This is a genomic window from Marinobacter sp. NFXS9 (assembly GCF_040148665.1).
Classification (GTDB): domain Bacteria; phylum Pseudomonadota; class Gammaproteobacteria; order Pseudomonadales; family Oleiphilaceae; genus Marinobacter_A; species Marinobacter_A mangrovi.
This window is the reverse complement of sequence record NZ_JAGDDW010000001.1, coordinates 747535-804284: the sequence shown is the minus strand read 5'-3', so window position 1 is coordinate 804284 and position 56750 is coordinate 747535. Positions and strand designations below refer to the sequence as shown.

Sequence of the window (56750 nt, the reverse complement as noted above, 5' to 3'; positions counted from 1 at the left end):
GGTCTACGACAACCTGTCGACGGGCCATCGCTGGGCCGTAACCTGCGGTGAACTGGTCGTTGGCGACCTGGCGGACGAAGAGGCACTGGAAGCGCTGTTCAGTACGCGCAAGTTTGAGGCGGTTCTGCACTTTGCGGCGAACATTGTGGTGCCGGAATCGGTCAGCAATCCGCTCAAGTATTACAGCAACAACACCCGCAATACCCTGAACCTGCTCAAGGCGATCGAGCGCCACAGCATTCCCTACATGGTGTTCTCGTCCACCGCGGCGGTCTATGGCATGCCTGATGCACAGGTGTTGACCGAGGATATGCCGCTGGCGCCGATCAATCCCTACGGCGCGTCCAAGATGATGAGTGAGCGCATGATCATGGACCTGGCAGCGGCCAGTTCCCTCAATTACGTGATTCTGCGCTACTTCAACGTGGCCGGCGCCAATGCCGAAGGGTTGCTGGGCCAGGCGACGCCGGAAGCCACCCACCTGATCAAGGTGGCCTGTGAGTGCGTCAATGGCGTGCGCGATGGCATGCAGATTTTCGGGACGGACTACGACACCCGGGATGGCACCTGCATCCGTGACTACATCCACGTCGAAGACTTGGCGAAAGCCCACGTTATGGCGCTGGACTATATGAATCGGGGCGGTACGTCGGACGTGTTGAACTGCGGTTACGGTCGTGGCTTTACGGTGCGTGAAGTGATTGAGGTGGTGAAGCGCCTGTCGGGCAACGACTTTCCGGTCACCGAAACCGAGCGCCGGGCGGGTGATCCAGCGGCTCTGATGGCGGACAATTCAAAAATTACCCGAACCCTGGGCTGGCAGCCGGACTACGACGATCTCGATACCATCGTCGGCACGGCACTGGCCTGGGAGGAAATCTGGCAGGCGCGGCAGAAGTAAGCTGTCTCTCTGCGCTGGCCAAAAGGGATTAAAATCTGAACGTTTGAAAGGATGAAGGCATGAAAATTACGATCTTTGGAACCGGCTATGTGGGTCTGGTTACGGGTGCGTGTCTGGCGGACGTCGGCCACGAAGTCCTGTGTATGGATGTGGACCCGGAGAAAATCGACAAGCTGCGCAACGGCATCATCCCGATTTATGAGCCGGGCCTGGAATCGATCGTCAATCACAATGTGTCAGCCGGTCGCCTGCTGTTCTCCACGGACACCCAGGAAGCCGTAGCCCATGGTGAGGTCCAGTTTATCGCGGTCGGTACGCCGCCGGATGAAGATGGCTCGGCCGACCTGCAATACGTTCTGGCTGTGGCCCGTTCCATCGGCCAGTACATGACTGGCTATAAAGTTGTGGTCGACAAGTCCACGGTGCCGGTTGGCACGGCCGACAAAGTGGCCGGCGCCCTGCGGGCCGAGCTGGACAAGCGTGGCGAAGAGCTGGATTTCGACGTGGTGTCGAACCCGGAATTCCTGAAAGAGGGTGCCGCGGTCGCCGACTTCATGAAGCCGGACCGCATCATTGTCGGTACGGACAGCGACAAGGCCGAAGGCATCCTGCGCGAGGTCTACTACCCGTTCAACCGCAATCACGACCGCATGATATTCATGGACGTGCGTTCTGCGGAGCTGACCAAGTATGCCGCCAACGCCATGCTGGCCACCAAGATCAGCTTCATGAACGAAGTGTCCAACCTGGCCGAGCGCCTGGGTGCGGACATTGAGTCCGTGCGCCGCGGTATCGGTTCCGATCCGCGTATCGGCTATCACTTTATCTACCCGGGCTGCGGCTACGGCGGTTCCTGCTTCCCGAAAGACGTGACTGCACTGTCACGTACCGCCCGTGACTGCGACTACGAAGCACGCCTGCTGAACGCGGTCGAAGCCGTCAACATGGCTCAGAAGCACGTGCTGTTCGACAAGGTCAGCCACTACTTCGGTGGGGATCTGGAGGGCAAGACCATTGCGCTGTGGGGCCTCGCATTCAAGCCCAACACCGATGACATGCGTGAGGCGTCTTCCCGCGTACTGATGGAGTCATTGTGGAAAGCGGGGGCCAAGGTCCAGGCCTACGATCCGGAAGCCATGAAGGAAACCCAGCGGATCTACGGCGAAGAGTCCGGTCTGCAGCTCTGCGGCACCAAGGAGCAGGCGCTGAAAGGGGCCGACGCGCTGGTCATCTGCACCGAGTGGAAAGAGTTCCGGTTGCCGGACTTTGAGGTCATCTCTGAGGCACTGAGTCATCCGGTGGTGTTCGACGGACGTAACCTTTATGAGCCTGAAATGCTCGAGCGCCATGGTCTGATTTACTATGCTATAGGCAGAGGTAGAAACCAGTTTTCCGCAACCGGGAGTTGAATATGAGTGGGACAGCGCCGTTTGTCCTGCATGAAAAACTCGCTGAAGACACGCTTCCGCTGGCCAGCAGTGAGCTGAGTGAATTGCGGCTGATGAACGACAGCCACTATCCCTGGCTCCTGCTGATTCCCAAACGGGTGGGTGTCCGGGAAATCTACGAACTGGCGCCGCCGGACCAGCAGCGCCTGCTTCGTGAGTCGAGCGCGGTGGGCGAAGCCCTGATGACCGTGTTCGACGGACACAAGCTCAACGTGGCCGCACTGGGGAACATGGTTCCCCAGCTGCACCTGCATCACGTGGTCCGGTTTGAAGGCGATCCGGCCTGGCCCGGGCCTGTTTGGGGTGTGGTTCCGGCGGCACCCTATACGGAAGCGGACCTGCGAGACATGCAGAAGAAACTGGTTCCGGTGATTTCAGCCTACCGCTCGGTATCCTGACCGGACGGCGCCGGTTTCTTCAGGTCCGGAACCCTCTCTCACCCTGGCGCGCCAGCGCCTGGGCACCCACCAGGATCATTCTCAGTTCCGCCTTCAGCTTATCCTGCAGTTCGCTTTTTTCCCGCGGCGTCGCATCGAGGACTTCGGCCCCCTGGTTGAAAACCAGCGTGACCATGGCCTCCGCGACCAGCTTGGCGTCTGAAAGTGGCTTGTGCTGCTCCTCGGCAAAACGGCGCAGGTCGTCCGCCAGCTCGGTCACGAAATGATCGATTTCCGCCTGAATGGCCGTCCGGAATGTCTTGGAAACACCGGTGCGCTCGCGCAGCATCAGCCGGAACAGGTTGGCGTTGTTGTGCAGGTACTCCATGAACGTATCCACGGAGGTGTTGATCGCGCTGCCATTACGGGCAATGCGTTTGCGTGCCTGGCGCATCAGCTGACGCAGGGCCACGCCGCCTTCATCGACCAGGGCCAGGCCGAGTTCGTCCAGTTCGGCAAAGTGCCGGTAGAAAGAGGTCGGCGCGATACCGGCCTCCCGGGCAACCTCACGCAGGCTCAGGCTGCCGAATCCGCGCTCGGCGCTCAGTTGTCGCAGGGCAGCATCCATCAGGGCTCGACGGGTTTTCAGTTTTTGTTCGGCTCGGGCGGACACGCTGTTCTCCAGGTCCAGAAATGCGGTGCGGGCGCTGGAAGTCCGGTGGGGACTCCAAGGGTTCTCGGCCCGGGAAAAGCAACACATGTTACCTTTCGCGGGAGGAAGCGTCATCTGCGTTCCCGGCCGTGTGTCGCCTGACCGGCTTCAATGCAACTGTACAACGCCACAATTCCGTATGATCGCGGCCTGATTTTGCTGGCGGTTATGTTTATAATATGCGGCCTTCAAACCGATGGGTCGGGCGCGTGTTGCGGACCAGGGAGCCGGGAATACCCGTCACCCGGTTTTCACGGGGCAGACTCGGCGGTTTTCCGATAATGTGACCAGCGCTCCGGCGCAGCGGGCTGGCGGTTCCAAGGCCGGTCCCGGCGAAGTGAGATGGCTGGTGTTGGTTATATTGTGGGGATTCAGTCAATGCCGATTTACGAATACGTCTGTGATGCGTGTGGTTTCGAGAAAGACGTCATCCAGAAAATGAGCGACGCACCGTTGAGTGTGTGCCCCTCATGCGAGGCGGAGAAATTCCGCAAGCGGATTTCCGCGGCCGGTTTCCGTCTGTCCGGAAGCGGTTGGTACGAAACCGATTTCAAGACCGGTAGCAAAAAGAATCTGGCGGAGAAGGGCGGCGAGTCCGGATCCGGGAGCAAGACTGAGTCAACGGCTGGCTGAGTCTCTGAACACACTGAACACTGATTAACAGGAAAGGGTATGCGCAGTCACTATTGCGGTGGAATCAACGAATCACATATCGATCAGGACGTGACCCTCTGCGGCTGGGTTCATCGTCGCCGCGACCATGGCGGGGTTATCTTTCTGGATCTGCGTGATCGTGACGGCATGTCCCAGGTCGTGGTGGATCCGGACACGCCGGAAAGCTTTGGTCTGGCGGAGAAGGTCCGCAGCGAGTTCGTGATCCAGATCACCGGTCGCGTGCGTCGCCGTCCGGCGGGTACCGAAAACGCCAACATGCCGACCGGCCAGGTGGAAGTCCTGTGTAAGGAACTGACCATCCTGAACGCTGCGGCAACACCGCCTTTCCCGCTGGACGAGCACGTGGATGTGGGCGAGGACGTGCGTCTGCGCTACCGCTTCGTGGACCTGCGCCGTCCGGAAATGCTGAACCGCCTGCGTTTCCGTTCGCGGGTCACCAGCTACATCCGCAACTACCTCGACAGCCACGAGTTCATGGATGTGGAAACGCCCATCCTGACCCGTGCCACGCCGGAAGGGGCGCGCGACTACCTGGTGCCGAGCCGGACCCACGAAGGGTCGTTCTTCGCCCTGCCGCAGTCTCCGCAGCTGTTCAAGCAGTTGCTGATGGTGTCCGGCGTGGATCGTTACTACCAGATCGCCAAATGTTTCCGTGACGAAGACCTGCGGGCGGATCGTCAGCCGGAATTTACCCAGGTGGATATCGAGGCGTCCTTTATTGATGAGCAGGGTCTGATGTCCATCACCGAAGGCATGGTGCGCGAGCTGTTCCGCGACGTGCTCAAGGTGGACCTGCCGGAATTTCCGCGCATGCCGTATTCCGAGGCCATGCAGCGTTTCGGCAGTGACAAGCCGGATATGCGTATCCCGCTGGAGCTGGTGGACGTGGCGGATCTGGTCGAGAGCGTGGATTTCAAGGTCTTCGCCGGTCCCGCCAAGGATCCGAAAGGTCGCGTCGCGGCCCTGCGTCTGCCCAAGGGCGGCGAGCTGACCCGCAAGCAGATCGACGAGTACACCAAGTACGTGGGCATCTACGGCGCCAAGGGTCTGGCCTATATCAAGGTCAACGATCTGAGTCAGGGTGTGGCTGGTCTGCAGTCGCCGATCATCAAGTTCCTGGGCGATGACGTCGCCATGGCGCTGATCGAACGCGTGGGTGCGGAAGACGGCGATATCGTCTTCTTCGGCGCGGACAAGACGACCGTGGTCAACGAGGCGCTGGGCGCTCTGCGTGTGAAACTGGGCCACGACCTGAACCTGCTGACCGCCGAGTGGGCGCCGCTGTGGGTCGTCGACTTCCCGATGTTCGAGGAAGACGGCAATGGCGAGCTGACAGCCATCCACCATCCGTTCACCGCGCCGTCCTGTAGCGCCGAAGAGCTGGCGGCAGATCCGGCCAACGCGCTGTCCCGTGCCTACGACATGGTGCTCAATGGCACCGAGCTGGGCGGCGGTTCCATCCGTATCCACAACGAAGACATGCAGGAGGCGGTATTCCGCATCCTGGGCATCGACGAGACGGAGGCCCGCGCCAAGTTTGGCTTCCTGCTGGATGCGCTGAAATTCGGTTGCCCGCCGCACGGTGGTCTGGCCTTTGGTCTGGACCGCCTGGTCATGCTGATGACCGGCGCCAGTTCGATCCGCGACGTGATTGCCTTCCCGAAAACCCAGAGCGCCACCTGCCTGATGACCCAGGCGCCGGGCGAAGTGGACGAGCGTCAGCTGAAAGAGCTGCACATCCGTCTGCGCAAGCCGGCTGTCGCCAAGGGTGCCGAAGGCGAGGCCAAGAAAGAAGACTGATCCTCACCGACGTCAGACGTCTCTCCCGGCCGTGGCCAATACCCGGTCGGGAGTGATCGTTGAGTAGCTTTTGCATTTACCACTTGATGGAGTGATTCATGGCAGGTCACAGCAAATGGTCCAATATCAAGCATCGCAAGGCGGCTCAGGATGCCAGGAAAGGCAAGGTTTTCACCAAGCTCATCCGTGAGCTGACCGTTGCTGCCCGTCAGGGTGGGGCGGATCCCAACGACAATCCCCGTTTGCGTGCCGTGGTCGATAAGGCACTTACCGCCAACATGAAGAAAGACACCATGGAGCGGGCGATCGAGCGGGGTGTCGGCAATTCCGACGACACCAATTACGAAGAACTCACCTACGAGGGTTACGGTCCCAACGGCGTCGCCATTTATGTGGAGGCGATGACCGATAACCGCAACCGCACGGTGGCTGAAGTGCGCCACGCCTTCAACAAATTTGGCGGCAACCTGGGGACGGACGGCTCCGTGGCCTACCTGTTCACCAAGCAGGGCGTGATTTCCTACGGTCCCGAAACCGATGAAGAGTCGCTGATGGAAGCGGCGCTGGATGCGGGTGCCGAAGACCTGGCCAAACAGGAAGACGGGTCCTTCGAGATCGTCACCCTGCCGGAGCAGTTCCTCGACGTGAAGGAGGCGCTGGTGGCATCCGGTCATGCACCGGACAATGCCGAAGTGACCATGGTGCCGGCCACCTACATCGAACTGGATCGGGATGCCGCCGAAACCATCCTCAAACTGATCGACATGCTGGAAGATCTCGACGACGTCCAGAACGTCTATTCCAACGCCGACATTCCGGCCGAAGTGATGGACGCGATGAATGCCTGATTCTGGAGCAGCCGGAGACCGGGTGTGTCGATAATTCTGGGTGTGGATCCCGGCTCGCGGGTCACCGGCTACGGGCTGATCCGCAGCAACGGTCGCCTGACCGAATACCTGGACAGCGGCTGTATCCGCATGGGCGAGAAGCCCATGGCCGAGCGTCTGCAGGTGATTTATCAAGGTCTCGCTACCCTGATCGATCAGTTCCGCCCCGACGAGTTTGCCATCGAGCAAGTGTTCATGGCGCGCAACCCGGATTCCGCCCTCAAGTTGGGGCAGGCCCGGGGCGTGGCGATCGTCACGGCGGCCAATTCGGGGTTGCCCGTCAACGAATACTCGGCCCGACAGGTCAAGCAGGCGGTGGTCGGCAAGGGCGGGGCCGACAAGACACAGGTGCAACACATGGTTCAGAGTATCCTGAAGCTGAACAAGCGGCCCCAGGCGGATGCCGCCGATGCCCTGGCCATTGCCCTGTGCCACGCCCACATGAGTCAGAGCATCGGTCGCATTGCGGCCGGCAGCCGCGTTCGGGGCGGTCGGCTCCGTTAGGCAGACAATAAAGACGACAATGACAGGCGACGCGCTCCCGTGTCGCTCTGGCAGCGAGGAGACAGTGCGTGATAGCCCAGATCCGCGGACGACTGATCGAGAAAATGCCCGGCCATGTTCTGGTGGACTGCAACGGCCTCGGTTATGAACTCGATATTCCCTACACCACCTTTTTCCATCTTCCGGAATCCGGCCAGGAGGTGACACTCTTCACGCACTTCTCGGTGCGCGAGGATGCCCAGAACCTGTATGGTTTTGCCGCTCGGCTGGATCGCGACCTGTTTCGCCTGCTGATCAAGGTAAACGGCGTCGGCCCGAAGATGGCGCTGGCGATCCTGTCAGGCCTGGATTCCCAGCAGTTTGTGCGCTGCGTCGATAACCGGGATGTGGCCTCGTTGGTCAAGATCCCGGGCGTTGGCAAGAAAACCGCCGAACGGCTGCTGATCGAAATGGGCGATCGCCTCGGCAAGCTTGAAGGCATGCCGCAGATCAATGCGGACGCGCCGACTCTTAACACCAGCACCCAGCCTGAAGCCCACAAGCCGGAAGACGAGGCCGAAGCGGCCTTGATCTCCCTGGGCTACAAACCCCAGGAGGCCGCCAAGGCCGTCAGTCGCGTGGCCGAAGCCGGCATGAGTTCCCAGGAAATGATCCGTCTGGCCCTGAAGAACATGATTCCCGCCGGTTGAACTCTCCCGGAACACAGTGTCTGATAGTGTCACCAGCCTGCATAGGCGCACAAAAAACGTCCCGTTCAGCCTGAATGCAGCAGGTATTCAGGACTGGCGGGACGTTACGTCGTTTTGTTTAAATGCAACTTAAGTTGCCGTCTGACAAGAATCTGACCAGAGCGTAACGTGACAGCGGGACTCGCGTTTGTAAAATGAACGTGAAATGATGTTGAACGCGTCGCCACGGAATACAGATAAACAACAGGATGCCCGCGAACCAACGCCATGATTGAATCCGATCGCCTGATTTCACCGCAGAGCAGTGCGTTTGAAGATGTACAGGATCGTGCTATTCGTCCCACATTGCTGTCCGAGTACGTCGGCCAGCCTGCGGTTCGGGAGCAGATGGAGATCTTCATCTCCGCGGCGCGTCGTCGCCAGGAAGCTCTCGATCACGTCCTCATTTTCGGCCCGCCGGGTCTGGGTAAGACCACGCTAGCCAACATCATTGCCAATGAAATGGGTGTGGCCATCAAGACCACATCCGGTCCGGTATTGGAAAAGGCCGGCGACCTGGCGGCCATGCTCACCAATCTGGAAGAGGGCGACGTTCTCTTTATCGATGAGATCCATCGTCTGAACGCGGCCGTCGAGGAAGTGCTCTATCCGGCGATGGAGGACTATCAACTCGATATCATGATCGGCGAGGGGCCAGCGGCCCGTTCGATCAAGCTGGATCTGCCGCCGTTTACCCTGGTGGGCGCGACCACCCGGGCGGGTTTGCTGACCTCACCGCTGCGGGATCGCTTCGGCATCGTCCAGCGGCTGGAGTTCTACAACAACGCCGACCTGACCCACATTGTCCAGCGCTCGGCGGCTCTGTTGGGTGTGGAAATGGAAGACGCCGGTGCCCGGGAAATCGCGCGCCGGTCACGGGGGACACCCCGGATTGCCAATCGCCTGCTGCGCCGGGTGCGCGATTACGCCGAGGTGAAATCCGACGGCGTGATTACCGCCGAAGTGGCGGATCTGGCGCTCAATATGCTGAAGGTGGATAACCAGGGCTTTGACCACATGGACCGCCGTTTGCTTCTGGCCATGATCGAAAAGTTCGACGGCGGCCCGGTGGGCGTGGAGAGCCTGTCCGCGGCGATCAGCGAGGAGCGGGGCACCATCGAGGACGTGCTGGAGCCGTTCCTGATCCAGCAGGGGTATATGGTGCGCACGCCCCGCGGGCGTATGGTGACCAACCATGCCTACCTGCACTTTGGTGTCACGCCGCCGGGCAGCGATTCGGAGGGGCAATAGCATGGAAGCGCCGAAACACGAGTTTCGTTGGCCGGTACGGGTCTACATCGAAGACACCGACGCCGGCGGCATCGTCTATCACGCCCGTTATCTGCACTTTATGGAGCGGGCGCGCACCGAGTGGGTGCGCAGTCAGGGGATCGCCCTGCGGGCCGGTCTGGCTGACAACATCAGTTATGTCGTGCAAAAGATGGACATTCACTTCCGGCAGCCGGCCCGGCTCGATGACGAGCTTTGGGTCTCGGCGAATCTGGTCTCCAGCGGCCGTGTCTGGTTTGGCTTCAAGCAGCAGGTCATACGCCAGTCGGATGGGGCGATGCTGGCGGAAGCGGATGTCAAAGTGGCCTGTGTGGCGTTGGACACCGGGCGCCCCCGAGCATTGCCGGAGGCCATGCAGGCCGTCGTCAGGGAAATTACAGCGAATTGAAGGGCCGGTGCGGCCCGAGTCAGATCCAGGAGTGAAACGTGGAGTCACATCTTTCGGTTTGGAGTCTTGTTGCGAACGCCAGCTTCCTGGTCCAGGTGGTCATGTTGCTGCTCGTCCTGGCCTCGGTTATCTCGTGGGCCCTGGTGTTCCAGCGCCTCCAGGTGTTCAAGAAGGCACGCAAGGCCCAACTGGTCTTCGAGGAAAAGTTCTGGTCTGGCATGGACCTGGGGCAGCTTTATCGTGAGGTCAGCAATGATCCGACGGCGCACAGTGGTCTGGAGTCAGTGTTTCGGGCCGGTTTCCGGGAGTTCTCAAGGCTGCGCCAGCAAAGCCAGGATCCTGATGCGGTGATGGACGGCTCCCAGCGTGCCATGCGGGTGGCGTTGTCCCGGGAGCAGGAAAAACTCGAGGCGCACCTGCCGTTCCTGGCGACGGTCGGCTCCACCAGTCCTTATGTGGGTCTGTTCGGGACGGTCTGGGGGATCATGAACTCCTTCCGCGGCCTGGCGCAGGTTCAGCATGCCACCCTGGCGACGGTCGCGCCGGGCATTTCCGAAGCCCTGATTGCTACTGCCATGGGTCTGTTTGCCGCAATTCCGGCGGTTGTGGCCTACAACCGGTTTGCTGCCAAATCCGACGCGTTGCTGAAGAACTACGAAACCTTCGCCGAGGAGTTTTCCAGCATCCTGCACCGTCGTGTTCACAGCAGCGAGAAAGGCCGCGCAGCCTAAGCTGTCGGGAGGCACAGTATGAAAAGTACGGGAATTACCTCGACGCCGCGGCGTAAGCCGATGGCCGAGATCAACGTGGTGCCTTACATCGACGTGATGCTGGTGCTGCTGGTGATCTTCATGGTGACGGCGCCGATGATGACCCAGGGGGTCAAGGTCGATCTGCCGGAAACCACTTCCGATCCGATGCAGGCACCAAAAGACGTTGAGCCTGTCATTGTTTCTGTGGATGCCAACGGCGCGTACTACATCGAAGTGGGTGATAAGGGCTCCGATCCCATGCCGTTGCCGACTTTGACGGAGCAGGTCAACAAGGTTCTTTCCGGTCGCAGCCAGCGTGATGTGCTGGTTCGAGGCGACCGGAATGTGCAATACGGCACGGTGGTCCGGCTGATGGCGGCCCTGCAGTCCGCTGGTGCAACCAGTGTCGGGCTGATCACGGAGGAGCCGGAAGGTTGATTCGGTTGTGACGGATAATAAACGCGAACCCAATGATTATCTGTCGCGCCCGCCCTGGCGCAGTCCGGTGGCTCTGTCCATTGCGCTGCACGTGGGGATTGTGGTGTTTTCGCTGGTGGGCTGGTCCTGGTCCAAGCCCAGTCACGAGCCGCCTCCGCGCAGCATCCAGGCCCGGCTGATCATGCCGGAGCCGGTGGCCGCGCAGAAGCCGGAGGTCAAGCCACCGTCGCAGCCGGAATCCCAGCCCAAGCCGGATCCCCAGGAAGAGGCCCGTAAAAAGGCGGCGGAACAGGCCAAGGCTGAGGAGCAGAAGCGCCAGGAAGAGGCCCGTAAAAAAGCCCTGATTCGCGAGAAAGAGAAGCAGGAAGCGGCTGTCAAAGCGAAAGAGGAGGCCCGTCGCAAAGCCGAGGCCGAAGCGGCAGCGGCCGCCAGGAAAAAGGCGGAAGAGGAAAGGCGGCGTAAGGAACTGGCCGAGAAGAAAGCCGCTGAAGAGAAGCGCAAGGCGGAAGAGAAAGCCGCCGAAGAGCGTCGCAAAGCCGAGGAAAAACGTAAGCAGGAAGAAGCGGAGCGCAAGCGTCAGGAGCAGCTGGCCAAAGAGCGGCGTGAAGCGGAAGAGAAGAAGCGCGAGGAAGAGCGCCGCAAACGCGAGCAGCAACTGGCGACGATGGCCGAGCAGGCCCAGCAGCAACAGGAGGCGGCCGCCCGTGAAAAAGCGGAAGCAGCCGCAGCCGCCAAGGCAAGGCAGGCCCGGATGGCATCGGAAAGTGAAAAATACGAGGCCTTGATCCGGCAGAGACTGAGTGATGCCTGGTATATCCCGTCGTCAGCGCGCAAGGGGTTGAAGACGACGCTGGAGATTACGCTGCTGCCGACCGGCGAGCTGGTCTCGGTCAAGATCACGAACAGCAGCGGCAACACGGCGTTTGATAACTCGGCTCTCAGTGCCGTTCGGGGTGTGAGTCGCTTCCCGGTGCCGGACGATGCGGACGTGTTCAACACGTATTTCCGCCGCTTCTCGATCCAGTTCGACCCGGAAACGCTCAAGTAGGGTGCTGATTTAAACCGATCGACAACGACAGGATGCACAGAATGATGCGTGTGATAGTGACCATGGTGCTGGCCGCCTGTATCGCGCTCCCGGTTCACGCGGAGCTGATGATTCGGATTACCGAGGGGGCCGACAACGCCATCCCGGTGGCGGTGGTGCCGTTCGGCAAGGCCGACGGTTTCCAGCCCAGTGAGAACATCAGCCAGATTGTCCACGAAGATCTGGCGATGAGCGGTGAATTCAAGCCGCTGGCGACGGAGCGCATGCTGAGCCTGCCCACCAACGGCGACGATGTGTTTTACCGGGACTGGCGCCTGCTGGGCCAGAAATACCTGTTGGTCGGCCAGGTACAGCCGGCGGGCGGCGACAAGGTGTCGGCCCGCTATGAGCTGTTCGACGTCAACCGCGAAAAGCGCATCATGGGGGAAACGGCGTCTGTAGCCGCCAACAATCTGCGCACGCTGGCCCACCACATCAGCGACAAAGTGTACGAGGCGATCACCGGCAACAAGGGCGTTTTCTCCACCCGCATTGCCTACGTCACCCTGGATATGGAGAACGGCAAGCGCATCTATCGTCTCAACGTCAGCGATGTGGACGGCAAGCGGGCGAGTGTCCGCCTCAAGTCGAGCGAGCCCATCCTGTCGCCGGCGTGGTCGCCTGATGGCAAGAAGCTGGCGTATGTGTCCTTCGAGACAGGTCGCCCGGCAATCTATATCCAGGAACTGGCGAACGGTAAGCGTACACGGATCGCCCAGTTCCCCGGCCTGAACTCGGCGCCGGCCTGGTCACCGGATGGCGACTCGCTGTTGATGACGCTCTCCCGCGACGGCAATGCCGAAGTCTACAAGATGGACGTGGCCAGTCGGAAACTGACGCGGATGACGGATCACTGGGCGATCGATACTGAGCCCGACTGGTCGCCCGACGGCGATTCCTTCCTGTTCACGTCGGATCGGTCCGGTGGGCCGCAAATCTACATGATGGATGCTGATGGCGGCGACCTGCGTCGCCTGACCTTCGGCAGTCGTTACAACGCACGTCCCCGGTTCAGCCCGGACGGCGAACACATTTTCTATGTTCACCAGCGCGATTCCTATTTCCACATTGCGCGGATGAATATCGAAAGCGGGGAGGAGACGATTCTGACCCGGACCAAGCTGGACGAGTCGCCCAGTGTGGCTCCCAATGGACGTCTGCTGATCTACGCAACCCAGGAAGGGGGCAAGAGTGTGCTTGCGGTCATTTCCGCCGACGGTGGTTCCAACTACATTCTCCCGTCGCGTTTCGGTGATGTGCGTGAGCCGGCCTGGTCACCCTTCCTGAATTGACGTTAAAACGGTAACTTATAGGCCACTGGGTCAGTTCCGGATACGATCCGGCGTTCAGCGGCTCACACATCAAAACCAATCAAGGAAAAGACAATGATTCGTACCTATTCCAAGTTATTCGCATTGCTGGTTGCCATGGGCGTCATGGCGGGCTGTAGTTCAACCGGTGGCACGCAGGAAGAAGGTGCTTACGGCTCCGATGTTTCTGCCGTTGATCAGGAAGGCGGTAGCGAAGTCTACGGCGGCGAAGGTTCCAGCGGTGTTTCCTCTCAGACCATGACTGACGAGGAGCGTGCCGCACAAGCTGAACAGGCGGCCCAGCAAGAGCAGGCGGCCATGCGCAAGATCACCACGTTCTACTTCGATTTCGACACCTCTGAAATCAAGTCCGAGTCCCGCGACGTGCTGATTGCCCACGCCAAGTACCTGGCAGCTAACCCGAATCGCAGCGTACGCCTGGAAGGCCACGCGGACGAGCGCGGTACCAAGGAATACAACCTGGCGCTGGGCGAGCGTCGTGCCAAGGCCGTCGAGCGCTTCCTGGTGGTGAATGGTGCCTCGCGCGACCAGATCGAAACCATCAGCTACGGTGAAGAGAAGCCGGCTGTGATGGGTCACGACGAGAGCGCGTACGCCCAGAACCGTCGAGTGGAATTGATCTACCAATAACAGGGTGTGTGGCACATGAGGCGATTTCTCATGGCCGCCGTGGCGCTGTCGCTGAGCGGCAGCGCCCTGGCGCAATCTTCGGTTCCCGCTTACCAGAATGCGGACTCTGCGGCTCGGAGCCAGTCGGGTGACAGCCAGGCCAGTTCCGAGCTGTATTTCATGATCCAGCAGCTGCGTCGACAGGTGCAGGAACTGCAGGGCGATCTGGAAGAACAGCGGCACAAGCTTGATCAGCTCTCCAAGCAGTCCCGGCAGCGCTACATTGATCTGGACCAGCGCGTCCTGGAGTTGTCGCGTAAGCAGTCGGACCAGCCGGCCCAAGCTTCGGCGGGGGCTTCCGGTGCAGCCGATCAGGGTGGTGACGACTCGGATCAGGTCCAGAAAACGCGGGAATACCGCGCGCCGACCCAGGCCGAGCAGGCCGAATACGATGAGATCCAGTCGCTCATCCGGGACAAGAAGGCCTACGACCAGGCAATCGACAAGCTCTACGGCTTTATTTCGGAGCACCCGGAAGGGGATCTGACCGTCAATGCCTATTACTGGCTCGGGGAAGTGTATCTGGCCAAGCCGCAGCTGCCTCAGGCCAAGCAGGCGTTCACGATCGTCGCGACCCGGTTCGCCGATCATCGCAAGGCGCCGGACGCGTTGTACAAGCTCGGTGTCACCCAGGCGCGAATGGGCGACGATGCGGACGCGCGTTCGACTCTGCAGTCGGTGCCAAAGAAATACCCGGATTCCAACGCAGCGAAGCTGGCGCGGGATTATCTGACGAAGTTGTGATCAAAATTGGGGCGCATTGGTCGGTTTGTAAGCAGGTTTTTGTTGCGGTTGATGTTTTCTGAGGAATTCAGAAAATTTCCTGGAACTGGGGCTTGCCAAGCGAAAAAAAATCCGTACCATATGCGCCTCGTTCGGGGTCGTTAGCTCAGTTGGTAGAGCAGTTGGCTTTTAACCAATTGGTCGATGGTTCGAATCCATCACGACCCACCACCTATTTGAGGAAGGCGCTTTGAAGCGGCTTCCAAGCGATAAGAGCCTGATTCGTCGGGGAAAATCGCAGACCGTTTTGGGTCGTTAGCTCAGTTGGTAGAGCAGTTGGCTTTTAACCAATTGGTCGATGGTTCGAATCCATCACGACCCACCAAACAAGGCAGGCTACACTGCCACCTGAAAGGGGAGCCCAAGGCTCCCCTTTTTTATTGCCTGATGGTCGGCAATTCTTGCCTGATCATGTGGTTATGGCCGTTTCAGGTCGCCGGGCGCAAGCTCAGGTATGGGAACCGTCCGGCGACTGCCTTATCATGCAACCATGACGTTAATGTGTCGCTCCAAGGGTTGCTATAATCCCGGTTTGCCCCCATTTACAGGGCATTATCCACGGCTGGCAGGGTCGATGCGGATCTGGATGGCCAAAGAGCGGTCCAAGGGGCATGTCGGGCGACAGGTGAGAGAAGAGAATTCATGGTAAATGCCAAAGACAGAATCCTGGTACAGGAACATCTTGCCCATGAGGCGGAACCGCGGTCGTTGAGCGCCGACGAGAAACGTCGCCTTGAAGACGCCATCAAGGCCGAGCTGAAAGCTCGTGATGCGGTGTTGGTCGCCCATTATTACACCGACCCCGACATCCAGCGCCTGGCGGAAGAAACCGGTGGCTGTGTGGCGGATTCCCTGGAAATGGCCCGTTTCGGAAACCAGCATTCCGCGACGACAGTCGTAGTTGCCGGCGTGAAGTTCATGGGCGAAACCGCCAAGATCCTGAACCCGGAAAAGACCGTCCTGATGCCGACGCTGGAAGCGACTTGCTCGCTGGATGTGGGCTGTCCTGCCGACGAGTTCAGTGCTTACTGCGATGCGCATCCGGACCGGACCGTGGTGGTCTATGCCAATACGTCTGCTGCGGTTAAAGCACGGGCGGACTGGGTCGTCACCTCAAGTTGCGCGCAGAGCATCGTTGAACACCTGGACGCTCGTGGCGAGAAGATCCTGTGGGCGCCGGACAAGCATCTGGGCGGTTATATCGAACGCACCACCGGCGCTGACATGCTGCTTTGGGACGGCTCCTGTATCGTCCATGAAGAATTCAAGGCGCGCGGTGTCGATGATCTCAAGGCGCTGTATCCAGACGCTGCCATCCTGGTCCATCCGGAATCACCGGAAGCGGTCGTGGAAATGGCCGACGTGGTGGGCTCCACATCCCAGCTGATCCATGCGGTGCAGACGCTTCCCAACGAGCGCTTTGTGGTCGCCACCGACAACGGCATTTTCTACAAGATGCAGCAGCTGGCGCCGAACAAGACGCTGATCGAAGCGCCTACGGCGGGTAATGGCGCCACGTGTCGGAGCTGCGCCCATTGTCCCTGGATGGCGATGAACGGGCTGGAAAACCTGCTTCATGTCCTGCAAACAGGGGATCAGGAAATTCATGTGGATGAGACGCTGCGTGAAGAGGCGTTGCGGCCCCTGCGCCGGATGCTCGACTTCACCGCCTCGATGAACCTCAAGGCGGCGGGTAACGCCTGATCGGTGTGGCTAAACCGGATGGCTGACGCGGGCTATCCGGTATTCCCTTCTTCTTTGGAATCTCTTCCTACTGCTGTGCTTCGTGCAAGGCCCGGGTGATCTGTGACAGGCGTTGTGTGACGATTTCCCGGGTTGGCGTGCCGGGCGGTGCCTTGTTCTGGGCTTCGCGGAGCTGACGTATCGCCGCTTCGTGATCGCCCATCAGCAGATAATATTCAGCCCGTGCCCGGTGCACGCCCACAATATTGCGAGCCTGACCTTCGGCGTCGGACAGTTTCAGCCAGATATAAGCCTTGTCGGGGTAGTCGTTGGCCAACTTGCTGTAGACCTCGGCCGCTCTCTGGGGATGGTTACCTGCGTAGAGGGAGTCGGCCAGCTGATAGCGGATCGGGTAATTGCCCGGATTGCGGTGTAGGGCATCGTCCATCAGCGAGATGGCTTCTTCGGTTTTTTTCTCCTGGGTCAGCGTTTCGGCCAGCGTGACCTGGAAGGTGATGCGCCCGGGATAGTCGTTCAGCAGGTCTTTCAGGATTTTCTCCGCACCGGTTGCGTCGTCGGCAGCCAGTTTGGCCACGGCAAGCCCGTAGCGTGCAGACGGCGGGGGCAGGGCGTCCTTCTGGTCGACATACTGCTGAAAGATTTCAACGGCTTTCTCGGGCGTCTGGGCGTAATGCACCATCACCCGGGCGCGTACCAGGTGATATTCCATGGAATCCTGGTAGTCCTCGGACGGGTACTGATTGGCGCGGCTGCGGGAATCCGAGATCCGGTTCTGGGTCAGGGGGTGCGTCGAGAGGTATTCCGGGACATCGCTGCCCTGCAGGCGACTCTGGCGCATCATGATTTCGAACATTTCCGGCATGCCGTGTGGATCGAATCCGGCAGCGGCCAACATGTCGAGACCCACGCGGTCCGCCTCCCGCTCATTGGAGCGGCTGTACTGAAGCATATTCTGCACAGCCGCGGCCTGGGAACCGGCGATGGTGGCAATGCCGACATCGGATTTGGTCACCGCGGACAGGATAATCCCGGCCAGCATGCCTGCCATGGCCAGGGGGGCGTTCTGTTCCTGGCGCTCCATGCGGCGGGCGAAATGGCGCTGGACCAGGTGGCCCAGTTCGTGGGCCATGACCGACGCGAATTCCTGCTCGGTTTCGGCGTTCAGGAACAGGCCGCCGTTAACGCCGATAACGCCGCCGGGAACGGCAAACGCGTTGATGGCGTCGCTATCGATCACCACCATGCTGAGGTTGCGATTCTGCAGCGCGGCGTAGGGCAGCAACCGGTGCACCACCGTCGACAAGTAATCCAGAACCAGGGGATCCCCGATCTCCGGGGTGGAACGGCGGATCGATTGCAGCACCTGCTGGCCGATGGCGGCTTCCTGCTGTTCGGAAATCAGGCCTCCACCAACGCCGCCCAGAGAGGGCAGATTGCTGTCTTCGGCGTAAACGGGCGTCGCTGTCGCCAGGCAGATTGCCAGGCCTGCCGTCAGCCCCAGGAGTCCCTTACGACAAAAGTGGGGGACTAACACGTGATTCATAGCGGGCCTGATATACTCCTGATGGTATGATTTTTACGGTGTGCGCTTATGTTTACACGGTGGATCATGACAGATTCAAGCGACTTTGGAAGTATCCGATACTATGGCAGACCACTTTCTGGACACCAGCGGGCTTCGTTGTCCCATGCCGCTGCTCAAGACCAAGCTCCAGCTCAATAGCATGCAACCAGGCGACAACCTGGAAGTTATCTCTACAGACCCGGGATCGGCTAAAGATATCCCGTCTTTCCTGAAATTAACCCAGCATGTTCTGGAAAAGGCAGAAGAATCCGAGGGGATCTTCCGTTTTCTGATACGCTGTGGCGATTCGCGTTAGACGGAGCGGTTGATGGTCAGAATTATCCGGGCGCTGGCCCACAAATACTTTTCGGATGATGAAGCGGTCATCCTGTTCCTGCTGTTGATCCTCGGGACGCTGGCCGTGATCTGGATGGGGGATACGCTGGCGCCGGTGATCGCCGCCGTGATCATCGCCTTCATCCTGCAAGGGCTCGTTACCAAAATGACGAATCACGGGGTGCCCAACCTGGTGGCAGTGATACTCGTCTTCCTGCTCTTTCTGGGCGTGCTGGTGGGCTTCCTGCTGGGCATGATGCCACTGTTGTGGTCGCAGTTGACGTCGCTGGCTGGCGAAACGCCGCGTATGTTCCGGGAAATGCAGGCCTATCTGGAGCTGCTGCCCCAGGAATACCCGCATCTGGTGTCGATGGCACAGATCAACAACCTGTATCAGCAGGCCACCAGTGAGGCTGCCAACTTCACCCAGTGGCTGGTCTCGTTTTCCCTGTCGAGCATTCCCGACGTGATGGCGATCCTCATCTACCTGGTCCTGCTGCCGATCCTGGTGTTCTTCTTCCTGAAGGATCGCGACCTCTTGGTGCGGGCCCTGGCGTCGACCCTGCCGCAGCAGCGTCCGATGATGCGCCGCATCTGGGCGGAGGTGAACCAGCAATGCGCCAACTACGTGCGAGGCAAGGCCCTGGAAATCGTCATCGTCGGTGGCGCGACCTTTGTGGCGTTCCGGTTGATGGGGTTGCCCTATGCGGCCTTGCTGTCCCTGCTGGTGGGCCTGTCGGTCGTCATCCCCTATATCGGGGCGGCGGTGGTGACCGTGCCGGTGGCCATGATCGGCCTGTTTGCCTTTGGCTGGAGCAGCGAGTTCATCTGGCTGATGGTGGTTTACGGCATCATCCAGGCGCTGGACGGTAATGTGCTGGTGCCGGTCCTCTTCTCCGAGGTGAACAATCTTCACCCGGTCGTGATCATCATCGCGGTGCTGTTCTTTGGCGGTATCTGGGGTTTGTGGGGCGTGTTCTTCGCGATTCCTCTGGCCACCATGCTGAAGGCCATCTTTGCAGCCTGGCCGGTGCATTATTCGTTGCCGCCCGAGGATAAGCGGGCTGCCGAGTAGTCCGGGATACTGACGGCAGGCGTGGCCTGCCGTCAGCTCAGGGCTTAAAGTCCCTGCGCGGCCTCCAGGACCTCTTCAACGTGCCCTTTCACCTTCACCTTGCGCCACTCCTGGCGCAGGACGCCTTCCTTGTCGATCAGGAATGTGCTGCGTTCCACGCCCAGGCTTTCCTTGCCGTACATCTTCTTGAGCTTGATAACGTCAAACAGTTTGCACACGGTTTCTTCCTTGTCGGACAGCAGCTCGAAGGGGAACGACTGCTTGGCCTTGAAGTTCTCGTGTGACTTGATGCCGTCACGAGAGACCCCGAAGATCACCGTGTCCGCCTTCTCGAAGGCGTTGTGATGGTCGCGGAAATCGCCGCCTTCGGTGGTGCAGCCGGGGGTGCTGTCCTTCGGGTAGAAGTAAATGACAACGTTTTTCTTGCCGCGAAAATCAGACAGGCTGATGTCCTGCTCGCCGGTGGCCGGCAGGGTGAAATCCGGAACCGGTTGGTTCAATTCTACAGTGCTCATGGCATCTCCTTGCTGTGAAATGAATGGTTCAATGGGTTCTACGATGAAAAGTCTGTCAGGCGGTCATATAGAATGGTTGTTTCGGTTGTCAGCCGCAATTACCATTACCGTTTTACGCGAACGGAGTCATTATGATCACTGGTAGCCTCGTCGCCCTGGCCACCCCCATGCACCCCGATGGAGAGATTCATTGGGAAGAGCTGGATCGCCTGGTCGATTTTCACCTGGACAATGGCACCCACGGGATCGTTGCCGTCGGCACGACCGGTGAGGCGTCCACCCTCGATCCGGATGAGCATTGTCGTGTTATCGGCCATATTATCAAACGGGTGAATGGTCGCATTGCAGTGATTGCCGGCACCGGTGGTAACTCCACGCGGGAAGCGATCGAACTGACGGCCGAGGCTCACAAACTGGGCGCCGACGCCTGCCTGCTCGTTGTGCCGTACTACAACAAGCCAACCCAGGAAGGGCTGTATCGTCATTTCCGGACCATTGCCGAAGCCGTACCGGTCGATCAGATCCTCTATAACGTACCGGGCCGGACCTCCTGCGACATGATGAACGAGACGGTCGAGCGCCTCGCCGATATCCCCAACATCGTGGGTATCAAGGACGCGACCGGTAATATTCCGCGTGGTGAGGAACTCATCCAGCGGGTTGAGGGTCGTATGGTGGTCTATTCCGGTGACGACGCGACCGCAGCCGACCTGATGCTGGCCGGCGGCAAGGGCAACATCTCTGTGACCGCCAACGTGGCGCCACGGGGCATGGCTGACCTGTGTGAAGCGGCCATCGCCGGAGACCGGGACCGGGTGGCCCAAATCAACGAGAAGCTGATGCCGCTGCATCGCAAGCTCTTCCTCGAAGCCAACCCGATTCCTGTTAAGTGGGCTCTGCATCGCATGGGCCTGATCAGCGAAGGCATCCGTTTGCCGCTGACCCCCCTTGATCCGAAATTCCATTCAGAGGTCGAGGAGGCGCTGACCAGCGCAGGTGTCCTTTGAATCAATCCAAACAGGTGGGGGCGGGCCCAGGCGGCTCGTCCCGGAGTCGTTTGATGCGTTCTGAAACCCGACCGGCCCGCCTGATGGCGGGCGCCTTGATGCTGGGCCTGCTGTCAGGTTGCGGCATTATTCATGACCGCTCCAATGAATACCGTGACGCGCCAACCGGCAAAGGCGTCAAAGTGCCAGACTGGCAAACCCGCGAGCACATCCAGCCGGCCTATCCCATCCGCGAGACCCAGACGGGTGATCAGGTGGCGACCGGTGAGTTTGAAATCCCCAATCCGCCTGATATGACGTCCGAAATCCTTGACCAGAACTACGTGATCGAGGAGCTCAACGGGCAAATATGGCTGCTGGTCAACGAAGTCCCCGGACGGGTGTGGCCGATGGTGTCGTCCTACCTGACCGACAGAGGGCTCGGAGTGGCGCGGGATAACCCGCAGATTGGCCTGCTGCAGACTGAAGTGGCGGATTTCAGTTCCCGGGCCCGCAACCTGCTGGATATCACCAATGAGAATCCTGACAAGCTGACCGTGGTGCAGTCGCGGATTTCCCCGGGGGTCCGTCGCAAGACCACCGAGATCCAGTTCCGCGTGAGCAAGGTCGACGGGCGTCCGGACGGCATGCTGCAGTGGCCATCGGAAACCTCCGATGCCAAAGAAGAACGCATGCTGCTGTCTGACCTGGGCGATTTCCTGAAACAACGGGAAGACACCAAGTCCTACTCCCGCGCAGCGCTCAATATTCCCAGCGCGCCGAAAGTGAAGATGGTCGCCGGCCAGAGCAGCGATCCCCACATCGAGATGGACTTGAGTTTCGATCGGGCCTGGTCTGAAGTGACCCGCTCGCTGTCCGAGGCGCAGGTTCCGGTCGTTGATATCGACCGCAGTGCCGGTCAGTTCTATGTGGATTTCCGCACGGAAGAAGAGCGGGAGTCGGGCTGGTTCAACTGGTTTGCAGATCCCGATAAACCGGAGTACACCTATCTTGTCAGCATCCGCAAGGAAGGCAACGTGGTGAACCTGAGAACGAAGACCGCACCGGATTACAACGGCGACGATCGTTCAGCCCGCTTGCTGTCGACCCTGTTCGAGCATCTCTATTAATCGTTAAAATCTATCCGGCGGCTCCCAGGGGCCGCCGCGCACACCGGAGAAAGAAAATGGAAAAGCGCGAAGCGCTCTATTCAGGTAAAGCCAAGTCGGTCTACCGCACCGACGATCCCGACCGCTTCGTACTGCTGTTTCGCGACGACACCTCGGCTTTCGATGGTGAGAAGAAGGAACAGCTGGCCCGCAAGGGGATGGTCAACAACCGTTTCAATGCCTTCATTATGGAGAAGCTGGAAGCGGCCGGCATCCCGACGCATTTCGAGAAAGTCCTGTCTCCGGTGGAATCGCTCGTGAAGAAGCTGGACATGTTTCCGGTCGAATGTGTCGTCCGGAACTACGCCGCCGGCAGCCTGTGCCGTCGTCTCGGTGTCGAGGAAGGGCAGGCCCTGCAGCCGCCGACCTTCGAACTGTTCCTGAAGGACGACGCGCTGCACGATCCAATGATCAACGAATCGCTGGCGGAAACCTTCGGCTGGGCCGGCGCAGACGATCTGGCGCAAATGAAAACGCTGACCTACAAGGTCAACGACGTGCTCAAGAAACTGTTCGACGATGCCGGCATGCTGCTGGTGGACTACAAGCTGGAATTTGGCCGTTCCGACGGTCAGATTGTCCTGGGTGACGAGTTCAGCCCCGACGGCTGTCGGATTTGGGACAAGGACACCCGCAAGAAGATGGACAAAGACCGCTTCCGTCAGGGCCTGGGTGAAGTGATTGAGGCCTACGAGGAAGTGGGTCGTCGGCTGGGTATCCAGTTCGACTGAAGACCCTGAGTAGTCGCCCGGTATCGGCAGCCGGGCCTGATTCACCGACAACACATCAAGAACAGGAAGGTGACACATGCGTAAAACCGCCATCGTACTACTGGGCGGCCTGGGCTGCTTTAGCTCCGTGGCTGCGGCTGATGTGGTGGGTGTGGGTGCCCAGGTCAGCTACTGGGACTCCGACCTGACCGGTACCGCCAGCCAGAACAGTGACGAAGTTGACGTCGACGACGATCTGAATCTGGACAGCGACGACAATGTCAATCTGACCGCGGTTTTCGAACACCCGATTCCCGTGCTTCCCAACATTCGAGTGAATTACACCGCGATCAAACAGAGCGGTAACGGCAATGTCGGGGTCGATGGCTTTGGTGATCTGCTTCCCGGCGTACCGGTTCATTCCGAGCTGGACATCGACCAGCTCGACTTGACGATGTATTACGAGCTTCTGGATAACTGGGTCAACCTGGATGCGGGCCTGACCGTGCGCAAGCTTGATGGCGACCTGAAGGTTGAACAGCGCACGCTGGCCGGCAACGCGACGCGCACCAAGATCGACGCGGTCGTTCCCATGCTGTATGCGGCCGCCCGTTTTGATCTTCCGCTGACCGGTTTGTCCGTCGGTGTTGAGGGTAACGGCGTCAGCTATGGCGGCGACTCGCTGCTCGACGGCTCGGCCTACGCGCAATACGACCTGTCCGTGCTGCGCCTGCAGGCCGGGTACCGTAAAATGAGCATCGACTATGAAGATGGCGATGACGCCATGGACGTGGATCTGGGTGGACCGTTCATCAGCGCCGGCCTGGATTTCTGAACAGCGCCTGAATTCGGCATTAAAAGAGCGCCATCTGGCGCTCTTTTTTTATGGGTATGGTTAGAATAGGCTTTATAACAGGTTGACCCTGGCAGAGCCGACCACGCCCATTTGATTGGGTGTGCTGGAGGCGAGGTACCGACAGGGTTCTGATTATGCGGACAGGGATGTGTCGAACGTCGCCACGTGCCTGACTCCCGCCATCCCATCCATGATTTCTGATTACCGACAGGGAGATTAACTTGAAGATTCTGGTCACCGGCACGGCAGGCTTTATCGGTTCCCACCTGGCTCATCGCCTCCTGGACCGCGGCGACGAAGTCATCGGCGTGGATAACGTGAATGACTATTATGACGTCAGCCTGAAAGAAGCGCGCCTGGAGCGCCTGACATGCCGCGAGGGCTTTACCGAAGTTCGCCAGGACGTTGCCGACCGGGATGCCATGGATGCCGTCTTCCGGGACTACCAGCCGGAGCGAGTTGTCCACCTGGCGGCCCAGGCGGGTGTGCGTTACTCCCTGGAAAACCCGCACGCCTACGTCGATGCCAACCTGGTGGGCTTCATGAACATCCTGGAGGGGTGCCGGCACAACGACGTGAAGCATCTGGTCTACGCCTCCAGCAGCTCCGTCTACGGCGCCAACGAGACCATGCCGTTCTCCGTCCACGATAACGTGGACCACCCGTTGAGCCTGTATGCGGCCTCCAAGAAAGCCAACGAGTTGATGGCACACACCTACAGCCATCTGTACCGTCTGCCGACCACCGGCCTGCGTTTCTTTACCGTCTACGGTCCCTGGGGCCGGCCGGACATGGCGCTGTTCATCTTCACCCGCAAGATCCTGGCCGGTGAGCCCATCGACGTGTTCAATCACGGCCACCACAAGCGTGACTTCACCTACATCGACGACATCGTCGAAGGCGTCGTCCGTACCCTGGACAACGTGGCGGAACCGAACGACGAGTGGAGCGGTGCCAACCCGGATCCCGGCACCAGCAGCGCGCCTTATCGGATCTACAACATCGGCAGCAACAACCCGGTTGAGCTGAGCCGGTTTATCGAGATCATCGAAGAGCGGATCGGTCGCAAGGCGGACAAGAACCTGCTGCCGATGCAGCCGGGGGATGTGCCGGCCACCTACGCCGATGTTCAGGCCCTGATCGACGATGTGGGCTACAAGCCGGATACGCCGGTAGAAGAGGGTATTGCGCGTTTCGTGGACTGGTATCGATCGTTTTACGGGGTCTGATAACCGCCCGTGAAAAATTTTGTGGGTCGGCTTTAAAAACCGGTTGACCCCCGGGGGGCGGATCAGTATAGTTCGTCCCCGTTGACGGAGGACCATAGCTCAGTTGGTTAGAGCGCTACCTTGACATGGTAGAGGTCGGCAGTTCGAATCTGCCTGGTCCTACCAACGAATTCCGTTACGAAAGAGCCGCTTAGGATGATGTCCAAGCGGCTTTTTTGTGTCTTGGGAAAGCCGGTTCATATCTTTGCTCCAATACCGTAGGTTGGGCTGACGCAGGAAGCCCAACAGCGATTACCCGGGAATTTCCGCATCACACCACCTCTTCGTCGTGGCGCCTAAGCGGGCAAAGCGTGATAGATGAAGCCTAGCGTCCCGTCCGGTTCATTCGCTGATTTACGGAGCGCCTCGGAATGTTGGGCTTCCTGCGTCAGCCCATATATGGACTCCTCCCCGTTTGCAAGGCTTCAGAGCTTGATGAAGGGACAGGTTGCTACCATATATCCGGCCTGTTTGCGGAGCTTTTGATGCGCTCCTGGCCTCGATGTCTATGCGCGCGTACCGTCCTTCTCAACCTATCGGCCTTTCAGCCTTTGGGCTTACCAGGTTTTCAGTACGCCGGTTTGACCTGTTTGTCATCGCGTCTCTGTTGCCCTCGCAACCTCGGGTGGGTACACCTCCATCTCAAACAATCCGTATTACGGCCGGGCCTCCTAAACCACCGCCGGCCGGTATCGCTCGCCGCGCGCCACGATAACCCAGGCCATGCGCACCAACTTGTTCGCTAGTGCGACCACCGCCTTGTTATAGCCCCTCGTCTGTACGAGACGGTTGATCCAGCGACTCAAGGCATCCTCCTTCCGGGTTGCGCGCTGCACCACCGATCGAGCGCCATGGATGACCGTCGCCCGGACATAGCGGTCGCCCCGTTTACTGATGCCCAGTAGCACATGGCGACCTCCCGTACTGTGCTGGCGAGGGACGAGGCCCAGGGCTGCGGACGCATCCCGTCCCCGCTTGAGCTGTTTGCCATCGCCGATCCACCCCTTGAACACTTGACTCACAATGGGCCCAAAGCCCGGCAACTCGCTCAAGCGGCAGCAGGTATCATCGGCTTTGGCCTGTGTCTTCAACTCACGGTCATACCAGGCCAGTTCTTCCCTTAGCGCTCGCCAGCGTCGGTACTGGCGCTGCAGAATCTGGCGCGAGAGGGGCCCCAGTTCGTTCTCGCCATCCTCCAGCAGCTCCGGAATACGGGCCAAGGACGCCTTGCCCTTCGCCAACACCAGGCCGTATTCCATCAGCAACGCCCGGATCTGATTGCCCAAACGGACCTGCTCACCAATCAGCTGCCGCCGCTGCTGGATCAACAACTGCTGGTCCTGTTGCTCCACCGTTTTCACGCGCACGGTCCGTACGCGACCGTTGTGGCAGGTTTCCGCTATCGCCCAGGCATCGTTGTAATCGTTCTTCTGCCCCCGCAGACAGGCTTTAACATGTTGTGGGGGCAATATCTGAACCTCGTGCCCAAAGGCCTGGATCTGACGCCCCCAATAATGTGCGCCAGCACAGGCTTCCAGGGCCACGGTACAACACGGCTGCCTAGCCAGGAATCGCAAGACCTGGGAGCGCCTGAGCGTCTTGCGCCAACCATCCTGACCATTGGGCTTGAGCTCCACCAAGGCGAAACTTTGCTTTGCCAAATCGACGCCGATCACCGTATGCTTTTTCATGGTCTCCTCCCCTTCGTTCAGATAAATGTTTGCACACTTATCTTGGCGCATCGCGACGCCGTATAGGAGGGGAGGAGTCCATTACATCAACCTACAGTCGCCTTCGGCCGCAGCTTTGGTGTCATCGCCTTAGAATCAGCTTCCTCACCGCACTCCAACGATTAATCAGCAACGCCCCGAAAATCAGCGAGCATCCGGCCGCCTGCATGCCAGACATGATCTCGCCGAACCAACCCGCCGCGAAGATAGCGACCCAGACCGGTTCCAGAACCATGATCACAACCCCATGACTGTTGATCGACAGACTCTGCGCATAGGTCTGAACGAAGAAGCGGCCCGCCGTGCCAAGGATGGCCGAGAGGCCGACCCAGACCAGAATCATCGGATTGAAGTGATGGACCGTGGGGAGCCAGGACTCCCGGATCGCGGACAGACTCAGGGTGACCCCGCCGACCGTCACCAGGGCGATGGCGGTCAGGGCCAGGGCGGGCACGCGCTCCTTGCGACGTTCACCTCCGGTTCTGCGCTGCACGATGCGGGTGTTCGCGGCACGGGTATTGAGCGTGAAATAAAATGCAAAGATCAGGGCCGCCAGAACAAACAGCACCTGGCCCGGCTCCGGACGGAAACCGTTGCGCAGTGACAGCAGCGCCAGCCCGGAAATCGCGACGGGCAGGGCGACCCAGGTGGACATCGGTTGCGCTTCCCGGAACACGACCCGCGCGATCACCGGTACAAAGACGACGCCGAGGCTGGTGAGGAAGGCGCCTTCGCCCACGTTCTCCGTGAGGAACAGGCCACTGATCCAGCAGCTCATGGCAACACCAAACACCAGCCCGACGCCCACAGCACGCCGAAGCTGCTCCAACGACAAACGGGCGATCTGACGGTGGCCGGCGATACAGAGAATGGCGCCGGCCAGCAGAAAGCGGCAGGCCATGAACAGCAGCGGCGGCATCAGCAGGACCGCCTCTTTTGAGAAAATCCAGCCGATTCCAGCGAGCAGGGTAACCAGGACAAGCAGGAGATCGGCTTTTCTGGCGTCAGTAAGGTTCATTCAGTGAAACAGCCGAGTGGGTTATTGAAACGCCGCGCAGTGTATCACGGCGCTTCTCACCACACGCTATCGGTAAGGCTGGCCTGTGGGCGGTGCCGATCGGTTGCCGCCCTCAGGCGAGGAAAGCGCCGGGTCAGAACAGCCCGCTGTCGTCGTAGGCTTCGAACTCGAACCGTAACCGGACGTCATCACCGACCATCAGGGGATTCAGGCCGTAGTCCATGCCCCACTGGCTTCGCTGCAACGTGGTGGTCGCCGAGAAGCCCAGGGTGAACTTCTCGTGGCCGAATGGATAGACCCCGGCCTTGTTCAGCGTTAAATCCAGCGCGACCGGGTGCGTTTGTCCCAGCAGTGTCAGGTTGCCATGCAAGACACCGGTGGTGGCTGTTTTCTTCTCGAACCGCGTGACCTGGAAGGTGATGTCCGGATATTTCCGGCAATTGAGAAAGTCAGCTTTGCACAGGTGCTCGTCCCGCTCCTTGTGGTTGGTAAAGACGCTCTTGCTCTTGATCACCACCTTGCCCTGCGTCAGTTTTCCGGTGTCCTTGTCATAGGTAAACCCGCCGTTGGCCTCCCGAAAGAAACCGAGGACGTCGTCGAAGCCCAGATGATTGACGGCAAACAGCACCGAAAAGTGGTCCGGGTCGATTTTGTACTTGACGGGCTCGGCCGCAGCCGATGTGTTTAACAGCCCGAAGCAAAGCAGGGCAGCGAATAGATTTCTCATAGGTGTCATCGGGACGTCTCCTTGGCATCGTGGTGAGCAAGCAGCCAGATACTGTCTCGGCCGAAGGAATAGACAAGCAGGGTGAGGGCGATGGTCAGCAGGCCCACTGCCCAGCCTCGGGACACCCAGGGCAGCAGGCAGACCATGAGCGTGATCAATTGCCAGACGCAGACGGTCTTGCGAAGGCGACTCTCGGGCAGCGGTGCGCGGAGTCCAGGGATCAGTCCACCGGCAATGACGAACAGGTAGCGCATCAGGCCGATGGTCAGAACCCAGGGGCCGACTTTGCCCTGCGTTATCAGCAGCGCGCAGAGCACCAGCATCAACGCCGCGTCCAGCTCCATATCGAAGCGGGCCCCGAAAGCCGAGGCGCTCTGGGTGCGGCGTGCCGTGGCGCCGTCGACACCGTCCATGATCAGGGCGATCAGGCTGATCCAGGCGATGATCCAGGCGTGCTGGGCAGCATAGTGCGAGAACGGTATAAAGGCCGCCGCAATGCAGACCAACGTGCCTCGACTGAGCGTAACCCAATTGGCGGGTCCGAGAGTGCTGTCGTCCGGGGGGCGTTGTCCGGAAGGCGTCCTGGACCAGCAGATTCCAACCGTCGAGACCAGCACCAGGCCCATCAGAGACGCTGACGCCAGATAGAGGCTCGGCAGGCTCAGAGCGTGACCCAGCAGTCCGGCCACCAGGACAACGGTGAACAGGGCGGCACCCAGTTCGGCGGTCACGCGCCACCGCATCCGGGCGGCGAGCTGATGGGACATATCGGGGCCCTCGTTCGCGTTGGATGTCGGAATCCATCCCTTGCATCTCACCACAGTTTACGCCTTTATGAGCGGGGTGGATTGACGTTAAGGATACATCCTATGGCAGAAACAGGGGTGCGACCGGATTACCAGGGCAGGGCATTCTGGGTCACCGGATACCGGCGGGGTGAATTGCGGCCGGTGCAGGTCTCCCGTCAGCAGTTGGCCGAAGCCGGTGACGTGATTGTCGAGACGCTCTACAGCGGCATCAGCCGGGGAACGGAAAGCCTGGTTTTCCACGGTCGGGTGCCGGAATCCGAATACTCGAGAATGCGCTGCCCGTTCCAGGAAGGGGACTTTCCCTATCCGGTCAAATACGGTTACGCCAACGTCGGACGGGTGCTGGAAGGCCCGTCTTCCCTGAAGAACCGAGTGGTTTTCTCGCTGTTTCCTCACCAGACCTGTTTCCGCGTTCCTGAATCCGCGGTGGTGCCACTGCCGGATGCGCTGCCGCCGGAGCGAGCCGTCCTTGCCGCCAACATGGAAACGGCTGTCAATGCACTTTGGGATGCGACGCCGCGAGTCGGCGACCGAGTGGCGGTCATTGGGTGCGGCGTTGTCGGCTGTCTGGTGGCTTGGATGGCCCAGCGCATCCCGGGGACCCGCGTATTGGCCATCGACCCGGATCCGGGCAAGGCACCGATCCTGGAGCAGTTGGGCGTATACTGGCGCGCCGAAAGCGATGGGCGTGATGATTATGATCTGGTGATCCACGCCAGCGGTCATCCCGAGGGCCTGGAAACCGCGCTCGATCTGGCCGGCGTCGAAGCGCGTATTGTGGAGATGAGCTGGTACGGTGATCGGCCTGTGCCACTGAGTCTGGGCGGCGCCTTCCATTCGCGACGGCTCTCGCTGATCGCCAGCCAGGTTGGCAGAATAGCGCCGGCGCAAAGCGCTCGCTGGAGTTACCGGGAGCGCATGGCGCTGGCGCTGAGACTCCTGCAGGCGCCGGAACTCGATGCGTTGATTCATTCGGAGTGCCGTCTAACGGACCTGCCGTCAGCCATGGCGACTGTGACGGCACCGGACAGCGGCGTGCTGTGCCACCGGGTGATCTATTGATGGATGAATGAAAGGAACCTGCTTATGTTCAGCCTGACCGTTCGCGATCATATGATGATCGCCCACAGTTTTCGTTCGCCACGTTTCGGGCCGGCCCAGGCCCTGCACGGAGCGACGTATGTCGTGGACGTCACGTTCTATCGCGACGAACTGGATGCGGACGACCTGGTGGTGGATATCGGATTGGCCGGCGAGCAATTGCGTGACGTGGTTGCCGAATTCAATCTGGGTAACCTGGACGACCACGAGGAATTCAGCGGCCACAACACCACCACAGAATTCATGGCCCGAGTGGTCCACCAGCGCCTGGCCGCGCGCATTCGGTCCGGTGCGCTGGGGGCCGAAGCCCAGGGGCTGAAACGGCTCAAAGTGACGCTGGGCGAATCCCATGTGGCCTGGGCCAGCTACGAACAGGACCTCTGATTCCATGGACACCGTCTTTCTGGTTGCCGGTGACCCCGGTCAGCGTACCGGTGGCTACGGCTACGTGCGCCGTATTGTCGACGGGCTGCGGCGCCGGGGTGACCGCGTCCACCTGCAGGGTTTGGAGGGCATGTTCCCGGATGGAGATGCCCGGGCGTGCGATGCCATGGACAGCGCGCTGGAAGCCTTGCCGGATGGCACCCGGGTTGTCATTGACGGACTTGCCCTGTGCGGCCTACCGCCGCTGGCGAACCGCCACCTGGATCGCCTGGCCGTCATGGCCCTGGTGCATCATCCTCTGGCGGATGAAACCGGGCTGGATGAGGCAGGGCAGGCGCATTACTTTGCCACTGAGAAGGCAGCGCTCCAGGCGATCGAGCGCGTCATCGTGACCAGTCCGTTTACCGCCGACCGTCTCAACGCCTACGACGTGCCGCCATCGCGGATCGAGGTGGTCATCCCCGGCGTCACCCTGCCGGCGCAAACGGCACCGGACAGCCCGCTGCAGCCGGGGGATCCGTTCCGTTTCCTGTGTGTGGCTACGTTGGGGCCCCGCAAGGGCCAGGATCTGCTGGTCTCGGCCCTGGCGCAGTGCACGGATCTGGATTGGCAGTGCTCGCTGGCCGGCTCCCTGGATCGTCACGCGGACTATGCGGCCAGCCTGCGTCGCCAGATCGACGAGGCTGGCCTGGGTGACCGGGTGCATTGTGTAGGCGAGCTGGACGACGAGGGGCTCGATCAGGCCTACCGCTCTGCGGATGTGTTTGTCTTGCCGTCCTGGTACGAGGGCTACGGCATGGTCATCACCGAGGCGATGGCCTATGGCCTGCCGGTCATTACCACGACGGGCGGCGCTCTGGCGCATACGGCATCGAGCGAAGCGGCAATCAAGGTGACGCCGGGGGACGTGGATGCGCTGGCGGTGGCTCTCCGGCAGGTGATGACGATGCCTGGACGCCTCCAGCAACTGGTGGTCGGTGCGGCGTCGGAGCGGCGTGCGCTGCCGTCTTGGGATGATGCTGCGGGCCAATTCAAGGGCGCCATGGCGAACCTGATCGGCAACCCGCCATCCAGGGCGTTGGAGTAAGTCGTGCCGCATCCTTCGACGGTATTTGACTGCGAATGGCTTTCTATCCGTGAAGCGGCCGACCACGCGGCCCGCAGTGCATCGCTGACGGGCCTGCTCGCGGACTGGCTGGCCCGTCGCGACTCAACAGGCGACCGTCTGTGCGATCTGGGCTGCGGCAGTGGATCGAACGTCCGCTATCTCGCGCCACGACTGCCGACCGGTCAGCGGTGGTGTCTGGTGGATCACGATGCCGGGCTGCTGTCGCAGGCCGCGGAACGCTGCCGCAGCCTGCCCGGTGTTTCCAGCCTGGAGACGCTTGAGGGCGACCTGGTTGGCTCGCTGGACGCGCTGATTCCGGAAGACACATGTCTGATCACGGCTTCGGCCCTGCTGGATCTGGTGTCCGAACAATGGCTCTCTCGATGCGTCTCGCTCGCCGCGAGGCGGGGCGCCGCCTGTCTGATCACCTTGAGCTACAGCGGTGACGTGAGCCTGACGCCAGCCTTGGCGGAGGACGACGCCGTGATTCAGGCGGTCAACGCCCATCAACGGCAGGACAAGGGCGGCGGACCGGCGCTGGGTCCTGATGCCTGGTCGGTTTGTGCCTCGCTGTTCCGGGAAGCCGGCTTTTCGGTCTTTCACGAGCCGTCTGTCTGGTCACTGGATGCCTCACAGGCGGCGTTGCAGGACAACCTGCTGACCGGCTGGGCGCGGGCCGCCGGGGAATGGGCGACGGAATCGGCACCCTCCGTATCGGCGTGGCTGGACCAGCGGCTGCAACGGGTTCGGCGCGGTGAAAGCCGGATCCGGGTCGGTCACCGGGATCTGCTGGCCTTGCCGCCGGGATCCGATACCCTCGGAAGCGACGTCTGACATGCGCCGCTGGCCGGTTTGGCTTCGCTGGGGGTGGACGCTGGCGGTGCTTGTGTCCGCGCTGTTGGCCTTCGACAGCGCGCAGGTGCTGTCCCGGCTGGGTCGGCTGTCGGCGTCGGGGCTTATTGCGGTGCTGGCCCTGGCGCTATTGCAGGTTGTGTTGTCCGCCGGACGCTGGCGGTATACGGCACGCTTGCTCGGTTTGCCATTGCCCTGGTCGGAGGCCGTGCGGGAATACATCCTCGCCAGCTTCATCAACCAGGTGATGCCCGGGGGAGTGCTGGGGGACGCCAATCGTGCCCTGCGTCACGGCCGCAGTACCCGGCAGAGCCTGTCGGCCCTGAATGCGGTGCTGATCGAGCGGTTGGCGGGCCAGATCGTGCTGGTCGCGCTGGCGATTCTGGCCTGGTGGTGGCTGATGCCGGGGGATGTCGTTGCCCGCATGATGGAAGGGCTCCAGTTGCCGGGTTGGTCGCTGGTCTTGGCCACGGTGATGGTCGGGCTGCTTGTCGCGTGCCTGTGGTCTCGCCTGGCCTTTGCCATCCGGTCCTTCCTGTCGGCGCTGCATTTTGCGCTGTTAAGGCCGCGTGTGCTGCTGGTTCAACTGGGTGTCTCGCTGCCCATTATCCTCTGCTACGTCGGCGTGTTCCTGATCCTGGCCCGGGATCTGGGGATGGGCATGCCCGTGTCGTTGCTGATTCCCGGGGCGCTGGCGCTCCTGTTGGCGATGGTCCTGCCGATCACCGTCGCCGGTTGGGGCGTCCGCGAAAGCGTGGCCGGCATTCTCTGGGGTCTGATGGGCTATTCCCCGGCGGACGGACTTGCCCTGAGTGTCGCCTATGGCCTGGTGTTCCTGGTGGCGAGCACGCCGGGTATCGTGTGGTTGTGGCCGTTCAGAAGGGCGGTTGCCTGAACCGCATATCGAACAGGTAATCGCTGCCCAGGCGGAACGGCACGGTCTCTGGCCGCAACGCCCCGTCCAGCTCGTCGATCTCGGGAAGTTGTAATGCAGGGATGCCGCTACCAATGATCATCGGCGCAACGATCAGGTGCAGGTGGTCCAGACACCCGGCGTGCAGGAACCGTGACACCGTCTGACTGCCGCCTTCAATAAAAATCCGGCGATAGCCACGGGCCCGCAGGCAGCGAATGATGTCGGCCGGAGTCACCGAGCTGGATTCGCCCGTCACCTGAATCTCATCGGCCTGACAGGGCGCATCGCCCACAAGACGAAACGTCGGTGCGGCAGCCTGGTCGAAGACCACTTGTTCGGGAGACACTCGCCGTCGGGGATCGATCACGGCACGGTCCGGATTATCACCATCGACCCGGCGTACTGTGAGCTGCGGATTATCGGAGTCCGCCGTACCGGCGCCCACCACCACAATATCGGCAATGGCGCGCAAACGGTGCAGGTGATCCAGTCCGTCGCAGCCGTTGATGTAGTGGGAGGCGCCGGTCACGGTCGCGATGCGCCCATCCAGGCTCTGGCCTACCTGGGCATACACCAGCGACCGGTTTACCGGGTGGCACAGGGGCAGCAACGAGCCCAGCAGGTCGGCGACCTCCACGTCAGCCGGTTGGCGGTGGAGCTCCCAGGAACCATCGTCGAACGTGGTGATGACGGGCCCTTCCGGAGCGTCTGCGGGGAACGGGCCGGTCTTTTCTGATCGCGCCAGTTGCCGAATCAGGCACCAGGCCTCTGCAGCCTGCAGTAATGGTCCTGCCATATGTCTGTTGGATCCGTGTTTTGGATGTTGGGGGTCTGGGCAATTATACGATGGCGTTTGCCGCCGGATTGTCGGTTAACGCAGCAACCGCAGATTGAAACGGGCGGTTTCCCGGAACGTGGCGGCCAGCGCGGCGGCAAAATGGGCCACCAGCTGACGCCCCTGATCCGCAGTTGCCCGACTGGCGCGTCCCACGACACCGACCGGGTTCAGATCCTGGCCCATCCAGGCGAAAGCGGCGTCGCCCTCCGGCGTCAGATGACGGTTGCCGGCGAGTCCGGTTTCCTCAAGCGACTGGAAGTGCTCAATCAGATCTTGCCGGACCTGATCCGGAGCCAGGTGCAGCATCATGGCGGTTTCCAGCTCGCCGCCGTGGAGACCGCGGCGAAGTTCATCCGGCTCGATCAGGGTCTCAGGAATGCGGTAGCGGAAGTAATTGGCCTTGACCACCAGCATCCCGAAGCGCTGTCGCAACTGCAGGGCCGCCAGATCGATAATCTGCCGGTTACCACCGTGGCTGTTGAAAATCACCAGCCGGTGAATGCCGCTGGCAGCAACGGACCGGCCAATGTCCACCAGCACGTCGATGGCCGTGTCCGGGCGCAGCGAGAGCGTTCCCGGGAAGTCACTGTGCTCCAGGCTGAGGCCAATCGGCAGGGTCGGCAGGACCAGCAGTTCAGCGTCGTCAAAGCCGTTAAGCGCGGCCTGCAGGATGCCTTCGCCAATAATCCGGTCAGTCGCCAGCGGCAGGTGGGGACCGTGTTGCTCGATGGCCGCGACCGGTAACACGGCGACGCTGGCAGCGTTGATTCGCTCTTTCAGTTCGACCGTGGTGAGGGCCTGCCAGTCCAGCGTGGAATAAGTCATGACGGTCGCCTCCTTGTCCTGCGATACAGGGAGTATAGTGTGCGGGAAGGGTTTCGTAAGCTCTTGTGTAGAGCTATAGAAGCAATTGATTTATGACTGTTTTCGATCAGCCCCGCGATTGCGTGAGAGCGAACCCATAAGGTGTAATGGTGGCCTGAGTCACTTTGATCGTACCGGCAGGAGTAGCCCTTGTCCGATTCCTTCCTGACAGACCTGACCCTGATTGACGGATTGGCCCGCATGCGGCTGCCGCAGTCGACTGACACGCTCTGGAGCGATGCCAGCCTCGAGGCGTTCTACCGTGATGTGCAGGCCCTGGACAGGCGCCAGGATGTGCGTGGGCTCGTCATCGAGGGCCAGCCGGGGCAGCCGTTCTCGCACGGCGTGGATCTTGCCTTGTTCCATGATGGCAGTAAGGCCGCCGGCGCCGGAGTGAATCGTGAGTTCGGTCTGGCGTTCAACGCCCTGCGTCGTTTTCCGGGTGTTTCGGCAGCCGCTTTGACCGGCGATGCCGCGGACGCCGGGTTGGAATGTGCGCTATGCTGTGACTTCAGAATTGCGGAGCCCACAGTGCGCCTGTCGATCGTGCCGGCCCGTTATGGCCTGGTCCCGGTCGGTGGCGGCAGCCAGCTGTTACCGCGTCTGGTGGGCGAGGTCTGGGCCAAGCGATTGTTGCTGTGTGGCGAAACCGTAGACGCCGAAACGGCACTGGCCATCGGCCTGGTCGACGCCATCAGCGAGCCCGGTCAGGCGAGTGAGCTGGCTTCGGACTGGGTGCGCCGGTCTTTCCGCCAGGGGCCGCAGGCCGTGCGGGCGACCAAGCAACTGATCGAGCATGCGCGGATGCGTCCACTGGAGACCGGCTTTGCCGCCGAGCGTGACTGGATGGTGGAGCTGCAGGGCACCGCCGAACAGATTGAAGGCATACAGGCCGCCGACGCGGGACGCGCACCGCGTTGGACGGACCATGAGGGAGAAGGGGGAGATCGGTGATGCGGTATATGACGTCCTTTCATCGACGCCTGCGGGTGCTTCGGGAGTCCAGGCAGCTGTCGGTGGCCGACATTGCCCGCCTGTGTGATGCCGATGAGCGCCGCGTCGCCGGCTGGGAAAGTGAGAACCCGAAAACCCGGACCTTTCCCGATATCGACGAATTGATGGACCTCTGTCTGAAAACCGAAACGCCCCTGGAAGCCCTGCTGGATTTCGAGGATGCGCCGGATGCGGGACAGTTGGAACTGCCGGGACTGGCGTTTGATTCCAATGCGGATCTGGGCCGGGTGCTCGAAGAGTTGGAGCGGGAAATCGAACGGCTCAAACCGACCGAAGAAGAGATGGAAATGCTGCGCCGGTTCCGCAATACCACTGCGGAGAACCGGCGCATGGTGATTCAGCTGCTTGGCTGAATCCCTGCCTTAACCGTTGCCGTTCTTGTAGATGTTCTCGTAGACGTAGTTGGTCGCGTCAACGAAGCCATCCACGCTACCGCAGTCAAAACGACGGCCGCGGAATTTATAGGCCAGCACGCAGCCTTTCTGGGCCTGGTGGAGCAGGGCATCGGTGATCTGGACTTCGCCGTTCTTGCCCGGTTCCGTGTTCTCGATAATCTCGAAGATATCCGGCGTGAGAATGTAGCGACCGATGATCGCCAGGTTGGACGGGGCATCTTCCGGAGCCGGCTTCTCGACCATGTCGGTGATGCGGTACAGACCGTCTTTCATCGGCTCGCCTGCAATCACGCCGTATTTGTGCGTCTCGTCTTCCGGTACTTCCTCAATGGCCACGATCGAGCAGCGGAACTGCTTGTAGAGTTCGGCCATCTGCGCCAGCACGCTGATATCCCCCGGCTCGGCCACACAAAAGTCATCCGCCAGGACGACGGCGAACGGGTTATCGCCCATCAGGTTACGACCGGTCCAGATCGCGTGACCCAGGCCTTTCATTTCGTTCTGGCGGGTAAAGGAGAAGGAGCTGTTGTCGATCAGCTCGCGAATGGACGTCAGCAGGTTTTCCTTGCCTGAACCGGCAATCTGGTGCTCCAGCTCATAGCTGATGTCGAAGTGGTCCTCAATGGCGCGCTTGCCGCGACCGGTCACGAAACCGAATTCATGGATGCCGGCTTCCGCTGCTTCCTCAACGCCATACTGCACCAGCGGCTTGTTGACGATGGGCAGAATCTCCTTGGGCATGGCCTTGGTGGCCGGGAGAAAGCGGGTACCGTAACCGGCAACGGGGAATAGGCACTTCCTGATCATATGAATCGTCCTTATTAGCGGTTCATTCAAACCTGTCCATGACCGGGCGACGGCCCGTCCGGGGAAAGGTCTCCGGAACATTTCAGGTTTTGCACAAAGTTTGCCAAGTGTAACCAAGTTGATATGACAAATGGAGACATGCCCGCTTACCACTTCGTCACTTTGACGTAATTCTGGCGCGTCGGCCGGATAAAGATCGCCCGCCAACCCCCAGTATCCGGCGCTTTCCGGGTGACAGGCAAGTTCCGGCAGGGAGCGCTTGTCGTGTGTTATCGATCCATCAAACGCCCTGATGGTCCGGTTACATTTTTCTGTCCGGTTATGCGACAAGTTATGTTATGGCGTTGTGCACCGAGTTGGGGCGGGATTCGGGTGGATTTTCAGAATGGTGCCCGTGATATCGTGACGGGTTTCGAGCCCTTCTTGCCAAGTAATTGAAAATACGCCTCTTGTGGCAGCATTCGGTCGCTATCGAGGGTGATTCAACGGGGCCGGAACAAGGTGTTGAAAGGCGGTAACCTATCTCCAGAAACTACATACAAACTTGGATACAACTTGTTGTTTTTCGTTAAAAATTAAATTTGTAAATTTTTGATAGTAAGGGCTGGTATGTGACCTGCATCTTGCCTATAGTCGGTACTGCCAACGCATACCGTGCTTGTTGACTCGCGATGGGTTCATTGTGGGCAACAGGACCATCCCAAGTGTTGCCGTCTGGGGTCTTCGGTAAAACGATTTTCTTCAATTCCATTGACCGAAATAGTCGGGTGCTTCCTTGCGCCTGATGGGGACGCTTGTTTGTGAGATTCTGGGCACTTATGGCATTTGTCGGCTGCATCATCAGCACCCAGGGTGGTGCCGTGGTGCGTTTTGCCGAGCCAGACGCGGGTGCCGGCTATGAGCTGGGCAACGCCCTCGGTACTTCCTTTGCCAATGGATCGGAGCAGGATAGCCGTGGCTGGTTGACCTCCCGGTCCGGTCCGGCTACCAAGCCCGATCGAACCCAGCTGCAAACCGACTGGCCGTCCGGCCGGTGTGTGCCCATCGATTCCGTTCGCCTGCCCGGCCTGAAGCTGTTGTCCAGCCGGGTCGTCACCCGCGTTCACGCGCTGGTGCAGCCGGAGACACGCCAGTGCCTGGATCCGGATCGCCTCAATGGACTCGCCAATCGCATCAACCAGGTGCTGGAGCAGGAGGGCGAGCAGGACACGGTGGCCTGGCTGCCGGAACGCCCCATTGTGAATCACGTCCTCACGCTGCGCTTTCGCAATGCAGCGATGGGTGAGGCGCGTCGGGCGTCCGCCCAGACCCCGTCCCATGCCGCTCGTTTTTCGTCGCCGCGCGGCACGGCGCTGGTTGCAACCGATACGCTGCCGTCGTACACGTTCGGGCGCTGGAGCCGTCCTTCCGGCCTGGCCAACGTGGCGCCGGTGGAAGGCGCAGAGCCGACATCGAAGGCCTCCAAAGCGCCGACGGTGCGCTTCCAGCACGTCCATCGTCATTGGCTGGGCTCACACCTTCAGGTCGCGGGGAATTCCGCATCTACCCGGGACCAGCGCAGCGGTCAGATCGGCCTGGAAGCGGACAACCTCATTCGCGATAACCATGCGCTCAGACTCAACTTCAACGAGTCGGTGTCTCAGCGTATCGAGAACGAAGCGGAAGCGTTCTCTTTCCACTATGCCTTTCCGCTGGGCGCGAGTCGCCTCAGCTTTGATGTGGATAATTTTTCCTACCGCAGTACCGTGCAGGGTGACGACGGGAAATACGATGCCAGCGGCGAAGGTCGCAATGTCTACGTCAGCGGTCGCCGCTCGCTGTTCTCTCTATACGGCGTGCAGTTTGACAGCATCATGAGCCTGTCGGCGCAGGATGCGTCTTATTACGAGGACGGCGAATGGGTGGAAGATTCCTCCCGGCAGAAGTCCCTGTTCACGCTGGAAGGCAGTACCTCCCATGAGTTGTGGTACGACGTGATGGCGACAACCCGGGTTTCCGCGGTCAGCGGCCTGGAAGTGGTCGGCAAGGAATACGACATGGAAGAGGACTTCAACGAGGACGATGCGTTTCGCAAATATTCGCTGTCCGCAGCCCTCTCGCGCGATTTCTTCGACTGGCAGTGGGGCGTCAGCGGGCATTACCAGTTCTCACCCAATGATCTGCCGGACTCCGAGTACATGACAGTGGCCGGAGCCTCCATGATTTCCGGGTTCAATGGCCAGAACGTGAGTGCCGCCGAAGGGGGCTGGTTGCGCCTGGATGCCAGTAGCCCGCGCTTCGACACGCCGCTGATGCCGTATATGCGTTCGGGTCTTCGCCTCTCGGTCCTGCAGGGCTGGGTGCCGTACACGGACGAGCAGGCCGACCGCTATGGTTCCGCTAGCGCCGCCGAGATCTCTCTCAACATGCAGGGTCGTGGCTTCCAGGCCGGTTTGAGTGTGGGTCGGATGCTCGGGGCATCCAGTCTGGCGACCACCAAGCCTGACGTGCCTGATGTTTCCCTCTCGCTTTCCATGGGCCTGTAGCGGATTGCACCGCCGTTCGGGCCGCACGGTTCTTGTCCTGTCTGCCTCCATGGACCGTCTCCCGGTGGTCTATACGTCTGCCCATCATTCCGACATATTCTGACGATACGTTCGAATTGGTCATATACTGACCATTAATCGGGGCTGGCGCGTGTCGGTTCTGAGACGTGTCTTACAGAGATGTCACTTGAAGCATAAGCTACTGACAGTGTTACATTAAAAACTCTGGTACGTCGGAAACGACCAGGGACTCCCACTGGGCGACGGTCTTCGTCACTCGACAGACGCTGCCCAGGAGCCCTTCACGCGCCGGACAGGTCATGGAGTTGGCGTCTCGGCTTCTGACACCCCTTTGAACCTCTGAAACGACGGAGATGGATTGTCCATGCTTTCAGCCCGATTGCTTATGTTCCTGCTCGGCCCAACCATGCTCCTGGCCGCCAATGTGGCCAGTGCCTTCGGGCTTGAAGATGTGGAACAGATGGCGAAAGCACGTGCCGGAAAGCCCTACGAGGCGCCTGCATCGGCCCCCCAGTTCCTGCAGGATCTGAGCTACAGTGATTACCAGGCGGTTCGCTTCAAGCCCGAGGCCAGTCTCTGGCGGGAAGGCCGCTCCCGCTTCCAGGTGCGGATGTTTCCACCGGGCAGCTACTATTCTCACGCCGTCACACTGCATGAGGTAGACAGCGAGGGCGTCGAGCCCATCAACTTCGACAAGGGCAACTTTACCTATCCGAACGATGCGTTTGCCAAGCGCGTTCCCGCCGATCTGGGCTATGCCGGTTTCCGGCTGACGTTCCCGATGCACAAGGAAACGGACCAGGAGCAGTTCATGGTCTTTGGTGGCGCCAGTTATTTCCGTGGGCTGGGGCGCGACAACCGGTTCGGGTTGTCGGCTCGGGGGATCGCGATCAACACCGGGCTGCCCTCCGGCGAAGAGGTGCCCAGCTTTGTGGAATTCTGGCTCGAACGGCCCGCCGGAGGCAGCGATACCATGCGCGTGTACGCGCTGCTGGACGGCCCCAGCCTGACCGGCGCTTATCGCTTTGATATTCATCCCGGAGCCAGCACGCAAGTCGATGTGACCGCCCGGTTGTTTTTCCGGGACAAGGTTGAGCTGCTCGGACTCGCACCGCTGACCTCCATGTTCTATTACGGCAAGAATACCGTGCGTCCGGTGGGCGAGTGGCGGCCACAGGTCCACGATTCCGATGGCCTGCTGATCCACGACGGCGGCACTGGCGAGTGGCTGTGGCGCCCGCTGCTGAATCCGCGCAAGTTGCGGATGAGCTACCTCCAGGCGGAAGATCTCAAAGGCTTTGGTTTGATGCAGCGGGATACGCAGTTTGACCAGTTCGAGGATCTGGAAGCCCGCTACGACAAGCGACCCAGCGCCTGGGTGGAGACCAAAGGTGATTGGGGGAAAGGGCATGTGGTCCTGGTGGAGATTCCGACCCGCTCCGAGGTGAACGACAACATCGTCACCTTCTGGCAGCCGGATGGCCAGGTCAAGGCGGGCGATGAGCGAACCCTGCAATACACCCTCATCTTTGGCGGCCCGTCCATTGCCAAGCAGCCCACGGCCCACGCCACGCAGACGTTTGTCGGCGAGGGTAACCGGATTGGTGGCGGCAATGTCGAAGGGGCCTATCGACTGATCGTGGATTTCAAGGGCGGCGAGCTTGATGGCCTTAAGCCTGATGCACCGGTGGTCAGCCAGGTATCCGGCGGCGACCACGTCAAGGTGGTCGAGCATTTCGTCGAATACAACGAACCCACCGACGCCTGGCGGCTGTCCATGCTGGTGCGGCCTGATCCGGATGCGGATATGACCCTGCGAGGGTTCCTGAGTCTCGAGGGTAAGCCGCTTACCGAGACCTGGACCTACCAGTTGCCGGTTGGCTCGGATCTGCGGGCGCCCAAGGAATAAGGCCAACAGGGAGGACGAGCGATGAAACGAGCGGTCTGTCAGCAAGCCCTGGATCGATTGATTGCCTACCTGCGGGGCTGCGGCGTGGAGATTACGTCGGAAAATTGCCGCAAGGCGCTGCAGTTGGTGGACCGGGCATTGGCCGAGGCGGGAAGCCGCGATGTCATGGCCCGGGCCATGGATATGATTCCCGAATACTTCGACCTGCCACCCCTGGCCATCCCCATGCAAAGCCCGCCGCTGATGCGCGGCAGTATCGGATACCATACCAATGTCTGAAGCGCTCCAGGAGCGAACAACCCAAGACGCCATCCCGGCGAAAGCCTCCAAACGCTACCGTTGGCGGGGCATCGCCTTCATCCGGCGCAGCCTTCTGATCCTGTTTGTTCTGGGTCAGACCACCGTCGCCTGTTACTACCTGCTGTGGGTACTGCCTTACCACGGCAGTACCGGTGTCGAGCTGGGGCTGCTGATTCTGTTTGCGCTGCTGTATTCCTGGATTGCCGTGGGTTTCTGGACGGCAATGCTGGGCTTTGTGCTGCGCCTGTTCGGCGGGGATCGGCGTTCTCTGATGCACCGCCATTCCGCGGAAGAGCTGGACCAGACGCCGTTGGGCAAAACCGCGGTAATCATGCCCATCTACCATGAGCCCGTGCACCGTACGCTGAGCGGCTTGAAAGCGGTCTATCAGGACATCGAGCGGGCCGGACAGATCGAGAACTTCGAATTCTATATTCTTTCCGACAGCCGGGATCCCAACGTCTGGCTGGAGGAACAGGCCACCTGGCAGCGCATGGCCGAGGAACTGGGCGCCGAAGGCCGCATGTTCTACCGGCGACGGACCGTGAACCTGAACTACAAGAGCGGCAATGTCGCGGATTACCTGCGCCGCTGGGGGCGCCGCTCCAAGTACATGGTGGTGCTGGATGCGGACAGCCTGGTCAGCGGCCAGACGCTGGTTCGCATGGTCCAGCTGATGGAGCGGGAGCCGCAATGCGGCATCCTGCAGACCAATCCGACGCTGATCAACGGCCAGTCCCTGTTCGCCCGGATGCAGCAGTTCGCCAACCGGGTGTATTCGCCGCTGTTCGCCACCGGGCTGGCGGCCATCCAGATGGGCGACGCCGCCTTCTGGGGGCACAACGCGATTCTGAGGGTCGATGCGTTCATGGAGCATTGTGGCCTCAGGAAGCTGCCGGGCTTTGGTATCTTTGGCGGCCCGATTCTCAGCCACGATTTTGTCGAGGCGGCCTACATGGGCCGGGCCGGTTACGAAGTCTGGCTGGAGCCGGAGTTGGGTGAGAGCTACGAGGAATCGCCACCCACGCTGTCTGATGAGCTGACCCGGGATGAACGCTGGTCCAAGGGCAATATCCAGCACCTCTGGATCATGCTGTTCGGCCGTAAGCTGCGATTCGCCCACCGGATGGCGTTCATGAACGGGATCATGGCGTACTGCGCGTCGCCCTTGTGGCTCGCTTTCCTGATCCTGACCACGGTTGAGGCGGCGCAGATGGCGTTGTCGCCCATAGACTACTTCCCCGAAGGCCACCAGGGGCTCTTTCCCCTTTGGCCGGAATGGCGACCTGAGTGGGCGCTGGGGCTGGCGCTGAGTACCATGGCGCTGCTGTTTATTCCCAAGTTCCTGGCCATCCTCGATGCGCTGATCCACCGCAAGTCCAGGTTCTTTGGCGGCTTCGGGCGTCTGTTCGTCAGCGTTCTGATCGAGATCGTCATCTCCGTATTGCTGGCGCCGGTTCGCATGCTCGCTCACAGCCGCTATGTCCTTGGGGCCTTCATGAACTTCTCACTCAGCTGGGCCGGGCAGAACCGGACGGAGGAAACCACGTGGCGGCAGGCCATCGTGACCCAGCTGCCCGGCCTGATCGTCGGCGCCTCCTGGTCGGCTTTCGCCTGGAGTCTGGACCCGCTGTTTTTCATCTGGTCCTTGCCCGTGGCGATACCGCTGGTTCTGGCGGCACCGACCTGTGTTTACCTGAGCCGCGTGAGCATCGGTGAGCGGTTGCATCGCCGCCGTCTGCTGCTGATTCCGGAGGAGATCAATCCCAGCCCGCTGCTTGACGACGCCGAGATCAGCCGCAAGGCCGAACCCGAGGAATCACCGCTGACGAATTTCGAGGAAGCGGTCCTGCGGCCGCGTCTGAACCAGATGCACCAGGCGCTCGCCGGTCGCCACCGCCGCCGTGTGCGGGCGGAGGTGCTGGCCAACCTGGTCCAGCGTTGTGTGCGGGAAGGCCCCGAAGGCCTGACCCGGAGTGAACTGAGTCACCTGTGCCGGGATCAGGAATCCCTGGCCGCATTGCACCACGAGGCCTGGCGCGCCCGCCCTGACAGTTACTGGGGCAGTCGTATCGATAAGCTCGCCACGGGCGACTGATCGGCCGGCCCGCATCGTTCCACGGTAAAAGGGAGGGGAACACCCGCATGGATCGTCGTACAGTGATGAAAATGCTCGCCGCCGCCGGAGTGCAGGGCTTGCCCCTGTCAGCCCTGTTGAACAGCTCTCTGGCCAACGCGCGGCCCATTGGAGAGCCGCAGGCGTTCAGCTACGCGTGGCTCAAGGGTAGGGCGCGTGAACTGGCGGCAAAGCCGTTTGAGTCCCATGAGGGCGAATTGCCCCGCTCGTTGAAGAACATTTCGTGGGACGATTACCAGGCCATCCAGTTCCGGCCGGAAAAATCGCTCTGGCAGGATGAGGGCAGCGCCTTCCGGGCCCAGTTGTTCCACCTTGGCCTGTTCTTCAAGACACCGGTTCACATCTACGAGGTTACGGACGGCCAGGCGCAGGAGCTGGGCTACGATCCCTCGTATTTCAGCTATTCCGGCAAGCAGCCGTTGGGCGACTTGCCGGAAGATCTGGGCTTCGCCGGCTTCCGCATCCAGTTCCACACCAACTTCAAGCTGGATCTGGCGGCGTTCCAGGGTGCGAGCTATTTCCGCGCCGTCGGCAAAGACATGCAGTACGGCATGTCCGCCCGGGGGCTGGCGATCGATACCGCCACCGATCACGATGAAGAATTCCCCAAGTTCACCGCCTTCTGGCTGGAAAAGCCCAAACCCAACAGCACCAAGCTGACCGTCTACGCGCTGCTGGATTCACCCAGTACCACCGGCGCCTACGTGTTCGACCTGTACCCCGGCCGCAACATGGTAATGGACATCGGCTGTGCCCTGTATCCACGCAAGCACATCGAACGGGTAGGCATCGCCCCGCTCACGAGCATGTACCAGGTGGGCGAAAACAGCCAGCGCATGGATTACGACTGGCGTCCTGAAATCCACGATTCCGACGGGCTGGCCATGCACAGCGGCGCGGGCGAGTGGATCTGGCGGCCACTGGTGAACCCGCGCGGCATCCGGGTCAACACCTTTGTCGACAAAAATCCGAGAGGTTTCGGCCTGCTCCAGCGGGACCGGGATTTCGACCACTACCAGGACGATGGCGTGTTCTATGACAAACGCCCGAGCGTCTGGGTCGAGCCAAAGGAAGACTGGGGCAAGGGCAGCATCATGCTGGTGGAGATTCCCACGGTGGACGAGACCTTCGACAACATCGTGGCGTTCTGGAATCCCGAGAAGCCGCTGGCGCCCAATCAGGAACACCTGTTTTCCTATCGCCTGAACTGGGGCGAGCAGGCGCCGGTCAAGCCGTATGAGCTGGCTACCGTGCGCGCCACCCGGACCGGTCTGGGTGGGGTTGTCGGCCAGAAGCGCGAGTACTTCTCCTGGCGGTTTGCGGTAGATTTTGCCGGTGGCATGCTGGATATGCTGGGCGAGAACGCCAAGGTCGTACCGGTGATCACGAGCAGCCGCGGTCGCATCGAAATCACCTCTGCGCGTCCGCTGCACGAGATCAATGGTTACCGCGCGATGTTCGACCTGGTGCCGGACGACTCCGAAGAGCCCATCGATCTGCGCCTCTACCTGAAGCTGGACGACCAGCCCCTGACCGAAACCTGGGTCTACCAGTACACCCCGCCACCCAAGGATCAGCGCAAAATCTACTGATTCCTGCCCTTTCTTTGTCAACAATCCGGGAGTCGGCTTTCCCGGATTGTTGACAAAAATCAGTTCCAGGCGTAGTTTTCTCGACATCACAGATATTATTGTCGACAAAAATGCTTGATGCCGTCACTCCAACGCAGACCCGTGCAGACGAAGCCTTCGAATGTCTGCAAACCGCGATCGTCAAGGGCGAGCTGGCCCCGGGCGAGAAAATCGGTGAGGTGGAACTCTGCGAACGCTTCAACCTGACCCGCGGTCCGCTGCGCGAGGCCCTGGGTCGTCTGGAATCCCGCGGCCTTCTGGTCCGCCGTCCCCACGCCGGTTTCAAAGTCGTCTCGATCAACGGCGAAGAACTGCTCGAGCTCTATCGCATCCGCGAAGCCATGGAGGGCCTGGCTGCCTGCCAGGCCGCCGAGCGTATGACGGACGCCGAAATCGATGACCTGCAACGTCTTCTGGATCGTCATGAACAGATGGTGGACGAAGCGCAGGGACAGGCGTATTACCAGCATGAAGGGGATTACGATTTTCATTACTGCATCGCCATAGGCAGCCGCAACCGGAAGCTCAGTCAGATGCTGCTGGGCGACCTGTACTACATGGTGCGCCTGTACCGTTACCGGCTAAGTACGTCCGCCGGCCGCCCGCACCGGGCACTTCGAGAACACCGCAGTATCGCCGACGCCATCGCCAACCGGGATGGGGAATTGGCCCAGTTTCTGATGCAGCGCCACATCAATGCGGCGCGGCTGAACATCGAGAAAAAGATTCAGGAAGGTGTCCTGACATTCTGAATGGGGAGAGTTTATGAACCAGTCACTTACTGCCGGGGCCCGTTTCCGCAAAGCCCTCAAAGAAAACAATCCGCTGCAGATCGTGGGTACCGTTAATGCCTACTGCGCCATGATGGCCGAAAAAGTGGGGCATCAGGCCATTTACCTGTCTGGTGGTGGTGTCGCCAACGCCTCCTACGGTCTGCCAGACCTGGGCATGACCACCATGAACGACGTGCTTGAAGACGTTCGTCGCATCACCGCCGTGACCGATACGCCACTGCTGATCGATATCGACACTGGCTGGGGTGGGGCGTTCAACATCGGCCGCACCATCAAGGAAATGGAGCGCGCCGGCGCGGCGGCGGTTCACATTGAGGACCAGGTGGCCCAGAAGCGTTGCGGTCATCGTCCCAACAAGGAAATCGTTTCCCAGGACGAGATGGTTGATCGCATCAAGGCCTGTGCCGATGCACGCACCGACGAGAATTTCTTCATCATGGCTCGGACTGATGCTTTCCAGCGGGAAGGTCTGGAACCGGCTATTGAACGGGCCAAGGCCTGCATTGAAGCCGGGGCGGACGGCATTTTCGCCGAAGCCGTGACCGAGTTGGAGCATTACCGGGCCTTCTCCGAGGCGCTGGACGTGCCCATCCTGGCGAACATCACCGAATTCGGCGCCACGCCGCTGTACAACACCAAAGAGCTGGCGGAAGCCGGCGCCGACATGGTGCTGTACCCGCTGAGCGCTTTCCGCGCCATGAACAAGGCCGCGCTGACCGTCTACCAGAACATCCTGGAGAAGGGCGACCAGAAAGACGTGGTGGACATGATGCAGACCCGCATGGAGCTGTACGATTTCCTCAATTACCACGAGTTCGAACAGAAACTGGACGCCCTGTTCAAGCAGCAGAAAAGCTGAGTAACAGGCCGCTGATTTGCGATCGAGTGCTTCAGGCACTCGATCGCCCGACACCACACGACTTCAAATAATCGCAAACAACGACGCACAAGGTGACAACCATGGCTGAGAAAAAACTGGGCGGCGCTGGCCTTCGTGGCCAGGTCGCAGGCGAAACCGCACTCTGTACCGTGGGTCAGAGCGGAACCGGTCTGACCTACCGGGGCTATGACATCACGGATTTGGCAGACAATGCCCAGTTTGAAGAGGTGGCCTACCTGCTGCTGCGTGGCAAGCTGCCGAACCAGCAGGAGCTGGACGCCTACAAGACCAAGCTGCAGGGCCTGCGGGCACTCCCGGACGCGCTCAAGGCCGTCCTGGAGCAGATCCCCAAGGACGCGCACCCGATGGACGTCATGCGGACCGGCTGCTCCATGCTGGGCAATCTGGAAACCGAAGAGGACTTCAGCGAGCAGGACGACAAGATCGACCGCATGCTGGCGGTGTTCCCGAGCATCATCACCTATTGGTACCGCTTCGCCCATGAAGGCGTGCGCATCGAGACTGACGGCGACTGCGATTCCATCGGCGGGCATTTCCTGGAGCTGTTGCACGGCAAGAAGCCCAGCGAGCTGCACGAGCGCGTGATGAACGTGTCCCTGATTCTTTATGCCGAGCATGAGTTCAACGCCTCCACCTTTACCGCTCGGGTCTGTGCGTCCACGCTGTCCGACATTCACAGCTGCGTGACCGGCGCCATCGGCACACTGCGCGGTCCGCTGCATGGCGGCGCCAACGAAGCGGCCATGGCCTTGATTCAGAAGTTCCAGACACCGGACCAGGCCGAGCAGGGCCTGATGGGCATGCTGGAGCGCAAGGAAAAGATCATGGGCTTCGGTCATGCGGTCTATCGCGAATCCGACCCGCGCAACGCGATCATCAAGAAATGGTCCGAAAAACTGGCGCAGGAAGTGGGCGACGAGGTGCTGTACCCGGTCTCCGTGCGTTGCGAAGAGGTCATGTGGCGCGAGAAGAAGCTGTTCTGTAACGCCGACTTCTTCCACGCCTCGGCCTATCACTTCATGGGTATCCCGACGGAGCTGTTTACACCGATCTTCGTGATGTCGCGGGTGTCCGGCTGGACCGCCCACGTGAAGGAGCAGCGTGAGAACAACCGGATCATCCGCCCGAGTGCGGACTACACCGGCCCCGAGCACGCCGAGTGGCTGCCGATTGAGAAGCGCGCCTAAGACGCGTCCCCCTCTCTCCAAACCTCTCTCCCGCCAGGGGAGAGAGGCTTATCCCCCAAGTTAGAGTTATAAGCTCCCCTCTCCCCTGGCGGGAGAGGGGCCGGGGGAGAGGGGGATGAAGAGAGACCAACGCCACACCCGACCCATTATCGCCAAAGGTCAACCATGAACACTCAATACCGCAAGCCCCTGCCGGGCACCGACTACGATTACTTCGATACCCGCGAGGCCGTCGACGCCATCCAGCCCGGCGCCTACGACAAACTGCCGTACACCTCCCGCATCCTGGCGGAGCAGCTGGTGCGCCGTTGCGATCCGGCCACGCTGACCGATTCCCTGAAGCAGCTCATCGAACGCAAGCGGGATCTGGACTTTCCCTGGTACCCGGCCCGCGTCGTGTGCCACGACATCCTGGGTCAGACGGCACTGGTGGACCTGGCTGGCCTGCGCGATGCGATTGCCGAGAAGGGCGGCGACCCGGCCAAGGTCAACCCGGTGGTGCCCACCCAGTTGATTGTTGACCATTCCCTGGCCGTCGAGCATCCGGGCTTCGAGAAAGACGCGTTCGAGAAGAACCGCGCCATCGAGGATCGCCGCAACGACGACCGTTTCCACTTTATCAACTGGACCAAGGCCGCGTTCGAGAATGTGGACGTGATCCCGCCGGGCAATGGCATCATGCACCAGATCAACCTGGAGAAGATGTCGCCGGTGGTCCAGGTGCGCGACCGCGTGGCCTTCCCGGATACCTGCGTGGGCACCGACAGTCACACGCCGATGGTGGATGCGTTGGGCGTGATCTCCGTCGGCGTGGGCGGCCTGGAAGCCGAGAGTGTCATGCTGGGCCGGGCGTCCATGATGCGCCTGCCGGACATTGTCGGTGTCGAGCTCACTGGCAAGCTGCAGCCGGGCATCACAGGTACGGACATGGTGCTGGCGCTGACCGAATTCCTGCGGAAAGAGCGGGTCGTCGGCGCGTACCTGGAATTCTTCGGCGAGGGCGCCGACAGCCTGACCGTGGGCGACCGCGCCACCATCTCCAACATGACGCCGGAATACGGCGCCACGGCGGCGATGTTCTACATCGACGACCAGACCATCGACTACCTCAAGCTGACCGGTCGCGACGACGATCAGGTCGCGCTGGTCGAGAACTTCGCCAAGCATACCGGCCTGTGGGCGGACAGCCTGAAGACCGCCGAGTACGAACGCGTCCTCAGGTTCGACCTGTCCAAGGTCGTGCGCACCCTGGCCGGCCCGTCCAACCCGCACGCGCACCTGCCCACCTCCGAGCTGTCCCAGCGCGGTATTGCCGGTCAGTGGGAAGAGAAAGAAGGCGAAATGCCGGACGGCGCGGTCATCATTGCCGCGATCACCAGCTGTACCAACACCTCTAACCCGCGGAACATGGTGGCGGCCGGCCTGATTGCCCGCAATGCTAACAAGCTGGGCCTGATCCGCAAGCCGTGGGTGAAGTCCTCGCTGGCGCCAGGCTCCAAGACCGTCAAGATGTACCTGGAAGAAGCTAACCTGCTGCCGGAACTCGAGCAGTTGGGCTTCGGCGTGGTCGCCTTTGCCTGTACCACCTGTAACGGCATGAGCGGTGCGCTTGATCCGAAAATCCAGAAAGAAGTGGTCGACCGGGATCTCTATTCCACCGCGGTCCTGTCCGGTAACCGCAACTTTGACGGGCGGATTCATCCGTACGCCAAGCAGGCGTTTCTGGCCTCACCGCCGCTGGTGGTGGCCTACGCCATTGCCGGCACCATCCGCTTCGACATCGAGAAGGACGCCCTGGGTCACGACGCCGACGGCAACCCGATCCTGCTCAAGGACATCTGGCCCAAAGACGAGGAAATCGACGCCATCGTGAAATCGTCGGTGAAGCCGGACCAGTTCCGCGACACCTACATCCCGATGTTCGACGTCACCCGCAAGGCCCAGGCGCAGTCCGACCCGCTCTACGAGTGGCGTCCGATGAGCACCTACATCCGCCGACCGCCGTATTGGGAAGGCGCCCTGGCCGGTGAGAAGAACTTGACGGGCATGCGGCCGCTGGCGGTCCTGGGTGACAACATCACCACGGACCACCTGTCGCCGTCGAACGCCATCCTGGCCTCCAGCGCCGCCGGCGAATACCTGGCGAAAATGGGCCTGCCGGAAGAGGATTTCAACTCCTACGCGACCCATCGCGGCGATCACCTGACGGCGCAGCGGGCCACGTTTGCTAATCCGAAGTTGCTGAACGAAATGGTCAGCGACGACAACGGCGGCGTGAAGCAGGGCTCCCTGGCTCGTGTTGAACCGGAAGGCAAAGTGGTGCGCATGTGGGAGGCGATCGAAACCTACATGGACCGCAAGCAGCCGTTGATCATCGTCGCCGGTGCCGACTACGGGCAGGGCTCCTCCCGTGACTGGGCCGCCAAAGGCGTGGCGCTGGCCGGTGTCGAGGCCATCGTTGCCGAAGGCTTCGAACGGATTCACCGGACCAACCTGGTGGGCATGGGCGTGATGCCGCTGCAGTTTGAGGAAGGTATCACCCGCAAGACGCTGGGCATCGACGGCACCGAGACGTTTGACGTGAAAGGGCAGCCGGCACCCCGTGCCACGTTGACGCTGGTCATTCACCGCGCCAACGGCGAGAGCCAGGAAGTGCCGGTCATTTGTCGCCTGGATACGCAGGAAGAAGTGTCCATCTACAAGGCAGGCGGTGTGCTGCAGCGTTTTGCGCAGGACTTCCTGGAGGCTGAGGCGGATAAGGCAAGTGCTTGAGAAACCGTCTCTGCAAGGCAAGAGCTATTTATGTGGGGCTGACTGGGGCACCTGACGGTGCCTCAGAAGCTAAAGCATCTGCTACATACTCGGGGTGACCTGAAAATGTAGCCGACGCTTCAGCTTCGGAGCAGCCCGCGGGCTGCCGATGATCCTCCAGCACCCGTAGGTTGGGCTGACGCCGGAAGCCCAACAAATTTGGACGGCGGCTAGCCGGATGACTGTCTGTGCCCGATCAGACCGGTGTCGTAAAACGCGAACTCAGAGCGTCCGTTTGAACCTCTGGGATGTTGGGCTTCCTGCGTCAGCCCAACCTACTTGTGGGGCACCTGACGGTGCCTCAGAAGCTAAAGCATCTGCTACATGCTCGGGGTGGCCTGTAAATGTAGCCGACGCTTCAGCTTCGGAGCAGCCCGCAGGGCTGCCGGTAATTCCCCACGGGGCTGATATCGTCCACAGAATTCCCAGGAACCACCAAAATGACCCACAAACCCCAAATCAGAATCCCCGCCACCTACATGCGTGGTGGCACCAGCAAGGGCGTGTTTTTCAACCTGACCGACCTGCCGGAAGTGGCCCAGGTACCGGGCGAAGCACGCGACAAACTGTTGCTGCGCGTCATCGGCAGCCCCGATCCCTACGGCAAGCAGACCGACGGTATGGGCGGCGCCACATCCAGTACCAGTAAGACCGTCATCCTGTCGAAAAGCGACAGTCCGGATCACGACGTCGACTACCTGTTCGGCCAGGTCTCCATCGACAAACCGTTTGTCGACTGGAGCGGTAACTGCGGTAACCTGACCGCAGCCGTGGGGGCGTTTGCCATCAACAACGGGCTCGTGGACCCGACGCAACTGCCGGAGAACGGCACCGCCACGGTCCGGATCTGGCAGAAGAACATCGGGAAAACCATCATCGCCCGCATCCCCATGACCAACGGGGAGGTGCAGGAAACCGGCGACTTCGAACTGGATGGTGTGACCTTCCCGGCGGCCGAAGTCCAGGTGGAGTTCATGGACCCGGCGGACGGTGAGGGTGCCATGTTCCCGACGGGCAACGTCGTCGACGATTTGGATGTCCCCGGCGTCGGCACCCTGAAAGCCACCATGATCAACGCCGGCATCCCGACCATCTTCATCAACGCCGAGGCCATCGGCTACGACGGCACCGAACTACAGGACGCCATCAACAACGATGACCAGGCCCTGACCCTGTTTGAAACCATCCGCGCCCACGGCGCCGTCAGAATGGGGCTGATCAGCGACGTGGCCGAAGCGGCCAACCGTCAACATACGCCCAAAGTGGCCTTCGTCGCGCCGCCCAAAGGCTACGTAGCCTCCAGCGGTAAAGAGATCACCGCTGCAGACATCGACGTACTGGTGCGGGCTTTGTCCATGGGCAAACTGCATCACGCCATGATGGGCACCGCTGCCGTAGCCATCGCCACAGCTTCGGCGATTCCGGGCACGCTGGTGAACCTGGCCGCCGGTGGCGGCGATCGAACCTCGGTGGTGTTTGGCCATCCGTCGGGCACCTTGCGAGTCGGCGCCGAAGCCGAGCAGGTGAACGGCCAGTGGAGCGCGAAGAAAGCCATCATGAGCCGCAGTGCGCGCATCCTGATGGAAGGCTGGGTACGTGTTCCGGGGGACGCGTTCTGAGTTGTTTCTATTAAAGGAGACCGGGTCCGCTCGAAGCGGCCCGGTTTCCGGTCCATACTGACGCCATCATTTCTTGAAAGGCCGGGACACTAGCGGCACCCTCCCGGCCAGGGAGACGCCCCATGTCAGCGACATTCGATCTCAACGAACGCCCGGATTACGACGACGTCCTGCAGAAGATTGCAGATTACGTTCTCAATGATCAGGTCGACAGCCTCGAAGCGCTGGATACCGCCCGCAACTGCCTGATGGACACCCTCGGCTGCGGCATTTTGGCGCTTCGCTTCCCCGAATGCACCAAACATCTGGGGCCGATCGTCGAGGGCACAGTAGTGCCTCATGGTGCCCGGGTACCCGGCACCTCCTTCCGTCTGGATCCTGTGAAAGCTGCTTGGGACATCGGCTGCATCATTCGCTGGCTGGACTACAACGACACCTGGCTGGCGGCCGAGTGGGGGCACCCCTCCGACAACCTCGGCGGCATCCTGGCCGTGGCCGACCACCTGTCGCAGAAGCGCCAGGCTGAAGGCCAGGCGCCGCTGACCATGCGCGACGTGCTGGAAAGCATGATCATGGCCCACGAGATCCAGGGCGTGCTGGCGCTGGAGAATTCCTTCAACCGCGTTGGCCTGGATCACGTGGTACTGGTCAAGGTGGCCTCAACGGCGGTCACCGCCAAGCTGATGGGCGCGAACCGGGAGCAGATGCTGTCGGCGCTGTCCCACGCCTGGGTCGACGGGCAGGCCCTGCGCACCTATCGCCACGCACCCAACGCCGGCTCCCGTAAATCCTGGGCGGCGGGCGATGCGACCTCCCGTGCCGTGCGTCTCGCGGACATCGCCATGCGCGGTGAGATGGGCATACCCGGTGTGCTGACAGCGCCCCAATGGGGCTTCTACGACGTGCTGTTCAGCAAGACCAACAAGGATCAGAAGCTCAAACCCGAAGACCAGCGCCAATTCTCGCTGCCCCAGGATTTCGGGTCGTACGTGATGGAGAATATCCTCTTCAAGATCTCGTTCCCGGCGGAGTTCCACGCGCAAACCGCCGCCGAAGCCGCCGTGACCCTGCATCCGCAGGTGAAAGACCGGTTGGACGAGATCGACCGGGTCGTCATCACCACCCACGAATCCGCCATCCGCATCATTTCCAAAGTGGGCAAACTAGCCAACGCCGCCGATCGCGACCACTGCCTGCAGTACATGACGGCGGTTCCCCTGATCTTTGGCGCCTTGACGGCCGATCACTACGAAGACGCTTTCCACCAGGCCCATCCGGAAATCGACGACCTGCGGGACAAAATGGAGATCGTGGAAGAGCCCCGCTACACCCGGGAATACCTGGAAGCGGACAAACGCTCAATCGCCAACGCCATTCAGGTCTTCTTCAAGGATGGCTCAAAAACGGAACAGGTCGCCGTGGAGTATCCGATCGGCCATCGCCGGCGCCGGAAGGAAGGCATCCCGCTGCTCAAGGAGAAGTTCCGGGCCAATCTTGAAACGCGGTTTCCGAAAGGGCGGTGCGACGCCATTGTTGATCGGTGCATCGATCAGAAGGTGCTGGAGGGTACCTCGGTGCCTGACTTTATGGCGCTGTTTATGATCTGAGACAGATTTTACAACTTTTTTAAAAAAATTAAGGAGTTGACGGTTCGCGAAAAACGTCCATTTTCTTTACAGCGGTGTGGGCATAAATTGGGTTGTTATATATTTAATGTGTTGATTATTAAGAAATAAATATTATTGGCCTTCTTATTGCTCCTAAGTATCCACGGACTAACAACAACCTCAACGGGTTTAGGAGCTGTGCATGAAGAAGGAACGTGTTCTCAGTATCAGTGCGGGCATCGCACTCGGCGTATCCAGCTTGGTCGCGTCTGTTCAGGCGGCGCCCATGCTGTACGTCAGCAGCGCCGGTGAGTCTGCTGCGCAGGCTGCCGAAACCAACTTCCTGGCCAAGCTGAAGTCAGGTTATCTGACTGAAGACTTCGAGTCTTACACGGCTGGCACGACATCCCAGAGCAACTCCATTGCCACAAGCGTTGGCACCTTTACCCAGGATGTTGCGGGTTCAGGCGGTGATTGCGGCAACCTTGGATTCACCTGTAACGGCGGTGTTGCCATTCTGGATGATGGTAGCTCTCCGTTTGGCGGCCGTTTTGCGACTCCAAGTGGCTCAGACAACGCCAACTGGCTGGACAGCATGGACAGCGAAGAGATGACTTTCTCGCTGACGCCGGGCTTCAACGCCCTGGGTTTCTACATCACGGACCCGAACGATGTGGGTGGCCGGATGACCGTGGGTAGCACCACGTTCACCTTCGAAGACATCTTCGGTTCTGCCCTGGGTAACGGCAACGTGTTTTACATCACGCTGTTCGATTCCGAAGGTCTGGGTGATGTTACTTTCTACGCCAATGCCTCGGACGACGGCTATGGCATCGACAACGTCACCGTTGGCGAGGTGCCGGAGCCGGGTTCCCTGGCGCTCCTCGGTCTTGGTCTTGCGGGTATCGGCGTGATGCGCCGTCGCAAGGCATAAGCTGGCGAGATACGGTGTTAGAAACCTGCTAAACCCCGGCCATGCCGGGGTTTTTGCTGTCAGGAATTTTTACATGCGCCTCCCATCTGTTTGAGATTGCATCCAATTGCAGTTCAATCCGGAAGGAGTAGACTTCAAAGGAGTTGGAGATCTACCAATCGGATTCAAGGACGCGTCTGGCAGGGTGGCGTGAAGGAGTCGACGTGGCACACGTCAGGATATTCAGGCATTACATTCATCTCCCGTTTGTTATTCTGGGGCTGATTGATTTCAGTGTATTGGTCGGGGCCTTCTGCCTCGCCGTTTTCTTCCGGTATTTCGGGGATATTGCCTATTTCTCCGAATCCATCGCTTACATCCTGCCTTCCGCGGTCATCTTCGCCGCTCTCAACATGTTGCTGATGGTCGCCATGGGCGTGCATCAGTCCCGGCTGGAAGATGGCCTGTCCGGCATGATGTTGCGTACGCTCATTGCGCTGATCCTCAGCATTCCGTTTGCACTGACCGCCTATTTATTGAGCCAGGAGTGGCTTTGGTACCTGGGCGGGGACGGGGTCATCACATCCGCTTCCGTCTTTGGTTTCTTCCTGCTGGGCATCGCGCGCATCATCTTCTTTACGGTGGTGGGCAACGACGCCTTCAAGCGGAAGGTATTGGTGCTGGGCACGGGTTTTCGGGCCCGGCAACTGCTCGAAGACCTCCAGACCCCCTTCAATCGCAAGGGGTTCCATCTGGTGGGTTTTGTACCGATCAACGATGAGCCGATCGAAGTCCCGGAGCAGTATCTCGTCAATATCCCCGGTAGCCTGCACGAGTATGTGACGCGTCGGCCGGTCCAGGAAATTGTGGTGTCCGTGG

Annotated in this window: 54 protein-coding genes and 3 tRNA genes (2 of these 57 only partly in view); 47 read left to right on the top strand and 10 right to left on the bottom strand. The window is 60.6% G+C overall.

Annotation, left to right across the window (positions count from 1 at the left end; all coding sequences use genetic code 11):
* The 3 genes in view from galE to J3364_RS03495 are tightly spaced (at most 59 nt apart) and all read left to right on the top strand, a layout consistent with a single transcriptional unit that may run on beyond the window.
* A protein-coding gene (galE, locus tag J3364_RS03505; RefSeq protein ID WP_349556735.1) for a UDP-glucose 4-epimerase GalE crosses the window boundary here: on the top strand, positions 1 to 901 show its 3' portion. Its footprint begins 83 nt before the window's first position; 901 of the gene's 984 nt are visible here — the last part of the coding sequence; its start codon lies beyond the left edge, outside the window; its stop codon occupies positions 899 to 901.
* Positions 902 to 960: 59 nt separating this feature from the next.
* Positions 961 to 2310, top strand: a complete 1350-nt coding sequence (locus J3364_RS03500; protein WP_123634879.1) for a UDP-glucose dehydrogenase family protein — start codon at positions 961 to 963, stop codon at positions 2308 to 2310.
* Positions 2311 to 2312: 2 nt separating this feature from the next.
* Positions 2313 to 2747, top strand: a complete 435-nt coding sequence (locus J3364_RS03495) for an HIT domain-containing protein (RefSeq protein ID WP_349556733.1) — start codon at positions 2313 to 2315, stop codon at positions 2745 to 2747.
* Between the two features lie 19 nt (positions 2748 to 2766).
* Here the strand turns inward: J3364_RS03495 and fabR are convergent, their stop codons facing one another.
* Positions 2767 to 3399 carry an HTH-type transcriptional repressor FabR gene (gene fabR / locus J3364_RS03490; protein ID WP_123634881.1) on the bottom strand — a complete coding sequence of 211 codons (633 nt, stop codon included), beginning with the start codon at positions 3397 to 3399 and terminating at the stop codon, positions 2767 to 2769.
* 417 nt (positions 3400 to 3816) lie between these two features.
* Between fabR and J3364_RS03485 the strand changes: the two genes are divergently transcribed.
* The 16 genes from J3364_RS03485 (at position 3817) to nadA (ending at position 16474) form a co-directional block, all read left to right on the top strand.
* A complete protein-coding gene (locus J3364_RS03485) occupies positions 3817 to 4071 on the top strand; it encodes an FmdB family zinc ribbon protein (RefSeq protein WP_123634882.1) in 255 nt (84 codons plus the stop codon).
* A 39-nt stretch (positions 4072 to 4110) separates the two neighbouring features.
* Entirely contained in the window at positions 4111 to 5913 is a 1803-nt protein-coding gene (aspS, locus tag J3364_RS03480; RefSeq protein ID WP_349556731.1) for an aspartate--tRNA ligase, read from the top strand.
* 98 nt (positions 5914 to 6011) lie between these two features.
* A complete protein-coding gene (locus J3364_RS03475) occupies positions 6012 to 6761 on the top strand; it encodes a YebC/PmpR family DNA-binding transcriptional regulator (RefSeq protein ID WP_349556730.1) in 750 nt (249 codons plus the stop codon).
* Positions 6762 to 6785: 24 nt separating this feature from the next.
* Positions 6786 to 7304, top strand: a complete 519-nt coding sequence (ruvC, locus tag J3364_RS03470) for a crossover junction endodeoxyribonuclease RuvC (RefSeq protein ID WP_123634885.1) — start codon at positions 6786 to 6788, stop codon at positions 7302 to 7304.
* A 68-nt stretch (positions 7305 to 7372) separates the two neighbouring features.
* On the top strand, positions 7373 to 7993 hold the full coding sequence (ruvA, locus tag J3364_RS03465) for a Holliday junction branch migration protein RuvA (protein ID WP_349556727.1): 621 nt from the start codon (positions 7373 to 7375) through the stop codon (positions 7991 to 7993).
* 267 nt (positions 7994 to 8260) lie between these two features.
* A complete protein-coding gene (gene ruvB / locus J3364_RS03460) occupies positions 8261 to 9283 on the top strand; it encodes a Holliday junction branch migration DNA helicase RuvB (protein ID WP_349556725.1) in 1023 nt (340 codons plus the stop codon).
* A 1-nt stretch (position 9284) separates the two neighbouring features.
* A complete protein-coding gene (gene ybgC, locus J3364_RS03455; RefSeq protein ID WP_349556723.1) occupies positions 9285 to 9710 on the top strand; it encodes a tol-pal system-associated acyl-CoA thioesterase in 426 nt (141 codons plus the stop codon).
* Positions 9711 to 9748: 38 nt separating this feature from the next.
* Complete coding sequence (gene tolQ, locus J3364_RS03450; protein WP_123634889.1) at positions 9749 to 10441, top strand: protein TolQ; 693 nt, start codon at positions 9749 to 9751, stop codon at positions 10439 to 10441.
* An 18-nt stretch (positions 10442 to 10459) separates the two neighbouring features.
* Positions 10460 to 10900, top strand: coding sequence for a protein TolR (tolR, locus tag J3364_RS03445; protein ID WP_203141170.1), 441 nt, complete (start codon positions 10460 to 10462; stop codon positions 10898 to 10900).
* Positions 10901 to 10907: 7 nt separating this feature from the next.
* Complete coding sequence (gene tolA, locus J3364_RS03440; RefSeq protein WP_349556721.1) at positions 10908 to 11948, top strand: cell envelope integrity protein TolA; 1041 nt, start codon at positions 10908 to 10910, stop codon at positions 11946 to 11948.
* A gap of 41 nt (positions 11949 to 11989) precedes the next feature.
* The gene (gene tolB / locus J3364_RS03435; RefSeq protein ID WP_349556719.1) at positions 11990 to 13279 is read left to right on the top strand and encodes a Tol-Pal system beta propeller repeat protein TolB; all 1290 of its coding nucleotides are present in this window, start codon (positions 11990 to 11992) and stop codon (positions 13277 to 13279) included.
* A 93-nt stretch (positions 13280 to 13372) separates the two neighbouring features.
* Positions 13373 to 13948, top strand: coding sequence for a peptidoglycan-associated lipoprotein Pal (gene pal, locus J3364_RS03430; protein WP_123634893.1), 576 nt, complete (start codon positions 13373 to 13375; stop codon positions 13946 to 13948).
* Between the two features lie 15 nt (positions 13949 to 13963).
* On the top strand, positions 13964 to 14731 hold the full coding sequence (ybgF, locus tag J3364_RS03425) for a tol-pal system protein YbgF (RefSeq protein ID WP_349556718.1): 768 nt from the start codon (positions 13964 to 13966) through the stop codon (positions 14729 to 14731).
* 134 nt (positions 14732 to 14865) lie between these two features.
* Positions 14866 to 14941: transfer RNA gene (locus J3364_RS03420), tRNA-Lys, on the top strand.
* A gap of 78 nt (positions 14942 to 15019) precedes the next feature.
* Positions 15020 to 15095, top strand: a tRNA-Lys gene (locus J3364_RS03415).
* 317 nt (positions 15096 to 15412) lie between these two features.
* A complete protein-coding gene (gene nadA / locus J3364_RS03410; protein WP_123634895.1) occupies positions 15413 to 16474 on the top strand; it encodes a quinolinate synthase NadA in 1062 nt (353 codons plus the stop codon).
* A gap of 67 nt (positions 16475 to 16541) precedes the next feature.
* On the opposite strand, the gene J3364_RS03405 is transcribed toward nadA, so the two are convergent.
* On the bottom strand, positions 16542 to 18017 hold the full coding sequence (locus tag J3364_RS03405; protein WP_349556715.1) for a M48 family metalloprotease: 1476 nt from the start codon (positions 18015 to 18017) through the stop codon (positions 16542 to 16544).
* Positions 18018 to 18120: 103 nt separating this feature from the next.
* On the opposite strand from J3364_RS03405, the gene J3364_RS03400 reads away from it, so the two are divergent.
* Positions 18121 to 18354 carry a sulfurtransferase TusA family protein gene (locus tag J3364_RS03400; RefSeq protein ID WP_123634897.1) on the top strand — a complete coding sequence of 78 codons (234 nt, stop codon included), beginning with the start codon at positions 18121 to 18123 and terminating at the stop codon, positions 18352 to 18354.
* A gap of 12 nt (positions 18355 to 18366) precedes the next feature.
* A complete protein-coding gene (locus tag J3364_RS03395) occupies positions 18367 to 19449 on the top strand; it encodes an AI-2E family transporter (protein ID WP_123634898.1) in 1083 nt (360 codons plus the stop codon).
* Between the two features lie 44 nt (positions 19450 to 19493).
* Here J3364_RS03395 and J3364_RS03390 read toward each other — a convergent pair whose 3' ends face one another.
* A complete protein-coding gene (locus tag J3364_RS03390) occupies positions 19494 to 19964 on the bottom strand; it encodes a peroxiredoxin (RefSeq protein WP_349556713.1) in 471 nt (156 codons plus the stop codon).
* 131 nt (positions 19965 to 20095) lie between these two features.
* Here J3364_RS03390 and dapA point away from each other — a divergent pair, with 131 nt between their 5' ends.
* From dapA to J3364_RS03360, 6 genes are all read left to right on the top strand, one after another.
* Positions 20096 to 20971, top strand: a complete 876-nt coding sequence (gene dapA / locus J3364_RS03385) for a 4-hydroxy-tetrahydrodipicolinate synthase (protein ID WP_123634900.1) — start codon at positions 20096 to 20098, stop codon at positions 20969 to 20971.
* A gap of 53 nt (positions 20972 to 21024) precedes the next feature.
* Positions 21025 to 22080, top strand: coding sequence for an NlpB/DapX family lipoprotein (gene bamC, locus J3364_RS03380; protein WP_349556711.1), 1056 nt, complete (start codon positions 21025 to 21027; stop codon positions 22078 to 22080).
* 56 nt (positions 22081 to 22136) lie between these two features.
* A complete protein-coding gene (purC, locus tag J3364_RS03375) occupies positions 22137 to 22850 on the top strand; it encodes a phosphoribosylaminoimidazolesuccinocarboxamide synthase (protein WP_123634902.1) in 714 nt (237 codons plus the stop codon).
* Between the two features lie 76 nt (positions 22851 to 22926).
* Positions 22927 to 23664 carry a TIGR04219 family outer membrane beta-barrel protein gene (locus tag J3364_RS03370; RefSeq protein ID WP_349556709.1) on the top strand — a complete coding sequence of 246 codons (738 nt, stop codon included), beginning with the start codon at positions 22927 to 22929 and terminating at the stop codon, positions 23662 to 23664.
* A gap of 242 nt (positions 23665 to 23906) precedes the next feature.
* A complete protein-coding gene (locus J3364_RS03365) occupies positions 23907 to 24914 on the top strand; it encodes an NAD-dependent epimerase (protein WP_349556707.1) in 1008 nt (335 codons plus the stop codon).
* A gap of 88 nt (positions 24915 to 25002) precedes the next feature.
* Positions 25003 to 25079: transfer RNA gene (locus J3364_RS03360), tRNA-Val, on the top strand.
* Positions 25080 to 25624: 545 nt separating this feature from the next.
* Here J3364_RS03360 and J3364_RS03355 read toward each other — a convergent pair.
* The 4 genes from J3364_RS03355 to J3364_RS03340 all read right to left on the bottom strand — a co-directional run bounded on the left by J3364_RS03355 (position 25625) and on the right by J3364_RS03340 (position 29195).
* Positions 25625 to 26644, bottom strand: coding sequence for an IS110 family RNA-guided transposase (locus J3364_RS03355; protein WP_349556705.1), 1020 nt, complete (start codon positions 26642 to 26644; stop codon positions 25625 to 25627).
* Between the two features lie 121 nt (positions 26645 to 26765).
* The gene (locus tag J3364_RS03350; RefSeq protein WP_349556703.1) at positions 26766 to 27701 is read right to left on the bottom strand and encodes a DMT family transporter; all 936 of its coding nucleotides are present in this window, start codon (positions 27699 to 27701) and stop codon (positions 26766 to 26768) included.
* A gap of 133 nt (positions 27702 to 27834) precedes the next feature.
* A complete protein-coding gene (locus J3364_RS03345) occupies positions 27835 to 28437 on the bottom strand; it encodes a YceI family protein (RefSeq protein WP_349556701.1) in 603 nt (200 codons plus the stop codon).
* Positions 28434 to 29195 carry a CDP-alcohol phosphatidyltransferase family protein gene (locus J3364_RS03340; RefSeq protein ID WP_349556699.1) on the bottom strand — a complete coding sequence of 254 codons (762 nt, stop codon included), beginning with the start codon at positions 29193 to 29195 and terminating at the stop codon, positions 28434 to 28436. Before J3364_RS03340 ends, J3364_RS03345 begins: the two co-directional genes overlap by 4 nt.
* A 102-nt stretch (positions 29196 to 29297) precedes the next feature.
* On the opposite strand from J3364_RS03340, the gene J3364_RS03335 reads away from it, so the two are divergent.
* Genes J3364_RS03335 through J3364_RS03315 form a run of 5 tightly spaced genes read left to right on the top strand, consistent with a single transcriptional unit; the run spans position 29298 to position 33577 of the window.
* On the top strand, positions 29298 to 30299 hold the full coding sequence (locus J3364_RS03335) for a zinc-dependent alcohol dehydrogenase (protein ID WP_349556698.1): 1002 nt from the start codon (positions 29298 to 29300) through the stop codon (positions 30297 to 30299).
* Between the two features lie 24 nt (positions 30300 to 30323).
* Entirely contained in the window at positions 30324 to 30722 is a 399-nt protein-coding gene (locus J3364_RS03330) for a 6-pyruvoyl trahydropterin synthase family protein (protein ID WP_349556696.1), read from the top strand.
* Positions 30723 to 30726: 4 nt separating this feature from the next.
* Complete coding sequence (locus tag J3364_RS03325) at positions 30727 to 31809, top strand: glycosyltransferase family 4 protein (protein WP_349556694.1); 1083 nt, start codon at positions 30727 to 30729, stop codon at positions 31807 to 31809.
* Between the two features lie 3 nt (positions 31810 to 31812).
* Positions 31813 to 32664: a class I SAM-dependent methyltransferase gene (locus tag J3364_RS03320; RefSeq protein WP_349556692.1), complete on the top strand. Its 852-nt coding sequence runs from the start codon at positions 31813 to 31815 to the stop codon at positions 32662 to 32664.
* A gap of 1 nt (position 32665) precedes the next feature.
* On the top strand, positions 32666 to 33577 hold the full coding sequence (locus tag J3364_RS03315) for a lysylphosphatidylglycerol synthase transmembrane domain-containing protein (protein WP_349556690.1): 912 nt from the start codon (positions 32666 to 32668) through the stop codon (positions 33575 to 33577).
* Here J3364_RS03315 and J3364_RS03310 read toward each other — a convergent pair.
* Complete coding sequence (locus J3364_RS03310; protein ID WP_349556688.1) at positions 33558 to 34394, bottom strand: RibD family protein; 837 nt, start codon at positions 34392 to 34394, stop codon at positions 33558 to 33560. The genes J3364_RS03315 and J3364_RS03310 overlap by 20 nt on opposite strands.
* 75 nt (positions 34395 to 34469) lie before the next feature.
* Positions 34470 to 35261 (bottom strand): creatininase family protein, encoded by a 792-nt coding sequence (locus J3364_RS03305; protein WP_349556686.1) that lies wholly within the window; start codon positions 35259 to 35261, stop codon positions 34470 to 34472.
* 189 nt (positions 35262 to 35450) lie between these two features.
* Here J3364_RS03305 and J3364_RS03300 point away from each other — a divergent pair, with 189 nt between their 5' ends.
* Both J3364_RS03300 and J3364_RS03295 read left to right on the top strand, forming a co-directional pair.
* Positions 35451 to 36254 (top strand): enoyl-CoA hydratase-related protein, encoded by an 804-nt coding sequence (locus J3364_RS03300; RefSeq protein ID WP_349556684.1) that lies wholly within the window; start codon positions 35451 to 35453, stop codon positions 36252 to 36254.
* Between the two features lie 8 nt (positions 36255 to 36262).
* Positions 36263 to 36667, top strand: a complete 405-nt coding sequence (locus tag J3364_RS03295; protein ID WP_349556682.1) for a helix-turn-helix transcriptional regulator — start codon at positions 36263 to 36265, stop codon at positions 36665 to 36667.
* 9 nt (positions 36668 to 36676) lie between these two features.
* On the opposite strand, the gene galU is transcribed toward J3364_RS03295, so the two are convergent.
* On the bottom strand, positions 36677 to 37516 hold the full coding sequence (gene galU, locus J3364_RS03290; protein ID WP_349556680.1) for a UTP--glucose-1-phosphate uridylyltransferase GalU: 840 nt from the start codon (positions 37514 to 37516) through the stop codon (positions 36677 to 36679).
* Positions 37517 to 38316: 800 nt separating this feature from the next.
* On the opposite strand from galU, the gene J3364_RS03285 reads away from it, so the two are divergent.
* The 13 genes from J3364_RS03285 to J3364_RS03225 all read left to right on the top strand — a co-directional run.
* Positions 38317 to 40041, top strand: coding sequence for a ShlB/FhaC/HecB family hemolysin secretion/activation protein (locus tag J3364_RS03285; RefSeq protein ID WP_349556678.1), 1725 nt, complete (start codon positions 38317 to 38319; stop codon positions 40039 to 40041).
* Positions 40042 to 40426: 385 nt separating this feature from the next.
* A complete protein-coding gene (locus J3364_RS03280) occupies positions 40427 to 41971 on the top strand; it encodes a glucan biosynthesis protein G (protein ID WP_349556676.1) in 1545 nt (514 codons plus the stop codon).
* A gap of 21 nt (positions 41972 to 41992) precedes the next feature.
* The gene (locus J3364_RS03275) at positions 41993 to 42250 is read left to right on the top strand and encodes a hypothetical protein (RefSeq protein WP_349556674.1); all 258 of its coding nucleotides are present in this window, start codon (positions 41993 to 41995) and stop codon (positions 42248 to 42250) included.
* Positions 42243 to 44369: a glucans biosynthesis glucosyltransferase MdoH gene (gene mdoH / locus J3364_RS03270; protein WP_349556672.1), complete on the top strand. Its 2127-nt coding sequence runs from the start codon at positions 42243 to 42245 to the stop codon at positions 44367 to 44369. The genes J3364_RS03275 and mdoH overlap by 8 nt, the downstream gene beginning before the upstream one ends.
* 47 nt (positions 44370 to 44416) lie before the next feature.
* Positions 44417 to 46000 (top strand): OpgD/OpgG family glucan biosynthesis protein, encoded by a 1584-nt coding sequence (locus J3364_RS03265; RefSeq protein WP_349556671.1) that lies wholly within the window; start codon positions 44417 to 44419, stop codon positions 45998 to 46000.
* 110 nt (positions 46001 to 46110) lie between these two features.
* A complete protein-coding gene (locus J3364_RS03260) occupies positions 46111 to 46791 on the top strand; it encodes a GntR family transcriptional regulator (protein WP_349556669.1) in 681 nt (226 codons plus the stop codon).
* A gap of 13 nt (positions 46792 to 46804) precedes the next feature.
* Positions 46805 to 47692 carry a methylisocitrate lyase gene (gene prpB / locus J3364_RS03255; protein ID WP_349556667.1) on the top strand — a complete coding sequence of 296 codons (888 nt, stop codon included), beginning with the start codon at positions 46805 to 46807 and terminating at the stop codon, positions 47690 to 47692.
* A gap of 101 nt (positions 47693 to 47793) precedes the next feature.
* Entirely contained in the window at positions 47794 to 48921 is a 1128-nt protein-coding gene (gene prpC / locus J3364_RS03250) for a bifunctional 2-methylcitrate synthase/citrate synthase (RefSeq protein ID WP_349556665.1), read from the top strand.
* Positions 48922 to 49086: 165 nt separating this feature from the next.
* Positions 49087 to 51693 (top strand): Fe/S-dependent 2-methylisocitrate dehydratase AcnD, encoded by a 2607-nt coding sequence (acnD, locus tag J3364_RS03245; protein WP_349556663.1) that lies wholly within the window; start codon positions 49087 to 49089, stop codon positions 51691 to 51693.
* A gap of 479 nt (positions 51694 to 52172) precedes the next feature.
* The gene (gene prpF, locus J3364_RS03240) at positions 52173 to 53351 is read left to right on the top strand and encodes a 2-methylaconitate cis-trans isomerase PrpF (protein WP_349556661.1); all 1179 of its coding nucleotides are present in this window, start codon (positions 52173 to 52175) and stop codon (positions 53349 to 53351) included.
* A gap of 122 nt (positions 53352 to 53473) precedes the next feature.
* Positions 53474 to 54958: a 2-methylcitrate dehydratase gene (gene prpD / locus J3364_RS03235; RefSeq protein WP_349556660.1), complete on the top strand. Its 1485-nt coding sequence runs from the start codon at positions 53474 to 53476 to the stop codon at positions 54956 to 54958.
* Positions 54959 to 55160: 202 nt separating this feature from the next.
* A complete protein-coding gene (locus tag J3364_RS03230; protein WP_349556658.1) occupies positions 55161 to 55892 on the top strand; it encodes a PEP-CTERM sorting domain-containing protein in 732 nt (243 codons plus the stop codon).
* A gap of 203 nt (positions 55893 to 56095) precedes the next feature.
* Positions 56096 to 56750, top strand: partial view of a TIGR03013 family XrtA/PEP-CTERM system glycosyltransferase gene (locus tag J3364_RS03225; protein WP_349556656.1) — the 5' portion only. Its footprint extends 758 nt past the window's final position; 655 of the gene's 1413 nt are visible here — the first part of the coding sequence; the start codon lies at positions 56096 to 56098; its stop codon lies off the right edge, out of view.

Excerpts from the sequence above, each read along its gene's own strand:
- J3364_RS03500 (WP_123634879.1), top strand. The coding sequence starts at position 961 with ATGAAAATTACGATCTTTGGAACCGGCTATGTGGGTCTGGTTACGGGT.
- J3364_RS03495 (WP_349556733.1), top strand. The coding sequence starts at position 2,313 with ATGAGTGGGACAGCGCCGTTTGTCCTGCATGAAAAACTCGCTGAAGAC.
- J3364_RS03485 (WP_123634882.1), top strand. The coding sequence starts at position 3,817 with ATGCCGATTTACGAATACGTCTGTGATGCGTGTGGTTTCGAGAAAGAC.
- aspS (WP_349556731.1), top strand. The coding sequence starts at position 4,111 with ATGCGCAGTCACTATTGCGGTGGAATCAACGAATCACATATCGATCAG.
- J3364_RS03475 (WP_349556730.1), top strand. The coding sequence starts at position 6,012 with ATGGCAGGTCACAGCAAATGGTCCAATATCAAGCATCGCAAGGCGGCT.
- ruvB (WP_349556725.1), top strand. The coding sequence starts at position 8,261 with ATGATTGAATCCGATCGCCTGATTTCACCGCAGAGCAGTGCGTTTGAA.
- ybgC (WP_349556723.1), top strand. The coding sequence starts at position 9,285 with ATGGAAGCGCCGAAACACGAGTTTCGTTGGCCGGTACGGGTCTACATC.
- tolR (WP_203141170.1), top strand. The coding sequence starts at position 10,460 with ATGAAAAGTACGGGAATTACCTCGACGCCGCGGCGTAAGCCGATGGCC.
- tolB (WP_349556719.1), top strand. The coding sequence starts at position 11,990 with ATGATGCGTGTGATAGTGACCATGGTGCTGGCCGCCTGTATCGCGCTC.
- pal (WP_123634893.1), top strand. The coding sequence starts at position 13,373 with ATGATTCGTACCTATTCCAAGTTATTCGCATTGCTGGTTGCCATGGGC.
- ybgF (WP_349556718.1), top strand. The coding sequence starts at position 13,964 with ATGAGGCGATTTCTCATGGCCGCCGTGGCGCTGTCGCTGAGCGGCAGC.
- nadA (WP_123634895.1), top strand. The coding sequence starts at position 15,413 with ATGGTAAATGCCAAAGACAGAATCCTGGTACAGGAACATCTTGCCCAT.
- J3364_RS03405 (WP_349556715.1), bottom strand. The coding sequence starts at position 18,017 with ATGAATCACGTGTTAGTCCCCCACTTTTGTCGTAAGGGACTCCTGGGG.
- J3364_RS03400 (WP_123634897.1), top strand. The coding sequence starts at position 18,121 with ATGGCAGACCACTTTCTGGACACCAGCGGGCTTCGTTGTCCCATGCCG.
- J3364_RS03395 (WP_123634898.1), top strand. The coding sequence starts at position 18,367 with ATGGTCAGAATTATCCGGGCGCTGGCCCACAAATACTTTTCGGATGAT.
- J3364_RS03390 (WP_349556713.1), bottom strand. The coding sequence starts at position 19,964 with ATGAGCACTGTAGAATTGAACCAACCGGTTCCGGATTTCACCCTGCCG.
- dapA (WP_123634900.1), top strand. The coding sequence starts at position 20,096 with ATGATCACTGGTAGCCTCGTCGCCCTGGCCACCCCCATGCACCCCGAT.
- bamC (WP_349556711.1), top strand. The coding sequence starts at position 21,025 with ATGCGTTCTGAAACCCGACCGGCCCGCCTGATGGCGGGCGCCTTGATG.
- purC (WP_123634902.1), top strand. The coding sequence starts at position 22,137 with ATGGAAAAGCGCGAAGCGCTCTATTCAGGTAAAGCCAAGTCGGTCTAC.
- J3364_RS03370 (WP_349556709.1), top strand. The coding sequence starts at position 22,927 with ATGCGTAAAACCGCCATCGTACTACTGGGCGGCCTGGGCTGCTTTAGC.
- J3364_RS03355 (WP_349556705.1), bottom strand. The coding sequence starts at position 26,644 with ATGAAAAAGCATACGGTGATCGGCGTCGATTTGGCAAAGCAAAGTTTC.
- J3364_RS03350 (WP_349556703.1), bottom strand. The coding sequence starts at position 27,701 with ATGAACCTTACTGACGCCAGAAAAGCCGATCTCCTGCTTGTCCTGGTT.
- J3364_RS03345 (WP_349556701.1), bottom strand. The coding sequence starts at position 28,437 with ATGACACCTATGAGAAATCTATTCGCTGCCCTGCTTTGCTTCGGGCTG.
- J3364_RS03340 (WP_349556699.1), bottom strand. The coding sequence starts at position 29,195 with ATGTCCCATCAGCTCGCCGCCCGGATGCGGTGGCGCGTGACCGCCGAA.
- J3364_RS03335 (WP_349556698.1), top strand. The coding sequence starts at position 29,298 with ATGGCAGAAACAGGGGTGCGACCGGATTACCAGGGCAGGGCATTCTGG.
- J3364_RS03330 (WP_349556696.1), top strand. The coding sequence starts at position 30,324 with ATGTTCAGCCTGACCGTTCGCGATCATATGATGATCGCCCACAGTTTT.
- J3364_RS03325 (WP_349556694.1), top strand. The coding sequence starts at position 30,727 with ATGGACACCGTCTTTCTGGTTGCCGGTGACCCCGGTCAGCGTACCGGT.
- J3364_RS03315 (WP_349556690.1), top strand. The coding sequence starts at position 32,666 with ATGCGCCGCTGGCCGGTTTGGCTTCGCTGGGGGTGGACGCTGGCGGTG.
- J3364_RS03310 (WP_349556688.1), bottom strand. The coding sequence starts at position 34,394 with ATGGCAGGACCATTACTGCAGGCTGCAGAGGCCTGGTGCCTGATTCGG.
- J3364_RS03305 (WP_349556686.1), bottom strand. The coding sequence starts at position 35,261 with ATGACTTATTCCACGCTGGACTGGCAGGCCCTCACCACGGTCGAACTG.
- J3364_RS03295 (WP_349556682.1), top strand. The coding sequence starts at position 36,263 with ATGACGTCCTTTCATCGACGCCTGCGGGTGCTTCGGGAGTCCAGGCAG.
- galU (WP_349556680.1), bottom strand. The coding sequence starts at position 37,516 with ATGATCAGGAAGTGCCTATTCCCCGTTGCCGGTTACGGTACCCGCTTT.
- J3364_RS03280 (WP_349556676.1), top strand. The coding sequence starts at position 40,427 with ATGCTTTCAGCCCGATTGCTTATGTTCCTGCTCGGCCCAACCATGCTC.
- J3364_RS03275 (WP_349556674.1), top strand. The coding sequence starts at position 41,993 with ATGAAACGAGCGGTCTGTCAGCAAGCCCTGGATCGATTGATTGCCTAC.
- mdoH (WP_349556672.1), top strand. The coding sequence starts at position 42,243 with ATGTCTGAAGCGCTCCAGGAGCGAACAACCCAAGACGCCATCCCGGCG.
- J3364_RS03265 (WP_349556671.1), top strand. The coding sequence starts at position 44,417 with ATGGATCGTCGTACAGTGATGAAAATGCTCGCCGCCGCCGGAGTGCAG.
- J3364_RS03260 (WP_349556669.1), top strand. The coding sequence starts at position 46,111 with ATGCTTGATGCCGTCACTCCAACGCAGACCCGTGCAGACGAAGCCTTC.
- prpB (WP_349556667.1), top strand. The coding sequence starts at position 46,805 with ATGAACCAGTCACTTACTGCCGGGGCCCGTTTCCGCAAAGCCCTCAAA.
- prpC (WP_349556665.1), top strand. The coding sequence starts at position 47,794 with ATGGCTGAGAAAAAACTGGGCGGCGCTGGCCTTCGTGGCCAGGTCGCA.
- acnD (WP_349556663.1), top strand. The coding sequence starts at position 49,087 with ATGAACACTCAATACCGCAAGCCCCTGCCGGGCACCGACTACGATTAC.
- prpF (WP_349556661.1), top strand. The coding sequence starts at position 52,173 with ATGACCCACAAACCCCAAATCAGAATCCCCGCCACCTACATGCGTGGT.
- prpD (WP_349556660.1), top strand. The coding sequence starts at position 53,474 with ATGTCAGCGACATTCGATCTCAACGAACGCCCGGATTACGACGACGTC.
- J3364_RS03230 (WP_349556658.1), top strand. The coding sequence starts at position 55,161 with ATGAAGAAGGAACGTGTTCTCAGTATCAGTGCGGGCATCGCACTCGGC.